Consider the following 56,880-nt stretch of genomic DNA (forward strand, 5'->3'; position numbering starts at 1 on the left):
CTGCCCGTCCGTCGTCCGCATGTCCGTGCTCCTCCTCGTACTGACTGTGCGGGCCGCTCCTTGGAACGAGCCTGTGACGTCGTGGTGACGTCAGGAAAGGGAGCGGGCGGAGAAACTCAACAGTACGTGTACGTGTGCGTGCACGGATCATGAGCACCAGGTACGTGCACGGGATACGTGTCCGAGTGAGGGAAACCGATGTCGCGACTCAGCCGCGAGAAGAAGCGGGAACAGCAGCACGCCGGGCGGCAGGCCGCCGTGGTGGCGCCACTCGACGTACACGTGTCCGGGGGCGGGCCGGCGACGATCGGCGGTGTCCCGGTCGTCCCGGCCGACGGCCAGGAGATCCAGCACGCCGTCCTGGGCCACCTGCACCGCATCGCCCTGGCCACCGGCCATCCGGTCGCCGCCACGGTGCACGACGAGCGCATCGGCTACGTCGTTCCCCTGCGCGTCGAACCGGACGGATCCAGCCATTTCGCGGGCGAGCCGCTGCGGGTGGCGCCGCCGCCGCAGGAGCCGCCCGCGCCGTCCCGCCACGACAAGCCCACGCACGCCCTGCGATCCGTGCCCGAACCGGTGAACGAGACGGCCCCCACCTTTCCGCTGCGCACCGTCCCGGAGCCCCGAACCCGACCCCAGATCCCCCCGCAGTCACAGCCACACCCGCAGTCACTGCCGCACCCGCACCCGCACCCGCACCCGCAGCCGGAGCCGCAATCGCAGTCACAGCCGCGGTCGCTCCCCCAGGCGCAGCCGCACGACGACGTCCCGGCGGCCCCCGGCACGGTCGTCGCCCCGACGGGCGTCTTCGGTCCGCCGCCCGCGATGAACACCCCTCCGCCCGCGGATACGGGTGGCAGCGCTCCCGGCGCCGGACCGGAGCCCGACGCCGGCCCGGTCTTCGGCCACACCCTCGGCTCCCGCCCCGACTCGGACCCCGACCCCAAGCCGACTCCCGCGCGCGGCTTCGACGCCGTCGCGGAGGCCGTGCTCGGCGACGACCCCCGCTCGCTCCCGGGTGACGGTGGCGCGCCCGCACTCCTCGCGGAGCCGATGGCGCAGATCAACGCGGCTGTGCGGGCGGGCCGGACGCAGGTGGCGGCGGCGCTCGCGGAGCGGACCGTCGCACAGGCCTCGGAAACGCTGGGGCCGGAGCACCCCGAAGTGCTCCGGCTGCGGGAACTCGGTGCGTACATCGCCTACCTGTCGGCGGACCCGCTCCGGTCCTTCCACGTCTCCCTCGACCTGGCCCGGATCCACCACCGCACCCGCCACACGGAGGCCGCGTACGGCAACGTCCTGAGTGCGGCGACGGCCTGGCGCGCCGTGCGCGACCCCCTGCAGGGGCTCAACCTGGGGACCGAGCTCCTGGCGCTGTGGACGGAGTTGACCACCGGGGAAGGGCCGGCCGCCGAGGACATGGAGGAGCTGGAGTCGGCACGCGCCCGCATGACGCGGCTGGCCGAGCGGGCCCGAAACTCCGGCTCCCTCCCGCGCGGTTGATCAGGTGGCCGGTGGCCGGTGGCCGGTGGCCGGTAGCCGGTAGCCGGTAGCCGGTGGACGGTGGCCGGTGGCCGGTGGCCGGTGGCGGGGCCCTCAGGTTCACGACCGGGCTCAGTGCACGCAGAACTCGTTCCCCTCAGGGTCCGCCATCACCACCCACTCCCCGGACGGATCCCTCACTTCCCGCAGCACACTCGCCCCCAGCGCCGTCAGCCGTTCGACCTCGGCCGCGCGCCGCCCGTCGCCGGGATGCAGATCGAGATGGAGCCGGTTCTTGCCCGTCTTGGCCTCCGGTACCCGCTGGAACAGCAGCCGCCGCCCGAGCCCCGTCCCACGGTCCGGGTCGAACGGGTCTTCGGGATGCCGTACGGCGATCAGGTCCCGGAAGGCGGGCCGGCCGTGGTGCTCCACCGTCGCCTCGCCCGTCAGCGCGCCGAGTTCCAGCAGCCGCTCGATGAACGCGCTGTTGTCCTCGACCTCGTAGCGCAGTGCGGCGGCCCAGAAATCGGCCTGGGTGTGCGGGTCGGAGCTGTCGACGACGAGCTTCCAGTGCACGGGCGTGGGGACGGGTGCGGGTCCGGAGGTGGGTGCGGGCGTCGGTGTCTCCGTCATGGGACCAGTTATAGGGCTCCGGCCGCGTGGACCGGACGCCTCCGCGCGCCCTCGCGCGTCGCGGCCCGATCGGGTGTCGTCCCGTCGGCCTACGGCTTGGCGACCGGAGCGGTAGCCCGAGCCGGGGCCGGAGCGCTAGCCGAGGCCGGAACCGAAGCCGAAGCCGGAACCGAAGCCGGAACCGAAGCCGGAACCGAAGCCGGAACCGAACCCGCAGCCTTCCCCGGCTCCGACGTATCCGGCCCGGCCACGGGGCCGGGCGTGCCGACGGCGAGTGCGCGGGCCGCCCGCCGGGCCGTGCGCAGCGCGTCCGCGGTGAGCAGGGTCAGCGCCAACCAGACCAGGGCGAACCCGGCCCAACGCTCGGGCGGCATGGCCTCGTGGAAGTAGAGGACGCCGAGCAGGAACTGGAAGACCGGCGCCAGGTACTGCAACAGACCCAGCGTGGACAGCGGCACGCGGATCGCCGCCGCGCCGAAGCAGACGAGCGGGATCGCGGTCACGATGCCGGTGGAGGCGAGCAGGCCGGCGTGCCCGGCACCCTCGCCGGTGAAGGTGGAGCTCCCGTCCGCGGAGAGCCACAACAGGTAGCCGAGAGCGGGCAGGAACTGGATCGCCGTCTCGGCGGCCAGCGACTCCACCCCACCGAGGTTGACCTTCTTCTTCACCAGCCCGTACGTGGCGAAGGAGAACGCGAGACACAGAGAGATCCACGGCGGGCGGCCGTAACCGATGGTGAGGACCAGCACCGCGGCGAAGCCGACGCCGACCGCCGCCCACTGCACGGGCCGCAGCCGCTCCTTGAGGAGCAGCACGCCCATCGCGATGGTGACCAGCGGGTTGATGAAGTAGCCGAGGGAGGCCTCGACCACGTGCCCGCTGTTGACCGCCCATATGTAGACGCCCCAGTTGACCGTGATGACGGCCGCGGCGATCGCGATCAGACCCAGCCGGCGCGGCTGCCGCAGCAGCTCACCGGCCCACGCCCAGCGCCGCACGACCACCAGCGCCGCCGCGACGAAGACGAGGGACCACACCATGCGGTGGGCGAGGATCTCCAACGCGCCGGCGGGTTTGAGCAGCGGCCAGAAGAGCGGCACGAGCCCCCACATCCCGTAGGCCGCGAAGCCGTTCAACAGGCCGGTACGGCCCTCACCCTTCGACGTCCCGGCCACGGGTCCTCCTTCTCACGACAGGCATGCGTGAACGAAGGTAACGCCGGGCGCCCCCGCCTGTCATGCCCGTATCGCCATACGGTCATGACAGGCGGGGAGTGGAGGTGGCACCGGAGTGCGCGCGCACCCCGCCCCGGGCTGATGGATCAATGGGCCGGTGGGCCGGTGGGCCGGTGGGCCGGTGGGGCCATGGGCAGGTGGGGAGGTGGGGAGGTGGGGAGGTGGGGAGGTGGGCAGGTGGGTCGATCAGTCCTCGTTCTCGAGCGCGGCCGCGACCGCCGCGGAGAGCGGGGTGGTCGGGCGGCCCGCCAGGCGGGACAGGTCTCCGGTCGAGACGACCAGCTCGCCCTTCTCGATCGACGCGTCCACCCCGGCGAGGATCGCCGCGAGCGGCTCGGGCAGCCCGGCGCCGGCCAGGATGCCGGTGAGGGCCTCGGTCGACACGGCGTTGTAGGTGATCTCCCGGCCGGTCCGCCGGCTCAGCTCCGCCGCGTACTCCGCGAAGCTCCACGCCTCGTCGCCGCCCAGCTCGTACGTCTGGTTCTCGTGGCCCTCACCGGTCAGCACGGCGACCGCGGCCGCCGCGTAGTCCGCGCGGGACGCGGACGAGACCCGGCCCTCGCCCGCGGCCGCGACGACCGCGCCGTGCTCCAGCACCGGGGCGAGCTGCTCGGTGTAGTTCTCGTGGTACCAGCCGTTGCGCAGCAGCGTGTACGGCAGCCCGGAGGCGAGCAGCGCGTCCTCGGTGGCCCGGTGGTCGTCGGCCAGTGCGGCGGTGAGGCTGCCCGGGGCGCTGGTGTAGGCGAGCAGAGCGGCACCGGCCGCCTTGGCGGCGTCGATGACGACCTGGTGCTGCTGCGGACGGCCCTTGTCGAACTCGTTGCCCGAGATCAGCAGCACCCTGTCCCCGGCGGCGAACAGGCCGTCGAAGGTCTCGGGGACGTTGTAGTCGGCGACCGCGAGCCGCACTCCACGGGCCGCGAGATCGGCGGCCTTCGCCTCGTCGCGGACGACGGCGGTGATCTGCTCCGCCGGAACCTTCTCCAGCAGCTGCTCCACGACGTGACGGCCCAGGTGTCCGGTGGCTCCGGTGACGACGATGCTCATGACGAGAACTCCTTGCGGGATGCGCGACGGGGGAACGCGACGGGGGAAGCGGTCTGGCGTCAACCCTAGGAGGAGCGCTAACTATCCGAAAGTACCCACTTTGAAGTAAGGTACTGGCATGACGGTAATCAAGCAGGTGGGGACGGACGATGCGGGCATGTGTCCGTCCCGGCTCGTCCTGGAACACGTCACCAGCCGCTGGGGCGTCCTCGTCCTGATGGAACTGCTCGACGGCCCGCACCGCTTCAGCGAGCTGCGCCGGGTGATCAGCCGGTTCGGCCGGACCGTCAGCGAGAAGATGCTGACCCAGACCCTCCAGACCCTGGAGCGCGACGGCCTGGTCCACCGGGACGCCAAGCCCGTGATCCCGCCGCGCGTCGACTACTCGCTCACCGAGCTGGGCCGCGAGGCCGCCGTGCAGGTGACGGCCCTGGCGCACTGGACGGCGGAGCGGCTGGCCGACGTCCAGGAAGCCCGCCGGGCATACGACGAGGCCCGCGACATCACGTCCCGGGCCTCGTGAACCGCCGCCGGTGCGGGCCGTCTCAGCCGACGACCGTCCAGGTGTCCCCACCGGCGAGCAGCGCCGCCAGATCGCCCTTGCCCTGCCGCTCGACCGCGGTGTCCAGCTGTTCGGCCATCTGCGTGTCGTAGACCGGCCGTTCGACGGCGCGGAAGACCCCGATGGGCGTGTTGCGCAGGGTGTCGGGATCGGCGAGGCGGGAGAGGGCGAACGCGGTCGTCGGGGACGCGGAGCGCGCGTCGTGGACCAGCACCTCCGCCTCGTTCTCCGCGGTCACGGTGACGATCCGCAGATCACCGGTGGCCCGGTCCCGTACGACCCCCTTGGCGCCGTCGGCGCCGAACCGCACCGGCTGCCCGTGCTCCAGCCGGATCACCGCCTCCTCGGCCGACTGCCTGTCCTTCAGCACCTCGAACGCGCCGTCGTTGAAGATGTTGCAGTTCTGGTAGATCTCGACGAGAGCCGTGCCGGGATGGGCGGAGGCCTGGCGCAGCACCTCCGTCAGGTGCTTGCGGTCGGAGTCGACGGTCCGCGCCACGAACGACGCCTCCGCGCCGAGGGCCAGGGAGACCGGGTTGAAGGGCGCGTCGAGTGAACCCATCGGCGTCGACTTGGTGATCTTGCCGACTTCGGAGGTGGGGGAGTACTGGCCCTTGGTCAGCCCGTAGATCCGGTTGTTGAACAGCAGGATCTTCAGGTTGACGTTGCGGCGCAGGGCGTGGATCAGGTGGTTGCCGCCGATGGAGAGGGCGTCGCCGTCCCCGGTGACGACCCACACGCTCAGGTCCTGCCGGGAGGCGGCCAGACCGGTGGCGATGGCCGGCGCCCGGCCGTGGATGGAGTGCATGCCGTACGTGTTCATGTAGTACGGGAAGCGGGAGGAGCAGCCGATGCCGGAGACGAAGACGATGTTCTCCCTGGCCAGGCCCAGTTCCGGCATAAAGCCCTGGACGGCGGCGAGGATCGCGTAGTCACCGCAGCCGGGGCACCAGCGCACTTCCTGGTCGGACTTGAAGTCCTTCATGGACTGCCGGGCCTCGGCCTTCGGCACGAGCGAGAGCGCCTCGATCGTGCCCGTGCCTGCCCCGGACGAGCCGGTCGTCTCAGCCATCGATGGCCTCCTTGAGCGCGGTGGCGAGCTGCTCCGCCTTGAACGGCATGCCGTTGACCTGGTTGTACGAGTGCGCGTCGACCAGATACCTCGCCCGGATCAGGGTGGCGAGCTGGCCCAGGTTCATCTCGGGGATCACGACCCTGTCGTACGCCTCCAGCACCGCCCCCAGATTCCTCGGGAAGGGGTTGAGATGCCGCAGATGGGCCTGCGCGATGCCCTCCCCGGCCGCCCGCAGCCGCCGTACGGCCGCCGTGATCGGCCCGTACGTGGAGCCCCAGCCCAGCACCAGGGTGCGTGCCCCCTGCGGGTCGTCGACCTCCAGGTCGGGCACCTCGATGCCGTCGATCTTCGCCTGGCGGGTGCGGACCATCAGGTCGTGGTTGGCGGGATCGTAGGAGATGTTGCCGGTGCCGTCCTGCTTCTCGATGCCTCCGATGCGGTGCTCCAGGCCGGGGGTGCCCGGCACCGCCCACGGCCGGGCGAGGGTCTGCGGATCCCGCTTGTACGGCCAGAAGACCTCGCTGCCGTCCTCCAGGGTGTGGTTGGGGCCCTGGGCGAACTGCACGGTCAGGTCCGGAAGCTCGTCCGGCTCCGGAATGCGCCAGGGCTCGGAACCGTTGGCGAGGTAGCCGTCGGAGAGCAGGAACACCGGGGTGCGGTAGGCGAGCGCGATCCGGGCGGCCTCCAGGGCGGCGTCGAAGCAGTCGGCCGGGGTCTGCGGGGCGATCACCGGGACGGGTGCCTCGCCGTTGCGGCCGTACATCGCCTGGAGCAGGTCCGCCTGCTCCGTCTTGGTCGGCAGGCCGGTGGACGGGCCGCCCCGCTGGATGTCCACCACCAGCAGCGGCAGCTCCAGCGACACCGCGAGCCCGATCGTCTCGGACTTCAGCGCCACACCGGGCCCGCTCGTCGTGGTCACGGCCAGCGATCCGCCGAACGCCGCCCCCAGGGCCGCCCCGATGCCCGCGATCTCGTCCTCGGCCTGGAACGTGCGGACGCCGAAGTTCTTGTGCCGGCTCAGCTCGTGCAGGATGTCGGAGGCCGGGGTGATCGGGTACGAGCCGAGGAAGAGCGGCAGGTCCGCCTGGCGGGAGGCGGCGATCAGACCGTAGGCCAGGGCCAGGTTCCCGGAGATGTTGCGGTAGGTGCCGACCGGGAAGGCCTTCGCCGCCGGAGCCACCTCGTAGGAGACGGCGAAGTCCTCGGTGGTCTCGCCGAAGTTCCAGCCGGCGCGGAACGCCGCGATGTTGGCGGCCGCGATGTCCGGCTTCTTCGCGAACTTCGACGTCAGGAACCTCTCCGTGCCCTCCGTGGGCCGGTGGTACATCCATGACAAGAGGCCGAGCGCGAACATGTTCTTGCTGCGCTCGGCCTCTTTGCGGGTGAGGTCGAAATCCTTCAGGGCCTCGACGGTCAGTGTCGTCAGCGGCACCGGATGGAGCTGGTAGCCGTCGAGTGAGCCGTCCTCCAGCGGTGAGCTGTCGTAGCCCACTTTCTGCATCGCCCGTTTGGTGAACTCGTCCGTGTTGACGATGATCTCCGCGCCGCGCGGTACGTCGGCGATGTTGGCCCGCAGGGCGGCCGGGTTCATCGCGACCAGCACGTTCGGCGCGTCCCCCGGGGTGAGGATGTCGTGGTCGGCGAAGTGCAGCTGGAACGAGGAGACGCCGGGAAGGGTGCCCGCGGGTGCGCGGATCTCGGCGGGGAAGTTCGGCAGGGTGGAGAGGTCGTTGCCGAACGACGCCGTCTCCGAGGTGAAGCGGTCGCCGGTGAGCTGCATACCGTCGCCCGAGTCTCCCGCGAACCTGATGATCACCCGGTCGAGACGACGAACGCTCTTCGTCCCGCCCGGACCGCGCTGCTCTCCCACGACGGATCCGTCGGCCTGTTCCGCTGTGCTGCTGACCTGACTGGTCACTGAACTGGACCTCCCTCGAGGTGGCTGTCCGGGAGCGGCCTTCCCCAGGCCTCCCCGGATCAACCCTACGTCGGTAAGGGTCGCCTTCCCTCGGCCATTCGTATGACGGTCACTGCCCTGAGACGGCCCGGCGCCCTGATATGTCATGATTTCGTGCCCCAGCGGTGCTGTGCCGGAAGACGCTCCGGCCCACGCGCCGGTTCTGCCGCGACGACCGTCCGGTTCACGGCTCGGTCATGAAGCCCGCCGGCGCCCGATCGGAGCCCCGGCGCCGGCCCTGACGGGGGCACAGTGCCATCCCGTCACGAATTCAGGTAGGTGAGAACCGCGAGAACGCGTCGGTGATCCCCGTCACTGGGCGACAGCCCCAGTTTGAGGAAGATGTTGCTGACGTGCTTCTCCACCGCTCCGTCGCTCACCACCAGCTGTCTGGCGATCGCCGAGTTCGTCCGCCCCTCGGCCATCAGTCCCAGCACCTCACGCTCCCGCGGGGTCAGTCCCGCCAGCACGTCCTGCTTGCGGCTGCGCCCGAGCAACTGGGCGACCACCTCCGGGTCCAGTGCCGTACCGCCCTCGGCGACGCGCACCACCGCGTCCACGAACTCCCGCACCTCGGCCACCCGGTCCTTGAGCAGATAGCCCACGCCGCGGCTGGAACCGGCCAGCAGTTCGGTGGCGTACCTCTCCTCCACGTACTGCGACAGCACCAGCACCCCGAGCCCCGGGTGCGACCTGCGCAGCTGCACGGCGGCCCGCACCCCCTCGTCGGTGTGGGTCGGCGGCATCCGCACGTCGGCGACCACGACGTCGGGCAGCTCGCCCGCCGCGTCCATCTCGGTGATGGTCTTCACCAGCGCCCCGGCGTCCCCGACCCCCGCCACGACGTCATGCCCCCGGTCGGTCAGCAGCCGGGTCAGCCCCTCCCGCAACAGCACCGAGTCCTCGGCGATGACCACCCGCACCCTGTTCTCCACGATCTCCGGCCCCCCAGCGCTTCCGCGTCCGTCGTCGGCCCTCAGTATCGCGCGATCCGCTCCTCGCCACCGAGCCTGTGGACAGATCCCCCGGAGCCTGTGGACAGCCGGACACGCCTGTGGACAGACAGACGTCTCAGCGGCGTCCGGTTCTCGGCCCGCCCACCGGCTCGGCCGACCGCCAGGGAAGCTCCGCCGTCACCCGGGTCGGCCCGCCGGCCGGGGAGTCCACCAGCAGGATTCCGTCCACCGCGTCCAGCCGCCCGGCCAGGCCCGCCAGACCCGAGCCGGCGGCGGCGTCCGCGCCGCCCTCACCGTCGTCGACGACCTGCACCAGCAGCCGGTCCTCCACCCGCCACACGTCGACGGAGGCCGACCGCGCCCGGCTGTGCTTGCTGACGTTCTGCAGCAGCTCGGAGACGGTGAAGTAGGCGATGCCCTCGATGGCCGCCGCCGGGCGTTCCGAGAGGTCGACCTCCACCGTCACCGGCACCGTGCAGCGGGAGGCCACCGCCGACAGCGCCGCGTCCAGGCCGCGGTCGGTCAGGACGGCCGGGTGGATGCCCCGCGCCAGGTCCCGCAGCTCCCGCAGCGCCGTCTTCACCTCGCCGTGCGCCTCGTCCACCATCCGCGCCGCCGACCGCGGGTCCTCCCGCAGCTTCTCCTTCGCCAGCCCCAGGTCCATCGCCAGCGCCACCAGCCGCGCCTGCGCCCCGTCGTGCAGGTCCCGCTCGATGCGCCGCAGGTCGGCCGCCGCCGTGTCGACCACCACCCCCCGGTCGGACTCCAGCTCCACCACCCGCGACGCCAGCCGCGACGGCCCGAGCAGCCCGTGCACCAGCACCCGGTCCACCGTCGTCAACGCCCGCACGATCCACGGCGTCGCCAGCGTGAACAACAGCCCGACCAGCGCGGTCACCGTGATCTCGAACGGGTTGTCGAGGTAGATCCGGTGCTGCTCGTCCCCGTACAACTGGAGCCCGCCCTGCCCGCCGTACATCGGGAACACCCAGAACCACAGCGGATACGTCAGCATCGCCCAGCCGTACGTCCAGAAGGCGACCGCGACGGAGAAGGAGAACACCGCCCACGGCAGGTGCAGCACCGCGTACAGCACGTGCCGCCAGGACGCGCCGCTCCGGAGCACCGCGCCCATCCAGGCCAGGGCACCGCTCCCGCGCTGCCGCAGCGGCTCGGGCGGCGCCACCTCCATACCCAGCAGGGCCCGCGCCCGCGCCCGCTCCACCGAACCGAGGCCCCGGCAGCCGGCCAGCCCCGCCGCCAGCACCGGAATCCCGAGGAACGTCACCAGCAGGCCCGCCCCCAGCGACAGCATCGTCACCACGAACGTGAACAGCACGACGCTGATCGGCAGGCTCAGCAGCAGATAGGCGAACTCGCGCCAGGCCCGCGCCTCGACCGGCGCCCGCAGCGCGAGCGGCAGCCGGTGCCGCCGCGCGCCGCCGGGTCCGTGCCCGTCCGGGTACCGCGTGAAGTCCCCGTACTCGCTGTACTGCGTGGCCATCGGCGTGGTCCGTTCTACTCGTCTCGTCCGCGGGTGTCGTCGTCCACCTCCACCCTCGTCGGACACCGGCCCACGGACCATGGAGGCCATCGGCGTCCTGGACGGGGGGTTATCCCTACCTCGCGGATCCGCCCGGTTCGGTCCGGTCCCGCCACGGCAGCTCGGCGGTCACCGTCGTCGGGCCGCCGGGAGGCGAGTCCACGACGAACATGCCGTCCACGGCGCCCAGCCGCTCCGCCAGCCCCCGTATCCCGGTGCCGCCGTCGAGCCGTGCGCCGCCCCGGCCGTCGTCCACGACCTGGATCAGCAGCCGGTTCTCCACCCGCCACACGTCGACGGAGGCGGACCGCGCCCGGCTGTGCTTGCTGACGTTCTGGAGCAGCTCGGAGACCGTGAAGTAGGCGATGCCCTCGATGGCCTGCGCCGGTCTCGTCGGCAGGTCGGCCGTCACCGTGACCGGCACCGTGCAGCGGGAGGCGACCGCCGACAGCGCCGCGTCCAGGCCGCGGTCGGTCAGGACGGCCGGGTGGATGCCCCGGGCCAGATCACGCAGCTCCTGCAACGCCAGCTTCACCTCGCCGTGCGCCTCCTCGACCATCGCCGCGGCCGCGTCCGGGTCCTCCAGCAGCTTCTCCTTCGCCAGACCCAGCCCCATCGCCAGGTTGACGAGCCTGGCCTGTGCCCCGTCGTGCAGGTCCCGCTCGATGCGCCGCAGGTCGGCGGCGGCCGTGTCCACCACGACCCCCCGATCGGACTCCAGTTCGGCGATCCGCCGCTCCAGTTCGTCGGACGGGGACAGCAGCGCCCGCACCATCGCCCGGTCCGCGTTGGCCAGTCCGCGCGCCAGGAACGGCAGCACCGGCCACAGCACGAACAGCGAGACGAGAACGGTCGTGAAGGTGAGGATCCCCCACGGCAGCCGGACGAAGTCGTACAGCACCGTCCGCCAGGCCACCGGGTCCTTCAGCGCCAGCCACATGCCCTGGAGGAAGTTGCCCGCCCGGCGCAACGGCAGCGGACTCGGCTCGTCGATCCGCACCCCGAGCAGCCGACGCGCCCGCCCCCGCTCGAACCGGCCGATCAGCCGCGCCCCCAGCAGCCCCAGCGCCAGCAGCGGCAGCCCGGTCACCGTCAGCGTCAACGCGGCACCCGTGAACAGCACCGTCATCACATACGTGAAGCCGAACAGCGACATCGGCAGGTTCGCCAGGAGGTGCACGATCTCCTTCCACGTGTGCACGTCGTAGGGGAGACGCGCCGGCGGCGGACGGTCGTCGCCTCCCGCCACGGCCCGCCCGGCGACGATCACGGCGGTCGGACGCCCCGCTCCGCCGGCTCCGCCGGTTCCGGCGGCTCCGGGTACACCAGCGGCACTGGCGGTTCCGGTTGCTCCGGTTGCTCCGGTTGCTCCGGTGGTTCCAGTGGTTCCAGTGGTTCCGGGAGAGGCCGGGTGTCCGGTGGCTGTGGCCAGGTGTCCGGTGGCTGTGGCCGCGGGCGGGTGCCCGGTGTCGGGCGCGGGCTGGGATACGGTCATATGGGCTAGCGTGCCGTGTGCCGCGCCGTGGTGCCATGGAGTCCGCCGCCCCCTTCGCCTGGGGAAAACCCCACCCCCGTTGCCCCAGACGTGACGGGCTGCTTACCGTGCCTTTATCAGGCCCTAGACTCCCGTGCGTACAGATCGTCGGACAGGCCGAGGCCGGGGAGTGAGGGACGGACGGTGCCGCAGACGTCGCACGAAACGGTGAAGGGCCCGACGGCCGTCGTCGCGTCGGACTACTTCCACTCCTACGCGGTCGTCGGACTTCTCGTCGCCGTGGGCGTGTTGTTCGTCGCGGTCGCGTTCGGCGCGGGCCGCCTGCTGCGCCCGGTGGTCCCCACCCCCGAGAAGCTCCTGACGTACGAGTGCGGCGTCGACCCCGTCGGCGAGGGCTGGGCCCACACCCAGGTCCGCTACTACGTCTACGCCTTCCTCTACGTGATCTTCGCGGTCGACTCGATCTTCCTCTTCCCCTGGGCGACGGTGTTCGCGGCCCCCGGCTACGGCGCCACCACCCTCGTGGAGATGTTCCTCTTCCTCGGCTTCCTGGCCGTGGGCCTGCTCTACGCATACAAGAAGGGCGTCCTGGCATGGACGTGACCCCCTCGGAACCCGTACCGCTCCCGGAGCCGAAGCGGCTGGGCGCTCTCGCCCGCCTCGCCCCCGAGCCGATGAAGGTCGTCCTGAACTGGGGCCGCCGCTACTCCCTCTGGGTCTTCAACTTCGGCCTCGCCTGCTGCGCGATCGAGTTCATCGCCGCGTCGATGGCCCGCCACGACTTCATCCGCCTGGGCGTCATCCCCTTCGCGCCCGGCCCCCGCCAGGCCGACCTCATGGTCGTCTCGGGCACGGTCACCGACAAGATGGCCCCCGCCGTCAAGCGCCTCTACGAGCAGATGCCCGAGCCGAAGTACGTCATCTCCTTCGGCGCGTGCAGCAACTGCGGAGGCCCCTACTGGGACTCGTACTCCGTGACCAAGGGCGTCGACCAGATCATCCCGGTGGACGTCTACGTCCCCGGCTGCCCGCCCCGCCCCGAGGCGCTGCTCCAGGGCATCCTCAAGCTCCAGGAGAAGATCGCGCGCGAGTCCCTCGACGAGCGGTACGCCGCCGGCCCGGCCCGCCCGTCGGCCGCGGCGCTGCAGAGCGGGCTGGTGCGGCCACCGGCCGACGCGTCGGGCCGGACGGCTCCGGGGGAGGCGGACCGATGACCACGGCCGGCTGGCTGCCCACCCCCACCGAGGACCTCTTCGGCCCGGACGCCACGGCCGAGGAGACCTACGACGTCCTGACCGTGGACGTTCCCCCGACCGCCTGGACCACGGCCCTGGAGACCGCCCGCGACCGCCTCGACTGCACCTACTTCGACTGGCTGAGCGCGGTCGACGAACCGGGCACCGGCTTCCGCGTGGCCGCGCACGTCGTCGCGCTCTCGCCGGTCCGCCGGCTGCTGGTGCGCACGACGGTCCCGCACGACGCCCCCGTCCTTGCCTCCGCCGTCGGCGTCTACGCGGGCGCCGCCTGGCACGAGCGCGAGACGCACGAGATGTTCGGGGTCGTCTTCCAGGACCACCCCGCCCTGGACCACCTCCTCCTGCCGGACGGGTTCGAGGGCCACCCCCTGCGCAAGGACTTCGTCCTCGCCGCCCGCGTCGCCAAGGCCTGGCCCGGCGCCAAGGAACCCGGCGAGTCCGAACACGGCGGCCCCAAGCGGCGCCAGATGCTGCCCCCGGGCGTCCCCGACCCGAACGAGTGGGGCCCCCTCAAGGGCCAGCTCCCGCCCGCACCGGCCCGCCCGGCGCGGGGTGCGGCGGGCCGCGCGGCCGGCGAACGACCGACGCGCGCGGCGGCCGGCGACCGGCCGGTACGGGCCGCGGGCGACCGGCCCGCACGGGCCGCCGGGGAGCGCCCGGCACGCCGTACCCGGTCCGCGGCCGAAGGGTCGGTCAGCCAGTCGGCGGACACCCCCTCGACCACACCGTCGGCCACGAACGCCCGGGCTTCGGCGGATGCCCCGGCCCCCGCGGACACTCCGGCTTCCGCGGACACTCCGATTTCCGCGAACGCCCCGGCATCCGCGGACACCTCAGCTTCCGCGACGGGCGTGACGGGCGTGACTGGCGTGACTGGCGCGACGGGTGGGACGGGCGGGACTGGCGGGACCGGCCGAACGGCGTCGACAGCTCCGACGGACCGCTCCGCCCAGCCCGCCCAGCCCGCGCCCCGGAGCACGAGCGGACCCCGCCGGTCCCGCAGCGCGAGCGAGGGCTCGGCCAGCCAGCGGACGCCCGCTCCCGCCGAGACCACCCCGGACCAGGCGCCGTCGCCGTCCCCGCGCAGCTCCGACGCCCCGTGGCACCACGCCCGCCCGGCTTTCGACGACGAACCGGACCCGCGGGGGACCGCGGTACAGCGACCGGCCCCCGCCGAGCAACCGTCCGGCGACGACGGCACCCCCGCCGACGAGCCCCGCCACACCGGGTCCCGCGACACCGCGTCCCGCGAGGACGAGCGTCGCACCGGCGAGCCCCCCGCCGACGAGTCCCGACCCCCTACCGACGAGACCCCCGAGAACCGCCCAGGAGGCCCGCAGTGAACGACGCTCTCGACGTCGCCCTGCGACTCCTGGTCGTCTTCGTCGTCTTCCTCACCTTCCCCCTGATCGTCGGCCAGACCGAGCACAAGGTGATGGCCCACATGCAGGGCCGTCTCGGCCCCATGTACGCCGGCGGCTTCCACGGCTGGGCCCAGCTCGTCGCGGACGGCGTGAAGTTCGCGCAGAAGGAGGACGTCGTCCCGGCCGGCGCGGACCGCCGCATCTTCCAGCTCGCCCCCGCCGTCGCTCTCCTCCCGTACCTCCTCGTTCTCCTCGCCATCCCCATCGGCCCGGGCGAGGGCGCGGTCGGCGAGGTGGTCGACGCGGGTGTCTTCTTCGTTCTCGCCGTGATGGGCGTGGGCGTCCTCGGCTCGCTCATGGCCGGCTGGGCCAGCGCCAACAAGTTCTCCCTCCTCGGCGGTCTGCGCACCGCCGCCCAGCTCCTCGCCTACGAGCTCCCGATGCTCCTCACCGCCGCCTCGGTGGCGATGGCGGCCGGGACGGTGTCGATCCCCGGGATCGTCGACGCCTTCGAGTGGTGGTGGCTGCCCTGGCAGATCGTCGGCGCGATCGTCTTCTTCGTCGCGGGCCTCGCCGAGCTCCAGCGCCCGCCGTTCGACATGCCCGTCGCCGACTCGGAGATCATCTTCGGGGCGTACACCGAGTACACCGGTCTCCGCTTCGCCCTCTTCCTCCTCGCCGAGTACGCCGGGATCGTCGTCCTGTGCGGTCTGACCACCGTCCTCTTCCTGGGCGGCTGGCACGGCCCCTGGGGCGCCGACGGCCTCGGCTGGGTCTGGACCCTGCTGAAGACGGCGCTGCTGGCCTTCGTCGTCATCTGGCTGCGCGTCACGTACCCGCGGCTGCGCGAGGACCAGCTCCAGAAGCTGTCCTGGACCCTCCTCGTCCCCCTCTCTCTCGCCCAGATCGCCCTCACCGGCATCGTCAAGGTGGTGATCCAGTGACCATGGCCGAGCCGTCCCCGCCCACCCGGTCCCGCATCCCCGGCAGCGGCCTCGCCAAGGGCCTGGCCGTCACCCTCCGCACGATGACGAGGAAGACCGTCACCGAGCAGTACCCGGACACCCAGCCCGACCTCCCGCCCCGCACCCGCGGGGTGATCGGCCTGTTCGAGGAGAACTGCACGGTCTGCATGCTCTGCGCCCGTGAGTGCCCCGACTGGTGCATCTACATCGACTCCCACAAGGAGACGGTGCCGGCGGCGACCCCCGGCGGCCGTGAACGCAGCCGGAACGTCCTCGACCGCTTCGCCATCGACTTCTCCCTGTGCATGTACTGCGGTATCTGCATCGAGGTCTGTCCTTTCGACGCCCTGTTCTGGTCCCCGGAGTTCGAGTACGCCGAGACCGACATCCGCGAGCTCACCCACGAACGCGACAAGCTCCGCGAGTGGATGTGGACCGTCCCGGCACCGCCCGCCCTCGACCCCGGCGCGGAGGAACCGAAGGAGATCGCCGCCGCGCGCAAGACGGCCGAGAAGCTGGCCGCCACCCAGGCCCAGGAAACGGCCGAGCCGCAGCAGAGGGAGGGGGACGCGTGAACCTCGCAGCCGAAGCCCACGGCTTCCTCTCCCCGACCGGTGTCGAGATCGCCTTCCTCCTCGTCGGCCTGGCCACCTTCGGCGCCGCCCTCGTCACCGTCACCACCCGGCAACTCGTGCACGCCGCCCTGTGGCTGGTGGTCAGCCTCGGCGGCCTCGCCGTCGAGTACCTCCTGCTCACCGCCGAGTTCATCGCCTGGGTGCAGGTCCTCATCTACGTCGGTTCCGTCGTCGTCCTCCTTCTGTTCGGTCTGATGCTCACCAGGGCCCCCATCGGCCGCTCACCGGACGCCGACTCCGGCAACCGCTGGGCCGCCCTCACCGTGGCCGTCGCCGCCGCTGCCGCCCTGGTGTGGGTCGTCGTCGACGCCTTCCGCACCACCTGGATCGACCTCGACGGCCCGGCCGCCGGCTCGACGGAGGTCACCGGCGCGAGCCTCTTCCAGCACTGGGTCCTCCCCTTCGAGGCACTCTCCGTCCTCCTCCTCGCCGCACTGGTCGGCGCGATCGTCCTGTCCCGCAAGGCGAAGGCGGAGTCGACCCCGCCCCCCGTGAACGCACGGGGTGTCACCAGAGGTTCCCGGATCGTCACAGAGAGTTCCGAGCAGGAAGGCGCCCACTGATGCACCTCGCCTATCCCGCCGTCCTCTCCGCCCTCCTCTTCTGCACCGGCCTGTACGGCGTCCTGGCCCGGCGCAACGCGATCCTGGTCCTGATGTCGGTCGAGCTGATGCTCAACGCCGTCAACCTCAACCTGGTCGCCTTCGACGTGTGGCTCAGCCGCACCGCCGAGGAGACCCTGCACTCCGGCCAGGCCCTGACCCTGTTCACCATCGCCATCGCCGCCGCCGAGATCGGCATCGGTCTGGCGATCGTCCTCGCCGTCCACCGCAACCGCGGCACGGCGGACATCGACAAGCTCCGCGACACCGCCGAGGGCCCCCACAGCGACGACCCCGACGGCCACGGCACCGACAGCGGCGCCCGGACGGCCGAGCCGGCCGAGCGGACCGAGAAGGCTGAGGCCACCGCGTGACCACGACCACCCTCGCCGTCCTCGTCCCCCTCCTGCCGTTCCTCGGCGCGGCCGCCGGTCTGCTCCTGGGCCGCACGGCCCCCGGCTTCGTCCGCCCGCTCGCCGTCCTGCCGACCCTCACCTCCCTCGTCCTGGCCGCCCTGGTCGCCGTACGACAGGGCGGTGACGCGGCCGTCGACGCGGCCACCGAACTCACGCCCACCGGCTCGGTGCCGATCGAGCTCTCCCTGCACATCGACGGCTTCGCCGCCCTCGTCGCCGTCCTGGTCGGCCTCGTCGCCTCCTGCGTGCAGATCTACTCGACCGGCTACCTCCGAGATGACCCCCGCTACCCCTCGTACGCCGCGCTCGTCTCCCTGTTCACCTCCGCGATGTTCCTGGTCGTCTACTCCGGCGACCTGATCGTGCTGCTGGTCGGCTGGGAGGTCATGGGCATCTGCTCCTACTTCCTGGTCGGCCACTACTGGGAGACCCCCGAGGCCCGCGCCGCCTCCATCAAGGCCTTCCTGGTCACCAAGCTCGGCGACGTGCCCTTCCTCATCGGCCTGTTCGCCCTCGCCACCCAAGCCGGCTCCTTCGAGATCACCGAGGTGCTCGGCACCGTCGCGCACGGCGGGCTCGACCACCCCACCGTGATCGCCCTGCTGCTCCTGGCGGGCGTGGCGGGCAAGTCCGCGCAGTTCCCGCTGCACACCTGGCTCCCGGACGCGATGGCGGGCCCGACACCCGTCTCCGCGCTGATCCACGCCGCGACGATGGTCGCCGCCGGCGTCTACTTCATCGCCCGTCTCCTCCCGGTGTTCGAGGCCTCCCAGGCCGCGATGGCCGTCCTCGCCGTCATGGCCGCCGTCACCATGGCCGGCTCGGGTCTCGCCGCGCTCGCCCAGGACGACATCAAGCGCGTCCTCGCCTACTCGACGATCGGCCAGCTCGGCTACATGACCGGCGCCCTCGCCGTCGGCGACCGCGGTGCCGCCGTCTTCCACCTCCTGTCGCACGGCGCCTTCAAGGCACTGCTGTTCCTCGCGGCCGGCGTGATCATCCACGTCGCCGGCACCAACTCGCTGGCCGCCATGTCCCGTATGAGCCACCTGCGCGACCGCGTCCCCGACGCCTTCTGGACCATGACCGTGGCGCTCCTCGCGCTCGCCGCGATCCCGCCGTTCAGCGGCTTCTTCTCCAAGGAGTCCGTCCTCGGCGCCGCCGAGCACGTCACCGCCGGACACACCGAGCACGCCCCCGTCGTCGCCGGCTGGGTCGTCCTCGTCTCCGGCCTGTTCACCGCCCTCCTCACCGCCGCCTACGCGACCCGCCTGTGGCTGCTGGCCTTCCGCGGCCGCGGCCCCGAGGCGCCCGACCACGGCCGGCAGCCCCTGCCGATGACCGTCGTGCTGTGGGTGCTCGCCGTCCCCTCCCTGGCGCTCGGCGGGCTCGCCTACCGCACGCTCCCCGACTGGTTCGACGGCGGGGCCCTCGCCCCGACCCTCACCACCTCCGTCCTCGGCACGGGCCTCGCCCTGGCCGGCGCCCTCGTCCTCTACGGCGCCTGGCGGCACACCACCGCCACCGCCCGCGTCCCCCTGGGCGCGGTCGCCGCCCACCCCGAGGCCGACGCCGGACAGGTCGAGGCCGAGGCCATCGCGACCCACGCGCCCGCCTACGGGGACATCGCCTCCGCCCCCGACCCGGCCGACCCCGGACGGCTCCTGCTCGGCCCGCTCCACCGCCACGCGGCCGCCGGCTTCCACCTGGACGCCGTCTACCGGGCCCTGTTCGTCCGCCCGGTGCAGGCCGGAGCGAGCCTCGTCCGGTTCCTCGACCGCGAGGTCGTCGACACCTACGTACGCGGCGCGGGCACCCTGCCCCGCTGGCTCGGCACCGCCGTACGGCGCGCCCAGACCGGCAACGTCCAGACCTATGTGAGCGCGCTGCTCGCCGGCACCGTCGTCCTGGCGGTCGCCGCCCTCCTCGTCGCCACGGGAGCGTGAGCAGGCGTGACCGATATCAGCGAGTCCGTGATGCAGTTCCTTCTGGCGTTCATCGTCGTCGGCCCGCTCCTCGGCGCCGCCGCCGCTCTCCTCCCGGCCCCGCCGGGACTGAAGGGGACGTCACCCGAGCAGGCCGTGCTGCGGCACGGCGTGACCGTGACCGGCGCGATCCTCGCCGCCGCGATCGTCCTCGCGCTCGGCTTCGACCACGACCAGCCGTCGAAGATGCAGGCCACGACCGACATCAGCTGGATCCCCGCACTCGACGTGCGCATCCACCTCGGCACCGACGGCATCTCCCTCCCCCTTCTGGTCCTGACCGCGCTGCTGACCTTCCTCTGCGCGCTCTACTCCTACTTCAACCCGCCTTCGGGACCGAACCCGAAGGCCTTCGTCGCGCTCCTGCTCGTCCTCGAGTGCGGCACCCTCGCCACCTTCGCCGTCCTCGACCTGCTGCTGTTCTTCCTCGCCTTCGAGACGGTCCTGATCCCGATGTACTTCCTCATCGCCCGCTGGGGCGGCGGGGGCCGGACCCAGGCGGCCTGGAAGTTCATCCTGTACACCCTGCTCGGATCCGTGGTCATGCTCCTCGGCCTGCTCCTGATCGGACTCGGGGCGGGCACCTTCGACATGGTGGCACTCGCCACTGACAACGGCCGGTCGCTGACCGCATCCGTGCAGGCCATCGCCGTGCTGGCGATCGGGATCGGGCTCGCCGTCAAGACCCCGATGTGGCCGCTGCACAGCTGGCTGCCCGACGCCCACACCGCCGCCCCGACGGTCGGCTCGGTCCTGCTGGCCGGTGTCCTGCTGAAGATGGGCACGTACGGGTTCGTGCGCATCCTCCTCCCGGTGGCGCCCGACGGCTTCCACACCTTCGCGCCGTACCTCGCAGCCTTCGGCGTCGTCGGCATCATCTACGGATCCCTGGCCTGCCTGGCGCTCGCCAAGCAGGGTGCGAAGGGCGACCTCAAGCGCCTCATCGCCTACTCCTCCGTCGGCCACATGGGCTTCGTCCTGCTCGGCATCGCCTCCACGACCCCGACCGGCGTGAACGGCGCCCTGTTCGCCAACATCGCCCACGGCCTCATCACCGGCCTCCTCTTCTTCCTGGTCGGCGGCCTGAAGGACCGCACCGGCACGACCGACCTCGACACCCTCGCCGAGGCCACCGGCGCCGCCCTCTACGGCAGGGCACCCCGCCTCGGCGGCCTTCTCGCCTTCGCCGCGGTCGCCTCGCTCGGCCTGCCCGGCCTGGCCGGATTCTGGGGCGAGATGCTGGCCCTGTTCGGTGCCTTCGACCCCGCCGACGACCTCAGCCGACCCGCCTTCCTCACCTTCACCGCCATCGCCGCGTTCGGCACGCTGCTGACGGCCGCCTACCTGCTCGTCGTGGTCCGCCGCGTCTGCATGGGCGCCCTCCCGCAGGACGCCCCGCGGCTCACCGACGTCCGCACTTACGAGTTCGCGGCCTGGACACCGCTCGTCGTCCTGACCGTGGTCGCCGGCCTCTGGCCCAAGGCCCTGCTCGGCCTGACCGACCCGGCCGTGCAGCAGCTCCTCTCAGGAGGCACCCGATGAGCTCCCTGGCCCAGCCCCTGGCCGCGTCGGTGGTCCAGTCCGTCGACTGGCTCGCGATCGCCCCGCCCACCCTCGCGGCGCTCGTCGGCCTCGTCGTCCTCGTCGCCGACCTGTTCGTGTCCGACCGCAGGAAGCCGCTCCTCGGTTGGCTGTCCGTCGCGGGGCTCGCCGCGTCCACGGCCCTCCTGCTGCCCCTCCTGGACGGCGACCGCTCCACCTTCTGCCTCACCGGCGACCCGCGCGCGTGCAGCTACACGGCCGACCGCTTCACCCTGGTCATCCAGTTCCTGGTCCTCGCGGGAGCGCTCCTGGCCGCCCTCCTGTCCGTCACGGCCCTGAAGGACGCCCGCAAGCGGCTCCCCGAAGGGGAGTTCTGGTTCCTGCTGCTGTCGTCCGCCGCCGGCGCCGCCCTCCTGCCCGCCTCCCGCGACCTCGCCACCCTCGTCGTCGCCCTGGAGGTCGCCTCCCTGCCCGCCTTCGCCCTCGTCGGCATCCGGCACGGCGACCGCAGGTCCTCCGAGGCGGCCCTGAAGTTCTTCCTGTCCTCCGTCACCGCCACCGCCGTCAGCCTCCTGGGCATCAGCTTCGTCTACGCCACGACCGGCACCCTCCACCTCACCCTGGTCGCCGACCGCATCCAGGCCGTGGACGGCCAGTTGCACACCCTCGCCCAGACCGGCGTCGTCCTCACCCTCGTCGGCTTCGCCTTCAAGACGGCCGCCGTCCCCTTCCACTTCTGGGTCCCCGACACCTACATCGGCGCCCCCCTCCCCGTCGCCGCCTACCTGTCGGTCGTCGGCAAGGCCGTCGGCTTCTCCGGCCTCATCCTGGTCACGGTCGTCGCCTTCCCCTCGTACGCCGACGTGTGGGGCCCCGCCCTCGCCGCGCTGGCCGCTCTCACCATGACCGTCGGCAACGCCGGCGCCCTCCGCCAGCGGGCCACGCGCGCGTACAGCGCCGTCCGCCTGCTCGCCTGGTCGTCCGTCGGCCAGGCCGGCTACCTCCTCGTCCCGATCGCCGCCGCCGCGTACTCCGACGACCGCGACCACGCGATCGGCTCCACCGTCGCCTACGCCCTCATGTACGCCGCCGTGAACCTCGGCGCCTTCGCGGTGGCGGCCCTCGTCGGCCGTACGAACCCCGCGAACCGACTCACCGACTACCGGGGCCTCTACGCGAAGAACCCCCTGGCCGCCCTCCTCCTGGCCTTCTTCCTGCTCTGCCTGGCCGGACTGCCGCCGGGCATCATCGGCCTCTTCGCCAAGGTCACCGTCTTCTCCGCCGCCGTCGACGCCGGACTGGGCTGGCTCGCCGTCGTCATGGCCGTCAACGTGGTGATCGCCCTGTACTACTACCTCCAGTGGACGGCACTGCTGTTCCGCGCCCCCGAGGGCGAACCCGTCAGGCACCGCGTCCCCGCCCCCCTCACCGCCGCCCTCACCCTCACCGCGGTCCTCGCCGTCGCCCTCTCCGGAGCTCCCCAGCTGATCCTGCGCTTCGCCGACACCACCCTGTTCTGAGCCGCCGCCCCCACCGTCCCCCCACCGTGGGCCCTCACCCGGACGGCCCACGCATGCCCACGGGCGGACAAGGGAACCAGTGGACCTCGCCTGGCGTTGACCAAAACGGGAGGTTCCACTGGACGTGACACCACGACACCCGTGGCACCGCAGACCAAAGGGCAAGATCAGCAAGCAAAGGGTTCCCCTGCCGCACGACTTGGAGGGCGTACCGTGCACCGCCGGCACAACGGGCTCAGGACCGCAGTACTCCTCGGGGGACTGTCCGCACTCATCATCGTCATCGGCAGCTTCTTCGGCCGCACCGGGCTCGTCGTCGCGGTCCTGGTCGCGCTCGGCACCAACGCCTACGCGTACTGGAACAGCGACAAGCTGGCCCTGCGCGCGATGCGCGCCCGCCCGGTGAGCGAGTTCGAGGCCCCGGCCCTTTACCGCATGGTCCGCGAGCTCTCCACCCAGGCCCGCCAGCCCATGCCCCGCCTGTACATCTCCCCGACCGAGGCCCCCAACGCCTTCGCCACCGGCCGCAACCCGCGCAACGCCGCGGTGTGCTGCACCGAAGGCATCCTCCGCCTCCTCGACGAGCGTGAGCTGCGCGGCGTCATCGGCCACGAGCTGAGCCACGTCTACAACCGGGACATCCTCATCTCCTCGGTCGCCGGCGCGCTCGCCTCCGTGATCATGTTCCTGGTCAACTTCGCCTGGCTGATCCCGATCGGCCGTTCCAACGACGACGACGGCCCCGGCGTCCTCGGCATGCTCCTGATCATGATCCTGGGCCCGCTCGCCGCCTCCCTCATCCAACTCGCCATCAGCCGCTCCCGCGAGTACGAGGCCGACTCCGCCGGCGCCCAGCTCACCGGTGACCCCCTGGCCCTCGCCAGCGCCCTGCGCAAGCTCGAGACCGGCACCCAACAGCTCCCGCTGCCCCCTGAGCCCCGCATCGAGACCGCGAGCCACATGATGATCGCGAACCCGTTCCGCCCGGGCCAGGGACTGTCCAAGATGTTCTCGACGCACCCGCCGATGGCCGAGCGCATCGCCCGTCTCGAGAAGATGGCAGGTCGCCACCAGTGAAGACCATCCTGAACGTCATTTGGCTCGTCCTCAGCGGCTTCTGGCTCTTCCTCGGATACATGCTGGCGGGCCTGCTGCTCTGCGTCACGATCATCGGCATCCCGTTCGGCCTCGCGGCCTTCCGGATCGGCGTCTACGCCCTGTGGCCCTTCGGCTACACGACGGTCGAACGCCGCGACGCGGGCGCCCCGTCCTGCGTCGGCAACGTCCTCTGGCTGGTTCTCGCCGGCTGGTGGCTGGCCCTGGCGCACATCACCACCGGCATCGCCCTCTGCCTCACGATCATCGGCATCCCGTTCGGTGTCGCCAACTTCAAGCTGATCCCGGTCTCACTGCTCCCGCTGGGCCGCGAAATCGTGCCCTCGGACCGGCCGTTCACCTCACGCTGACGAACCCGCCCCACCCGCACGGGTGGCTCGCTCGTCCACAACCGGCCGGTCGTCCACAGCCCGGGCCCGGCCGTCAGTGGTGGCCCGCATCATGAACGCATGACCGAGGACGAGCAGTTGCCGGCCAGGGGCCGTCAGGGGCTCGCCAGGGGGCCGGCCAGAGCGGCCACGCCCCGTCCCCCGGGGCCGGCCGATCCGCACTGTGTCATGGGCCGCACCCCCATGACGAGGGGAACCGGAGCTCGCCGTCCCGGCGTCGTCCCCCACAACACCGTACGAACACGCACATGACGCACGAACGCACAGCCGGTCCGGAGTGACATCACAGTGCCGGGGCAGTGCGGGCACAGCACGAGAGGGCAGGTTCAGGGCATGAGCATCATCAGCTGGATCATTCTGGGGCTGCTGGCCGGAGTCATCGCCAAGGTTCTGCTGCCGGGCCGCGACCCGGGCGGCTTCATCGGCACGACCTTCATCGGCATCGCGGGCGCGTTCATCGGCGGCTGGATATCGGCCCGCTGGCTCGACCACCCCGTCACCAAGGACTTCTACGACGGCGCCACCTGGGCGGCGGCGATCGGCGGTTCCCTCGTGCTCCTGATCGTCTACCGCATCCTGTTCGGCAACTCGCGCGACTGAACCGGCCCCGGGCGTCACCGGCCGACGAGAAGGGCGGGCGCCGACCGGGAGCCCGCCCCTCCTCGTTCCCGGGGGCGCGGGGCCACCGGTACCGGATGCCTACCGGTAGTTCACGAACTGCAGTGCGAAGTCGAAGTCCCTGCCCTTGAGCAGGGCGATGACGGCCTGCAGGTCGTCGCGGCTCTTGGAGCTGACGCGCAGCTCATCGCCCTGGACCTGGGCCTTGACGCCCTTGGGGCCCTCATCGCGGATGATCTTGGCGACCTTCTTGGCGTTCTCCTGGGAGATGCCTTCCTCGATCGACGCGAAGATCTTGTACTCCTTGCCGGAGAGCTGCGGCTCGCCCGCGTCCAGCGCCTTCAGTGAGATCCCGCGCTTGATCAGCTTCGACTGGAAGACGTCGAGGACAGCCTTCACCCGGTCCTCGGAGTTCGCCTCCAGCAGGATCTTGTCGCCGGACCACGAGATCGAGGCACCGACGCCCTTGAAGTCGTAGCGCTGCGAGATCTCCTTGGCGGCCTGGTTGAGGGCGTTGTCGACCTCCTGCCGCTCGACCTTCGAGACGATGTCGAAACTGGAGTCGGCCATGTCCTGTGGCTCCTTGTATCGGGGTGGCTATCGGGTGCGTGTCGGCGTCCGTGAGCTGCCGCCGAGTCCGGCGTCAGACGCCGGCCGCATCCGGACAAGCCTAGCCACCCGGCCCTCTCCCGGCGCCGCGGAATCCAGGTGGCGGAGCACCCCCCTCCATCAGGTATCGTTTACGTCGTTGCCAGGGAGCACCGCCGAAAAGCGGTTCGAACGGCAGCAAACCCGGCGGTGTGCCCGAGCGGCCAAAGGGAGCAGACTGTAAATCTGCCGGCTCAGCCTTCCCAGGTTCGAATCCTGGCGCCGCCACGCTGAGGGAAACCCCCTCCGACCTGCACTTGCAGCAGGTCGGAGGGGGTTTCGCGTTTTCCGGTCGCTGATAGATGTGTGCGGTGTCGACGCCGTGGGGTGTCGGGCACTCGCGTGGTGCCGCGTTCGCTCGCGCGGTGCCGTGCCGGTGCGGCTGCCGGCCCGTTCACATGTGTCCGCCCCTGCGCCGGGAGGTCGTCCAGGGCGGCGGCTCCATCGTCCTGACGCACCCTCAACTGCTCGACCGTGCCGTCCTTCGGCGACGACGGCGGAGCAGATGCCGGTGGGCCCGGGAGTTGCGGGACGGCTTCCCGCTCGGCGCGCTCGGGGCGTCCGCCGCGGCCCGCCGCCAGACCGTGTCCGCAGAGTTCCGCCTGGCTCGTGAGCCTGGCCCGCGTTCCCCCGAAGGGGTGTCCCCGGCCGCGTTGTCGGGCCGCCCGCGTTCGCCCGTGCGCGGGCGGCCCTCCTTCTCCCGGTCCCGCACGCCTGACGCCGCGAGCCCTGCCCTCCGGGCAGACGGCGCTCCTGTGCGGACACGCCCCGGGAACCCGCCGTCCCTCCACCGGTTCACCCTTCCCGGGCGGTCTCATCCCTCCCCGGAGGGCGCCTCGGGGGACTTCGCGGCGCGTTTCACGTCCTCCTCGACGTCCGTGCGCTGTTTGCCCTCGTTCCTGGCGTACTCGGTCACCGCGGCTTGGGCGTCACGGGCGAGGTCGCGCCAGGCGCGCCAGGCGGTTTCGTAGGTGTCGGTCTGGATCTCCGACCAGGGGGCGGCGGTGGGGGCGCCGTACGCGTCCCGCAGGTGCAGGACCCGCGTGTGGGCCTCGTCGGCCGCGCGCTGCTTCTCCACGAGTTCCTCGAAAGTGTGTGCCACATGTACGGATGCTAGGGAGAAGGGCGCACTTCCGCGCGGCGAGAGCGGCCGACGTGACAGGTGGGGCAAGTGGGGTAAGTGGGGCACGTAGGGTGTCCAGGCCGACGGGCCCGTAGGGCTGTGCGGAAACGAGAAGCGGGACAACAAGCGTGGCGGCCCTGGGGCCGGATCGCGGCGGCCGCGGGGCGGAAGGGACGCGGGGGGCCCGCTCGGGCACACTGGCCCCATGTCCAGCCGCCGCAGAACCTGCCCCGAGTGCCGTCGCGAGATCGCCGTCGTCGCCGGGCGGTTCGCCCGGCACGACCCGCCCGGGGCGCGGGAGACCGGGCGGCTCACCTCCTGCCCCGGCTCCCGCCGGACGGCGCAACTGGGCGCGGCGCAGCCGTCGTTGGACGGGTACGTCGTGGCCGAGATACCCGGCCAGCTGCCGCTGTTCTGAGCGTCGGAGCGTCGGGGCGTCGGGGCGTGGGGGCGTCCTACCTCGGCTGCGCCGGGCCGGGCTGCCGCCGCCGGCCAGTGGGCCTCAGTTGCCCGCCACCGACTTCACCGCCACCGACACCGGCGTCGACCCGCCGATCAGCTCCAGGGTCAGGCCGGCCGTCGCCGGGGTGTCCAGCAGCTCCGCCAGGACGGCGGCCACGTCGTCGCGCGGGATCGCGCCGCGGCCCGTGTGCGCCTCCAGCCGGACGAGACCCGAACCCCGGTCGTCCGTCAGCGAACCCGGACGCACGATCGTCCAGTCGAGGCCGTCCAGGCCCCGGACGTACGCGTCCGCCTCGCCCTTGGCGCGCAGGTAGACGTCGAAGACCTCGGAGCCCTGGTGGCCGGCGTCCGCGCCGTACGACGACACGACCAGGAAGCGCCGTACGCCCGCCCGGACCGCCGCGTCCGCGAACAGGACCGCCGCGCCCTTGTCCACGGTTTCCTTGCGGGCCGTCCCGCTGCCCGGACCGGCTCCGGCCGCGAACACCGCCGCGTCCGCACCCCGCAGCCGCTCCGCGGCCTCCTCGACCGACGCCGACTCCAGGTCCAGCACGACCGGTTCGGCGCCGACGGCCCGCAGGTCGTCGGCCTGCTCGGCCTTGCGGATGATGCCCGCGACGGCGTTCCCGCGCGCGGCGAGCAGGCGCTCGAGCCGCAGCGCGATCTGACCATGACCTCCAGCGATGACAATGCGCATGCCTCCGACCGTACGCCCGAACGGCCCCGTCCGCCGCCCAGGTCGAACGCGTGAACGGGCGCGGTGATCCGCCGGGTTCACGACACCTCGCCCCGCCCCTGCCGCGGCAGCTCCAGCTCCGCGGCCGCCGCCGAGTCGCAGTACTCGCGGACCGCGCTCGTGCGCGACACCACCCGGCCCTGGTGGATCACGATCCGGCTGTACGCCAGCGACAGCGCGGCGGGCAGCCGGTCGCCCCGGACCGCGAGGAGGTCGGCGGGGAATCCCGCCTCGAGCCGGACCTCGGGGAGGCCCAGGGCCGCCCGGGCGGCCGCGCTGACGGTGTCGTAGGCGTCCTCGGGGCGCAGGCCGTGGCGGGAGGCGAGGAGGTAGGCGGCCTCCAGCGGGTCGCCGCGGCCGACCGGGTTGGACACGTCCCGCAGGGCGCCGCTGCCGGCCGCGACGCGGACGCCGGCGGCGCGCAGCAGCCGTACGGGCGCCGTGCCGCGGCGTTCCACGGAGCCGCAGCCGCCCTGGGGGAGACAGACCACCGTCACCCCGGCGGCGGCCAGTTGGTCGGCGGTGCGGGTGGCGGCCTCGGCGGGGAGGTGGGCCAGGGCGCTGCAGGGGCCGAGGGAGACGCCGGGGCGCAGCCCGCCGGCCATCGCGGCGAGGCGGGCCAGGCGGGCCGGGTCGGCCGCGTCGGTGTGCAGGTCGACGGGGCAGCCGTGCTCGGAGGCGACGGCCAGGACGGCCTCCACGTACCCGGTCGGATCGGGGTCGAGGTCCGGGCAGCCGCCGACCACGGAGGCGCCCATCTTCACCGCGTCCCGCAGCATCGCGAGCCCGTCCGCGCCGGCCAGTCCGGTCAGCACCCGGGGCATCGCCACCGTCGTCAGCTCTACGAGTCCGCGCAGGCCGCGCCGGGCCCGGAGCACGGCGGCCAGTGCGCCGAGCCCCTGGACGTCGCCCACCCGTACGTGGGCGCGGAGCGCGGTCGCGCCGTGGCCGAGTTGCAGCAGCGCGGCCTCCGTGGCGCGGCGCTGGACGTCCAGGGGGGCGTGCGGGACGGGGCCGTCGGAGTCCGCGGACAGGGCGGTGTCGGCGTGGGCGTGGGGCTCGGCGGGGGCGGGCAGCAGGAGGTAGCCGCCGAGGTCCAACCGGGTTCCGGCGCCGCGGGACGGGCCGGGGGCCAGACTGCCGGCCGTACCGACCGCCTCGATGCGTCCGTGGCTCAGCCGTACGTCCACGGTCCGGCCGTCCGTGAGGCGCGCGCCGCACAGCAGGAGGACGGCCGGGTCGGGCCGCCCGTCCGCGGGACCGTCCGACGCGCCGGGGGAGGACGTCGAGGGGGGTGAGGGCGGGGCGGGCGGCGCGGGCGGAGGCGGGCACGGCGAGTGGGGCGGCTGCGGCTGGCTGTCGGGCATCGCGCTCCAGTGACTCGGCGGTGAGGAGGAGGGGGAGAGCACAGGGATCGGGGGGCGGGGGAGAGGGCCGGTGGGTTTGTGGGCGCGGCCGGGCGGGACGCGTCGGCGGGGAAGATCACGCAGAGTGAGTCGAGCCTAGGGCGGCCGTCCGGCGCTGTCGGGGAGGAGCGCAATAGTCGTACCGGCGTGGTTCTGCGGGGCCGGACGGGCGCAGGGGACCCGCGGGACCTGCGGGAAAGGGGCCGGGGGAGGTCCGGTCGGAGGTGCGCGGGCGGGTCCCGCCGGGGTCCCGGGACGGGCCCGGGAAACGGATTTGGGCGAACGGCGGCGGACCGTGTAATGTCTTCATCGCTCGCCCCAATAGCTCAGTCGGCAGAGCGTCTCCATGGTAAGGAGAAGGTCTACGGTTCGATTCCGTATTGGGGCTCTGGTGTGAGAGGTTCCCGCCGCGAGGCGGGACCCGATCGCATCGCAGCGGTGTAGCTCAGTCGGTAGAGCAAGCGGCTCATAATCGCTGTGTCACCGGTTCAAGTCCGGTCACCGCTACTGTCAGTAGCCGATTGCGGGGTCGGTCCTTCGATCGGCTACTCTTTCTTGCGTTAAATGTCCCATCCGTTCGTCAAGGAGCACTCACGTGGCTGCCACCGACGTCCGCCCGAAGATCACGCTGGCCTGCGTGGAGTGCAAGGAGCGGAACTACATCACCAAGAAGAACCGGCGTAACAACCCGGACCGACTGGAGATGAAGAAGCACTGCCCGCGTTGCAACGCGCACACCGCGCACCGCGAAACGCGATAAATCAGGCTCGTACGCGAGGCCGTCCCCGAGTGATCGGGGGCGGCCTCGCGTCGTTGAGCGACCCGTACCGGCCAGTAGAGCAACACCGGTCAGCAGAGCAACCAGGAGGTGCCGAGCCCATGGCGCTCGACCAGTCCTTCGTGGGGCGGACCTACCCGCCCACCGACCCCTACGAGGTCGGCCGGGAGAAGATCCGTGAGTTCGCGGAGGCCGTGGGGGACACCAACCCGGTGTACACCGACCCGGAGGCCGCGAAGGCGCTCGGGCACTCCGATGTGATCGCCCCGCCGACCTTCGTGTTCTCCATCACGTTCAAGGCCGCGGGACAGGTCGTCCAGGACCCGCAGCTCGGCCTCGACTACAGCCGGGTGGTGCACGGCGACCAGAAGTTCGCCTACCGGCGTCCGGTGCGTGCCGGTGACCGGCTCACGGTGACCTCGACCATCGAAGGCATCAAGTCGATGGCCGGCAACGACATCCTCGACATCCGCGGTGAGGTCCACGACGAGGCCGGCGAGCACGTCGTCACCGCCTGGACCAAGCTGGTGGCGCGCGCCGCCGAGGAGAGCTGACATGACGGCGAAGATCGCTTACGACGACGTCGAGGTCGGCACCGAGCTGCCGGCCCGGTCCTTTCCCGTGACCCGCGCCGCCCTCGTGCAGTACGCGGGGGCCTCCGGGGACTTCAACCCGATCCACTGGAACGAGCGGTTCGCCAAGGAGGTCGGCCTGCCGGACGTCATCGCCCACGGCATGTTCACCATGGCCGAGGCGATCCGTGTCGTCACCGACTGGACCGGCGACCCGGGCGCGGTCGTCGACTACGGCGTGCGCTTCACCAAGCCCGTCGTCGTGCCGGACGACGACCGGGGCGCCGTCATCGAGGTCGCCGGCAAGGTCGCGGCCAAGCTCGACGACCACACCGTACGGGTCGACCTGACGGTGACCAGTGGCGGGCAGAAGGTGCTCGGGATGTCGCGGGCGGTCGTGCGGCTGGCCTGAGGCTGGCCGCGGGGCCGGGGGCCCAGCAGTGTAAGGGGCGTTCTCCTTTGTGAGGCGCCCCTTACGCGTGTCCGGAGCGCCTTCCCCCGCGCGGTGAGCGCGCGGAGAAGGCGCGGGCGGGGCTGTCGGTGCCGTCTCGTAGGCTTGGGCGCGTGCTGGAACTCCACGACGCCCCGCTCGCCCCGCTGACCACCTTCCGGCTGGGCGGCCCCGCCACCCGGCTGGTGACCGCGACGACCGACGCCGAGGTGGTCGCCGCCGTGCGCCGGGCGGACGCCGACGGCACTCCGCTGCTCGTCATCGGCGGCGGCTCCAACCTCGTCATCGGCGACAAGGGCTTCGCGGGCACCGCCCTCCACATCGCCACCACCGGATACGAACTCACCGGTACGACGCTGGAGCTGGCGGCCGGCGAGGTGTGGACCGACGCCGTCGCCCGCACCGTGGAGGCCGGCCTCGCCGGCATCGAGTGCCTGGCCGGCATCCCCGGCTCGGCCGGCGCCACCCCCCTGCAGAACGTGGGCGCGTACGGCCAGGAGGTCTCCTCCACGATCACCGAGGTCATCGCCTACGACCGCCACGCCGGCGAGACGGTCGCGCTGAGCAACGAGGAGTGCGCCTTCTCCTACCGGCACAGCCGCTTCAAGGCCGAACCCGACCGGTACGTCGTGCTGCGCGTCCGCTTCGCGCTGGAGGACGCCGACGGGCTGTCGGCGCCCCTCAAGTACGCCGAGACCGCCCGCGCGCTGGGCGTCGAGGCCGGCGACCGGGTGCCGCTGGCCGAGGCCCGGGAGACCGTGCTCAAGCTGCGCGCCGGCAAGGGCATGGTGCTCGACCCCGAGGACCACGACACCTGGTCGGCCGGATCCTTCTTCACCAACCCGATCCTCACCGACGCCGACTTCGCCGTCTTCCACGCGCGCGTGCGGGAGCGGCTCGGGGACGGCGCGCAGCCGCCCGCCTACCCGGCGGGAGAAGGACACACCAAGACCTCCGCGGCCTGGCTCATCGACAAGGCCGGCTTCACCAAGGGCTACGGCGACGGACCCGCCCGTATCTCCGCCAAGCACACGCTCGCCCTCACCAACCGGGGCGAGGCCACCACCGAGGACCTGCTGACGCTGGCGCGCGAGGTCGTGGCCGGAGTGCGGGAGGCGTTCGGGATCACGCTGGTCAACGAGCCGGTGATGGTGGGGGTCGGGCTGTAGGGACGGCCCGGCCGCCCGGCGGCGACCGGCCGCTGAGCCGCGCCCGGCCGCCCGGCGGGGCCCCGCCGTTGGGTGGGGGCGGCCGCGGGCCCAGGGCCTCCCCCGAATCCGCAGTCCCGGCAGCCGCGGGCGCCCCCCTCACGATGGTGGCCGCTCCCGTGTCCCTTGGCTCTACCACAGCCTGGTTGTTTCCCGGTCGGGGCGGCTGAAATACGGCCGAAAGCGCCGCGCGTGCCGCTCTCCGGCGCCAGTATGTGGGGCGAACGGGATCCGGGGAGGCGCGCGTGACGGTGAGCGGGACGCAGGGCAGGGCCGAGAACGGCCGGCAGGCGGGTCCGTCGGATCTGCTCCGCAGAGCGGCCGCGCTCGGCCGGGCCTGGGACGGCACCGGCGGTCAGCTTCCGCCGGACGGCACCGGCGGTCAGCTTCCGCCGGACGGCACCGATGGTCAGCTTCCGCCGGACGGCACCGATGGTCAGCTTCCGCCGGACGGCACCGGCGGTCAGCCCCCGCGGGACGGCACCGGCGGTCAGCTCCTGCCGGACGGCACCGACGGGCATCCCCCGCGGGACGGCACCGGCGGTCAGCCCCCGCCGCACGCCGCCGCGACCGACGGACTGCTGCGGGAGCTGGCGGACGCGGAGGAGACCGCGGGGGAGGCGGACCGCCGCGCGTTACGGACGGCTCGCGGCACGCTGCTGGCGGCACGGTATCTGGCCGGTGGGGCGGAGGGGACCCACGCCGGTACGGACGAGCGGGCGGTGGCCGGCGAGCGGGACGGGCAATCCCCGCAGGCTGGGCAGTCCGAGCAGGCCGGGAGGGCTGGTGCCGGTCATGCCGTCGGCTCGGACGGCGGTGCCGAGGACGACCGGGCCGAGGCTCTCGCCCTGTTGCGGGAGGCGCGTGCCGTCGTTCCCGTCACCGAGGAGGAGACGCGGGCCCGGGCCGCCGTCACCAAGCTGCTCATCCGGCTGCTGATGCCGCGGCTGCCGAAACTCGCGTTCCAGGGCCGGCAGGACATGATCGACGTGCTCACCGTCGGCGCCACCTTCGCCGCGGCCGAGAGCGCGGCACTGCGCGAGGAACTCGCCGAGGTCGGCACACTGCTCGACGAGCTGAAGGAGACGGCCGACCCCGCCGACCACCCGATGCTGGACCGCTGGACGACCGTGCTCCGGCTGATGCGGACCGCCCGCGACCGGGACTCCCTGCTGGAGCTGGGCGCCGTCGCCACCTCGTCCGGGACGATGCCGCCGCAGATCCAGATGTTCATGACCGCGGCCATGGAGATGATCAAGTCCCTGCCCGACTCCGCGCCGGTGACCCCGAGTGTGCCGGTCGAGGAGATCCCGGGGCAGGTGGAACAGGTCGCGGCCGAACTGCTGCCGGTGATGGAGCTGTTCGCACCCGGCATCCTGCACCCGACGGAGCTGGCGCAGGCGGTCGAGGGACTGCCGCAGGGCTCCTGGCAGGAACAGGCGACCGCGGGAGTGACCCGCCTGGGCATGGCCATGCGCACGGGCGACCCGGAGGCCCTGGTCGCGGCGGCGCAGCCGCTGCTCCTCGCCGGGAAGGACCAGGACGTACCGGCCGGCCTGACGTCCATCCTCCAGGCCGCGCTGCTGAGCGGCGCCTCCATGAGCGGTGGCAACCTCGCGGACGCCGCGGCCGCGCGCACGCTGCTCACCGAGACCCTCGGCCTCGCGGGCGTCACCGACGGCATGGCGTCCAGTCCGGCCGGCCGGGAGCTGGTGGAGGCGGGTCGCGCCCTCCTGGAGTACCAGCGCATCTGCGACACCCCCGAGGACGACCTCGACGCGCTCGACGACATCGGCGAGCGCCTGCTGGACATGCGCCAGGAGCTGACCGAGGGGTCCTCGACGAGCATCGTCCTGTTCGTGCTGGGCCTCCTCCAGCTGCGGCGGGCCCTGGCGATCGGCCGGCAGGGCGGGACGGTGGGCCCGCCGCTGCGGCGGGCGCTGATGTACCTGCGCGAGTCGCGGGAGCATCCCGACCTGCCGGTCGCGCTGCGGGGCATGGTGGCACCCGTCCGGGTCATGTCGATGGCGCTGGAGCAGCTCGTCCACCCCTCCGACCGGAGCCTCCTGGACGAGGTCGCGGAGGTCCGCGCCTCGCTCGGCGGCCCGTCCGTCGTGGCCGACCAGGACATCCGCACCCGCATGGGCATGGCCCTGGTCCTCGACATCGAGCACGACCGGCGGGGCGACCCCGCCGCCCGCGACGCGGCGCTGCGGGAACTGGAGACGGCCCGCGCCGAGATCGGCCCGCACACCGGGTGCGGCACCGCCCAGGACGTGTACCGCCATCTCGCCGACCACTACCGGCGCCGGGCCGCCGACGGCGACACCGGACGCGCCCTGGAGGCGACCGAACGGCTACTGGAGAAGGTCGCCGAGGACGTGCTGCTCCAGATCGGCGCCGAACACGGCCTGGAGGCGGCCCGAGCGGCCGCCGACCGCGGGGTCGCGGCCGCCGGATGGGCCGCCGCGGCCGGCGACGCCGCCACCGCGCTGCGCGTGTTGGAGGCGGGCCGTGCCCTCGTGCTGCGCGCGGCCGCCGCCGCCACGAGCGTGCCGGAACAACTGGAGGCGCGCGGCGAGCCGGAACTCGCCGCGCAGTGGCGGGACGCGGCCCGCGCGGGCGCCGACGGCGGCACCGCCACGCCCCGCACGGACGCCGACTCGCTCATCCCGAGCACCCTGCGGCGCCGGGCCCTCACGGCCCTGCGGGCGGTGGGCGTCTCCGGCGGCCCGGCCTGGCAGGAGGTGGCCGACGCGGCGCAGGGCGCCGGGGTCGACGCCGTGGTGCACCTGCTCGTCGGCCAGGACGACGGACCGGGCTGGGCCCTGGTCGTACGGCCCGGCGCGGCACCCCTGCCGCTGGAGCTGACCGGGCTCGCCCGCGCGCGGCGCGCGCCCCTGGAGCGGTACCTGGACGCCGCCCGCGACCGTTCCGTGGTCACCGCGCCGGGCGTGCCGCGGGACGCGCCGGGCCGGGCGGAGGCGGTGGCGGCCTGGGAGGCGGCCCTGCGGGACCTGTGCGACTGGGCCGGGCCGGCCGTGATGGGACCGGTCCTCGACGTGGTCCGGCCCGGCCGGCCGGCCCGGCCCGAGGACCCGGTACGGCTGGTGCTGCTGCCCGCGGGCAACCTGGGCTCCGTGCCCTGGCACGCGGCCCGGCTCGGCGCGCGGGTGGGGGAGCGGCCCGCGTACGTCGTCGACCACGCCGTCGTCAGTTACGCGGCGTCCGCGGCGGAGTTCGTCCGCTCCGCCGCCCGCGCCCGGCTGCCCGTGGCCGCCGCGCCGGTCCTCGTCGCTGACCCCCGCTTCTCGCTGGAGTACGCCGAGCACGAGGTCGAGGCGCTGCGCACCGCCTTCTACCCGGACGCCCGGTGCTACGGCTACCTGACCCGCAACGGCTTCCACCGCGACGGCACCCCCGACGAGCTGCTGCCCCTGCTGCCGGGTGGCACGGCCGAACGGCCCGCGACGCTCGTGGAGTTCAGCGTGCACGGCCTCGCCGGAGGCCGGCCCACCGTCTCGGGGCTGCTGCTGCTCCGGCCCCCGGGCGGCGACGAGGACGCGGGCGTGCTCACCGTACGGCGGCTGCTCGGGGCGCCGTCCGTGGACGGCGGCGGCGCAGCCGGGCCGCTGGTGGTGCTCAGCGCCTGCGAGACCGACCTCAGCACCCGCGACCACGACGAGGCGCTCACCCTCACCACCGCCTTCGTCGCCCGCGGGGCGGCGGACGTGATCGGCTCCAAGTGGTCCGTCGACGACACGAGTTCGGCCGTGCTCATGTACGCCCTGCACCACTTCCTCACCGAGGGGGACGACCCCGCACTCGCGCTGCGCCGGGCCCAGTTGTGGGCGCTGGACGCCGACCGGCCGTCGATTCCCGGCCTTCCCGGGTCCCTGGCGAAGCGGATCGAGGGCAGGCCCGCCCTCTCCGTGGACGCCTGGGCCCCCTTCATCCACCAGGGCAATCCCGCACCCGTCCGACCCGAGGGGGGACACGTTGGACACCGATGAGCTGCTGGCCCTGCTCGTCCGCCACCGCGAGGAGCTGAGGCAGTGGCTGGACGACAAGCAGTACCAGCACTTCCTCGCCATGCTGGCGATGCTGCGCGAGGCCGGCACCGACCCCGAACGGGTCGCCATGGCCACCATCGCGGTCGTCCGCTCGCTGTGGCCCGTGCCCGACGACGCCGGGGAGCTGGCCCGGGCGCTCCGCTCCGGCGTGCGATCGGTCGCGGCGGTGGCCACCGTGCCGTCCGAGGAGGCGGTGCTGGCGGCGCTGGAGGCGCTCTACGCGGCGCCCTCGGCGTCCTCGGCGCCCAAGGTGTCCGCGGCGCCCAAGGTGTCCGCGGTGGACGCCGGGCAGCGGGGCGGGCCACCACCACCGGAACCGGACCGCGCCCCCGACGATCCCGTCGCCGCCGTCATCGCCGCCGCCCGGCGGCGGCTGCTGGCCGCGCCTTCCCGGGCCGCCGCTCCCGCCGGGAGCCCGGCCGCCGGGGAGCGGCCCGCCGACGTCATCGTGCTCGCCGATCCCGAGGACGGGCCGCGCAGCCCCGAGTTCCAGTTCGACCCCGAGACCGGACGGCCGCACGAGATCGTCGTACGGATCAACCGCATCCTGCTCGCCGACCGAGACCCCTGGGGCGCCGCCGACTGGTGGCTGGGCGGGAACTCCTGGCTGGGCGGGGCACCGGCCGCGCTGCTCGGCAGGGTCCCGGACGACCGGCTGGCGGACGCCGCCCTGGCCCTCGTCGAGGAGGACCGATGACGCGGCAGATCCCCCCGGAGGTCACCATGGTCCCCCGGGTCACGATGCTCCCGGCCGGCACCGCGCTGTGGCGCTGCCACCGCACCCGCTACCCGGCGACCGGCTTCAAGGCGGTCAAGGCGCACACCCTGTTCGACGGCAGCCGCTTCGACTGCACGGCCGAGGACCCGTACCCGTACCTCTACGCCACCTTCGAGCCCACGACCGCGCTGGCCGAGGTGCTGCTGCGCTCGATGGACTTCGACCCGGAGCTCGGCACCCGGCTCGTGCCGCGGGCGCAGGCGCGCCAGTACACGCTGGCCCGGATCGTCACCACCGTCGACCTGACCCTCATCTCGCTGCGCACCGAGGAGGACCTGGCGGCCGTCTGCCAGACGAGCTGGCTGCTGGACTCCGAGCCGGACGACTACCCGCGCACCCGGTACTGGGCGCAGGAGCTGCGCCGGCAGACGAAGGAGGCGCAGGGACTGCTGTGGCAGTCCCGGCGGCACCGGCCACGGGAGGCGCTGGTGCTGTTCGGCGACCGGTGCGGTGACGCCCCCTTCGCCGACGAGCCGCGGACCGCCCACGACCTCGCCACCCCCGCCGGGATCGAGGTGGCGAACGGGCTGCTGGCCCCGCTGCGCGCGGTGATCATGCCGGAGTCCGAGGGCTGACGGCGGGTCAACCGGCCGATCGGCCGACCGGTGGACCGAACGGCCGACCGATGGACCGAACGGCCGGTGGGCGGGCCCCGTCCATCCGCCGGTGGGCGGACCCACCCCTCCACCGGCCGGTGGGTGGGCCGGCTGAGGCCGGCGATCGGCTGGTGGAACGGCCCGGGCTGACGACGGTCGGTGGGCCGGCACCGGCAGAGGGCCGGCCGGTGGACCGGCTCAGGCCGACGACCGGCAGGCCGTCGGGCACTGGCCCCAGCACAGCGGCCGTTGGACGCCGGCCGTTGGACACCGGCCGTCGGGCACTGGCCGTCGGACACCGGCCGTCGGGCACTGGCCGTTGGGCCGGTCCGAGGCGCGGGCCCCGGCTACCCGGTCGGTGGTTCGACCAGTACCAGCCGGAACGCGCAGTGACGGCCGAGGCCGACCATGTCCCCGTCGGAGAGCGGGACGCGGGTGCCGGCCGGGACGCGTTCGTCGTTGACGTACGTGCCGTTGGTCGTGCCGTGCGGGTGCTCCGTCAGCCATACCCCGCCGTCCGGGGCGAGCTCGACGCTCGCGTGCCGGCGGGACACCCCCGGCGCGCCGTCCAGGGCGGTGGCCACGGCGGGTGCCGCCCAGCCCGGATGGCGGCCCAGGTTCAGGGGACTGCCGGCGCCGTGCCGCAGGTCGACCGGTGGGCGGGTGCTGATCAGCCACAGGTGCCGGGGCGACTCCTGGCACTCCGGGCAGGCCGGCGCGCCGGACGGCACGGGCGCGGCGCAGGACCAGCAGGGGTGGACGGAGGACGGCGGGGCCGGAGCCGGGGCGGGCTCGTCGGGAGCGGGCCAGGGCGGCGGGGCGGGAGTGGGCTCGTCGGGAGCGGGCCAGGGCGGCGGGGCCGGAGTGGGGCCGTCCTCGTCGTCCTCGTCGTCCTCGCGTTCGTCGTCGAAGTCGAAGCCCTCCGCGAGGGACTTGTCGACGTAACGGCGGGGGCGGCCGTCCTCGGTCTCCCCGTCCGCCCTGTCCCCCCAGTCCACGCCGTCTGCCCTGTCCCCCCAGTCCGCGCCGTCTGCCCTGTTCGCCCAGTCTCCGTCGGGCCCGTCTGTTCCGTCGGGCCCGTCGGGACAGACACCCCCGTCTGTCCCGTCCGGCCCGTCCGCGCCCGGTTCGGTCACCACGCCGGCTGCCGGCCCGTCGGCCGCTCGCCCGGCCTGGCGTCGACCGCCAGGTCCACGCCGCCGTCCGGGCGGACCGTGACCCGCGAGACGGTGACCACGGTGCCCGGGGTCAGGTCGACGCCGAGGGCGAAGACGGTGCGGGCCAGCGGGTTGATCAGGTGCGTCTCCAGTTTCATGCCGATGCCCCGGCCGCCGTTGTGCCGGTCCCGGGTGCACTCGTCGGCGAGGACCTTCCTGGCCTCGGGCTGCACCTCCAGCCGCAGGCCGCTCTGCCGCTCCATGTGCGCGGCGATGTTCCTCAACTGCCCTTCGAAGATCTCGTACGCGGTCGGCTCGTCGATGTACTGGAAGACGACGATGTTGCCTCCGAACCGGTTCAGCAGTTCGGGGCGTTTCATGCCGTGCGTGAAGTGGTGACGGACGTTCTCCAGGATCTGCTCCTCGAACCGGGCACGCTCCTCGGGCGTCTCCGGCAGCCGTTCCGCCCCGGCCGGAGCGGACAGGGGCCGCCCGCCGGGGCCCGACGGCCCGTGCACCCCCAGGTTGGAGGTGAAGATGAGGACGCACTCGCTGAAGTACGTCGTCACGCCCTGACCGTCGGTCAGCCGGCCGTCCTCCAGGACCTGGAGGAACTTGTCCATGACGCCGGTGTCCGCCTTGTCGATCTCGTCGAAGAGGACCACCCGGAACGGGTCCTCGCGCACCGCGCGGGTCAGCTCGCCGCCCGCCTCGTAGCCGACGTAGCCGGGCGGGGCGCCGACCAGGCGGTCCGCCGAGTGCGGGGCGGAGAACTCGCTCATGTCGAACCGCAGGCAGGCGTCCTCCGAGCCGAACAGGGTGGTCGCCACGGCCTTCGCCAGCTCGGTCTTGCCGGTACCGGTCGGCCCGGCGAAGAACAGCACGCCCCGGGGCCGGTGCACGGACGCCGAGGACGCCTGGGCGCCGGAGAGGCCGAGCGCGGCCCTCTTCAGCACGTCCAGGGTCTGCGTCACCGCCTTCTCCTGGCCCCGCACGCGCCGGCCGATGTACGTCTCGCCGTCCCGGATGCTGTCGGCGACCGCGCCGCCCGTCCACGGGTTGCGGCTGACGCCCAGCTCGTAGACGCGCACGGCCTGGTCCATCTCGGCGAACGACAGCCGGCGGGCGCGGGCCAGCCGCATGCTCTCCCGCATGCCGCGCAGGGTCAGCCCGCTGGCCGCCCGGGCGAACCGCTCGATGTCCTCGGACGTCGGCTCCTCCCGCTCGGCGCCCTTCAGCAGCGGTCCGACGTCCAGCTTGGTCGCGGTGCCGGGCACCCCCGCCTGGGCGGCGAGCAGGCCCGCCATACGGCGGCGCTGGCCGAGGTCCGGCAGCGGCACGCCGATGCTGCGCACGCGCACGCTGCTCGTCACCAGCCACGCGGGCAGGTCCCGTTCGCCGTCCGCGAGCCAGATGACCGGGTTGAACAGGGCGCGGCCCGTCTTGGGGCGGGGGAACGGGCGGGCCTCCTCGGCGATCTTCAAGCAGCGCAGGAAGAACGTCCGCTCGTCGTCGCTGAGCTGGTTGACCTGCGTGGGGATGCGGGAGGCGTAGTCGACGAGCAGGGCGGCACGCACGGGCTGCTGGTAGTCCTCGTAGCGGGGGTTGTCCTGCGGGGGGCCGGGACGTTCGCCGACCCAGCCGCGGGCGAACGACTCGAAGACCCGTGCGACCTGGCCACCGTCGTTCTCCTCGGAACGGCCGGGCAGCCGGCGTGTGTTGCGTTGCAGCAGCGTGTTCATGTCCAGGCCGTCGTCGCAGTGCACGACGGTGAAGCCGGACACCTGGTCGTAGCGGAGCAGGCACTTGTAGCCGGCCCGTCGCAGCCCCTCCCACAGCAGCTCCTCCAGACACAGGGCCCGGCTGCGGCGGCTGCCGTCGTCCAGGACGTCGGCGACGAGGTGGTCGTCGCGGACGTTGCCGTGCAGGACGTACTGGGAGTGCACGCTGAGGGTGGCGAACAGTTCGGCGGCGAACGGGGGGTGGACGGTCTGGGTGACGGCGGCCTTGGTCAGGCGCGGCGCCGTGTCGAAGGGGTGGTGGCTGGTCACGGGTCCTCCGGGAGGGGGCGGTGGGCTGCGGCGGACGGACGGGCGGGCGGGCGGGCGGGCGGGCGGGCGGGCGCGGCCCGGTCAGGCGCGGTGGTCGGCCGACCGGGCGCGGTGGTCGGCCGACCGGGCGGCGGTCAGGCGGTCGGGGCGCCCGCCCGATCGCCTGACCGGCCCACCGGCCCACCGGCCCACCGGCCCACCGGCCCACCGGCCCACCGGCCCACCGGCCCACCGCCCCACCGCCCCACCGGCCCGCCCGGGTGGCCCAAGTAGGCCGGGTGACCCGGGTGACCCGGGTGACCCGGGTGACCCGGGTGGCCCGGGTGGGCCGAACCGGTGTGGGCGGGTTCGGTGAGCCCGGTCGGTGGGTCCGGGTGGCGGGCCGGCCGGCGGGTGGGTGGTCAGCGGCCGTCGGGGCCCTGGCGGCGGTGGCGGGGCTGGGCCGGGCGCGGGCGGCGCGACGGCGATGTCCGGCGGCGCTGGTCGAGGTGGTCGAGGTGGTCGCGGTGGTCGAGGTGGTCGGCGGGGGCGTCCCGGCCGGCGGGGGTGGTCCGGGCGGTCTCCGTGAGGCCGGGGGCCGGTTCGCCCGGCAGGACCTGGCCGCGCGACCAGGTGAACTCCGCCCGGACGCCCTCCGCCTCGGTCAGCACGCCCAGCTCGTCCACGTAGCCGGCGCTCTCCGCGCACCGCTCCGCGTCGAGCGCCTCCCAGCGCGCCACGGCGGCGGGATCGGCGGCCTCCTCCGGGCCGAGCGGCCGGCGCATGGTGAAGACCTTGGCCTGGCCGCCCGCGGTGAGGCGCACCCGCAGCCAGTACCGGCCGCCCCAGGCCGCCGGGGCGAAGTCCCAGTGCTCGGCGTCGGCGCGGGCGTGCACCGAACCCTCCCCCCACCGCTCGGTCGCCCGGCGCAGCGCGGCCACCACGTACGCCCGCTGCAACGCGGCCGAGCGGGTGACGAGGGCCTGCCGTACGGTCCGTTCGTCCGCTGCCGAGGGCGCGACGCCGTCCCGCAGGACGCGGTGCAGGACGTCGACGGCGGGGGACGCGTCCGGCAGCGGGTCGATCCCCTCGGGCGCCGGGGCCTGGAGCACCCCCAGCCGCAGGGCCGCGTCCCGGCGGACCGTCTCGGCCCGCCGCGCCCGCTCGGACTCCTTGCGGGCGATGAGCGCGGCCTCGTCGAGGTAGCGCCGTACGGCGGAGGGCCGCCGCCGCACCGCCCGCCGGGCCTCCAGCAGGCAGTCGTCGATCAGCTCGCGGCTCTCGGAGGTGAACGCCAACGGCAGCCCGGCCAGCAGTTCGGCGCCCTCGCGCAGGACGTCCTCCTCGGTGAGCCCGCCGGTCGTCCCCGGCGCCGCCGGTTCCGGCGCGGTCGTCGCCGCGGCCGTGTCCGGGACGGCGGCCCCCCTGCGCGTCGCGGCCGCCTCCGCGGGCTCCGACCCGCCCTCGGCGTACCGCAGCAGGGCCTGCCGGCGCCGCTCGCGCAGCCGGTCGTACCACTCGGCGTGGGCCGGGTCCTCGGTGTGCTGGAAGGGGAGGCGCGCGGTGGCCCGGGCCGCGCGCTGGGCCTCCACCCGGCGCACCACCCGCTCGGTCGCGGCGAGCCGCTTCCACAGCACGTCGAGGGGCACGCCGACCGCCTGCACCGGGGCGGGCAACGGCGGTTCGCCCGGACCGCAGGGCTCCAGGCCCAGGACGGTGATCCGGGCGTTCAGGCCGGCCGCGGTCTCCGCCGCGCGCCGCCAGCACTCGCTGCCCATCTCCAGCGACATCTGCCGCCGGGCCATGGCCTCCTGCTCGGCGGCGACCCGGTTGTTGAACGCCGCCAGCGCCTCCGTGCCGCGCAGCGCGAGCCGGGTGACGAGCAGCGCCCCGCTGAGGTCGGCCAGCCCGATGAGCGCGGGCACGATCATGTCCTGGAGCTGGTCCACGACGGGGTCGATCACGTTGTCCACGAGGTCGCCGAGCTGGTCGGTCACGTTCGTCGTCTGTCCGGCCACGGCGTCGGTCAGGTCGCCGGTGGCCGTGTCCGCCAGGTCCGGGACGCTGCCGGTGTCCGGCAGGGTCAGTCCGGCGTCGGGCGGATACCCGTAGGCGGACACGTCCGGCATCACGGTCGTCAGATCGGTGCCGGCGTACGCGCTGCTCAAGTGGTTCCTCCAGTGCGAGATCCGTTGCGGGACGGACGGCGGGTCCCGGGACGGGGACCGGCGGGCGCGCCGGGCAGCGGAACGCCGCGCGGCCCCGGCACCCCGCCCCTCGGCCCGGCCCCGTCGCCTCCCGCGCCCCCAGGACGTCCGGGTCCGGCAGGACTCCCAGGGCCTCCGGGCCCGGCGGGACCGCCGGCGCCACCGATACCGCCGGCACCTCCGGGGCCACCGGTACCTCCGGGGCCGCCGGGACCACCGGTACGTCCGGGGCCGCCGGCACCTCCGGCACCTCCGGCACCTCCGGGGCCGCCGGGGCCGCCGGGACCGCCGGCGGCCCTGCGGCCGGTGGTCCCGGAGCCCGCCGCGGTGGTGAGCGGGCGGGTGCCGGTGCGGGTCTCGGCGACATGGCGGTGCCAGGCCCGTACCCGCAGCACCGACGAGACCAGCAGCGCCAGCACGGTGGCCGCCGGCCAGATCCACACCGCGAGCAGGAAGCTGCCCACCACGGTCCCCACGAAGACCGCCAGGGCGAGCGCGGCCCACAGCCGGCGCCGCCATCCGGGCCGGGTCATCCGCCGGGTCCACGGCAGCGCCCGGCGGCTCATCTGGCCCATCACCGAGTACTCGGGGTGGTAGCGCGGGCCGATGTACCAGCCGGTCCAGCACTCGATGGCGAGCAGGGCCGCCAGCGAGGGCACGCTCACCAGCCAGGCGATGAGCACGCTGGTCCGCGGCGCGAATCCCGCGACGTCGGCCAGGCCGACCAGGAAGGCGTGCGGGAAGAACAGCAGCAGCGCACCGCCGGCGGCCCGGCCCAGCACCGCCGGCAGCTCCATCCGGCGCTGCACCAACCGGAACCGTCGCGACCGCGCGTCGTCGGCGGCGAGCTCCCGGTCCCGCTCCCGGGCCCGCCGGAGCTCCCGGGCCCGCTCCAGCGCCAGCGGGTGCAGCCGCAGCGCGAGCAGCAGCCGTACCGGTTCGCCGGTGTCCTCGGCCAGACGGGTGAACCAGGGAACCCGGGCGGGCAGGGCGCGTACGGCCTCTTCCAGTTCGGCGCGGAGCGTGCGGGTGGCCTGTGCGGGGGTGGTCGCCAGACGCAGCAGATCGGCGGTGAGGGCGGGGCCGGTCGCGGTCGCGGCGCGCAGACCGTCCCGGTCGGCGGCCAGCTCGGGTATCCCGGTCAGGCGGGCGACGGCGGCCTCCCACTGCTCGACGTGGTGGTGCCAGCGGAGCTCGACGTGCTCCAGCTCCTCGCCGCCGCGCCGCGGGGCCAGCCGGCCGAGCAGGCGGTGCCGGTACACCTCGGCCATGACGTCGACGCACAACCCGTCGCCGTCGGCCGCGCGCGCGGCGAAGCCCGGCAGGTCGCGCATGCCGAGCGGGATGCCGCGGTAGCCCGGTTCCTGGTGCGGGGCCATCCAGCCGATCAGGTCGACCAGGGTGCCCGGGCCCGGTGCTCTGCGCCGCCGCAGTGCCTCCAGCAGCCGGTCGAGCGCCTCGGCCCGGGCGGGGTCGTGCTCCGGGCGGAACCCGGCGAGCCAGCGGGCCAGCCGCTCCCGTTCCCTGGCCCGGGCCAGCCGCCGGGTCATGGCCTGCCAGTCCGCGTCGAACTCCTCGCCCAGGAGCGCCGGATCGGTGAAGCTCCGGCCCACGTGCTCGAAGCGGGGCGCGTCGGCGCCGGGACCCGGCGGTCGGCCGGGGTCCGCGTCGGGGTCGGGGCCGTTCCCCGTGCGCGGGGGGCCCAGGTGCGCCGCCACCCGGGGGGTGCGCCGGTGCAGCCACTCCTCGACCTCCCGCGAACCCCAGCGTTCCTCCGGGGCGTTCGCCAGCAGCCCGCGGCACAGCAGCAGGACGCGCGCGTCGTCGATCCCGTCGAGTTCGAGGGCGCCCGCCTGGACCGCCTCGCTGACCGACGCCAGGGCGTGGTGCCTCTCGACCGGGTGCCGGCCGCGAGCGGCCTCGGCGACCAGGATCCCCAGCGACCACCAGTCGTCCGCCGGCCGCACGATCTGCTGCCGCAGCAGCGCCTGCGGCGAGGCGTAGCGCGGGGTGGCGGCCCAGTGGCGGGGTGCCTCGCGGGGGGTGCGGGCGACGAGCGAGATGCCGTAGTCGATCAGTACCAGGCCCTCGGCGGGCCGGACGAGGTCGGCGAGGACGAGGTTGGACGGCTTGACGTCCCGGTGCACCACCCCCGCGGCGTGCAGAGCGGTCAGGGCGCCGTGCAGCCGGCGCACCAGCGCCTCGATCTCCCCGGCCGGCAACCGCCCGCCCCGGTCCCGCAGGTAGGTCGCGAGATCCGTGCTCCCGTGCGAGGGCAGGACGTGGAACGGAGCCCCACGGGCCGTCCCCCGCTCCAGCACGTACGACAGCCCCGCGTGCAGCGGCCCGGACAGCAGCAGCCCGGTCACCTCGTCGTCCGGAGCGGCGTCGGGGTGGAACCACTTCACGACCCGCTCGGTGTCCGGTCCGGCGGCCTCCTGGTCGATCACCCGGAACACGGCCGCCCGCAGCTCCGCGGAGCGCCCCTCCTCCCGGGCCCGGTGCACGGTCTGCTCACCGCGCCGCGGCAGCCGCTCGCGCGCCAGGAAGCGTCCGGCGAGGGAGGGCGGCAGGCTGCTCGGATCACCCCGCGGATCGGGCGCGGGCCTGCCGTCGGCGGCGGGCTCCGGCTCGAACAGGGTGGGCGGGACCCCGGCCTCGTCGTCCGCGTCGGGACCACAGGGCTCGTCGGGACCACAGGGCTCGTCGGGACCGGTGGGCTCGTCGGGACCGGTGGGAAACGTCATGGCATTCACCTGCGGGCGGAAAGGACCGTGCGGTCGGAGCGGACGTACGGAGAAGCGCGACGGGGAAGGCGACCGGAGCGGTGAGGGAAGGGGGCGCGGGCGTGAAAGGGGCGCGAAAAGGGGGCGCAGAACAGAAGGAGGCCCGGAGGGGAAGGGAAGCGCATCGAAAAGGAATTCGGATACGTATGCGATTCGCATAGCCATGGCCAAGGGGCGGAATTCCTCGACGCGCAGGACGCGCAGGACGCGCAGGACGTGTACCCCGCACACACCGCGCACGACGCACAGGGCGGGGGAGCGGCAGCGCCCCCGACGCAGCCGCAGAACCGGAAAGGAACGGGCGCCCGTTTCCCGTGATCCCGGCCTCGCTTCCCGAACGCCCGGCGGTCACGGCACCCGCGCCGATAGGTTGACCGCCATGAACCCTGATGGTCTGCCGGCCCGTGCCGACCTCGTCCGGGAACTGCGGAACCTGCGCCGCGGGGGCCTGCCCGCACTGCAGTCGCTGGTGCCCCCGGGGCTGCGCGCGGTGACCCTGCACGCCGGGTACGCCCAGAGCGAGGGCGACCTCGCCGACGGGGCGGAACGGCTGATTCGCGCCGCCGCCGAGCGCCTCGGCACCGACGACCTCATAGGCCGCGCCGCCCAGCACACCTTCGGCCTGCTGCCCGGCCACCGGGGCGATCCGCCGGCGGACCGGCGCCGGGCGGCCGCACTGGTGTACGGGGTGAGCGACGAGCGGTTCCGGCACAGTCAGGAGAAACAGGTCGTCGAGCAGCTGGCGGGAGCCCTGCTGGCCGAAGCCCGCGAGCCGGGCGCACGGCCCCGTCGTCCGGGGACCGCCGGCCCGCCCGGGGCGGTGCTCCGCCCGCCCGGACCACCGCGGGCGGCGGCCGAGCCGCCCGTCCGGGTCCCGCGGACCGGGCTGCCCGGCCGGGCCGGAACCCGGCCGGTGACCGTCCATCTGGCCCCCATCGAACTGCTGCGGGACATCGACATCCTCGTCTCCCCCGAGAACGTCCACCTGGAGATGTCCAAGTCGTTCCGGCCCACCGTCTCCGGCGCGCTGCGCCGCTCGGCCGTCGTGGGCAGCGCCCCGGAGGGCCCGGTCTCGGACGTCCTCGCGGAGGAACTCGCCGCCTGGGTACGGGTCCGGCCCGGCATCCTGCCCCTGCCGCCCGGCACGGTCGTGCCCACCGGTCCGGGCGCCCTCGCCGACCGCGGGGTGCACCGCGTCTACCACGCTGCCCTGGCTGTTCCCGACGGCTACGGCTACCGCGTCGATCCCCAGAGCATCGCCACCGCCGTCGCCGCCTGCTTCGCCCGCGCCCGGCAGGACCGCGCCGACGGCCTGTCCGCCCTGCGCTCCCTCTGCTTCCCCCTGCTCGGCGCCGGCCGCGGCGGACTGGACCGCCGCACCAGCGCCGAGTGGCTGCGCTGGTCCATCGAGGACGCCCTCACCGCCGACCCCGACTGGACCGTCCACGTCGTGACCCGCTACGCGGAGGCGGCGCGGGTGTTCGAGGCGGAGGTACCGGAACCGTAGGGCGCTCGGGCCCGCCGACCCGCCCACGCCCGTCCGCCCGCTCGGGCCCGTCGGTCTGCCCGCACCTGTCTGCTCGCTCGGGTCCTCGCTCACGCCTGTCCGCCCGCTCGGGCCCGTCGGTCTGCCCACGCCCGTCTGCCCGCTCGGGCCCGTCGGTGCGCCCACGCCCGTCCGCCCGCTCGGGTCCGTCGGCTTGCCCGCATCTGTCCGCCCGCTCGGGTCCGTCGGCTTGCCCACGCCCGTCCGCCCGCTCGGGCCCGTCGGCTTGCCCACGCCCGTCTGCCCGCTCGGGCCTGTCGGTCTGCCCGCGCCCGTCTGCTCGCTCGGGTCCGTCGGCTTGCCCGCGCCCGTCCGCCCGCTCACGCCCGTCGGCTCGCCCGCACCTGTCCGCCCACTCACGCCCGCCAACTCGGCCCCCTCAGCCGGATGCCGTCCGCCGCCAGGCCGAGCTCCAGCAGCCGCAGCTCGCCACGGGCCGGCACGCCGTACACCCAGGCCCCAGCCCCAGCCCCGGCCCCGCCCCCGGCCGCCGACGCGGCCCCCGCGCCCGCCGGGCCTCCGTCCCCCGCCCGGCTCCCGGACACGGCCCCCGCCGCCTCCACGCGGAGGCTCACGCGCGGTCCCGGTGGATACGTGCGGGACAGGTGGGGCCCGTAGCGGCGGGCGCCCAGCGCGGTGCGCGGGACCAGCCGCTGGTTGGCCGAGCCGCGCCAGACCAGGTCCGTCGGCTCCGCCACCCGGAAACGTCCGGTGATCACCGCGTCCGCGTCCGTCAGCGCCGACCACACGTCGGCCGGCACCTCCTGGGGCTCATGGCCGGTGTAGACGAGCAGGTCGGCGGGCCGGCCGTGGCGGCGGCGCACCCGGTCGGCGCCCCGCAGCAGCGCGGCCAGCGCGGCGGGCTGGGCCAGCGGCTCACCGCCGCTGACCGTCAGCCCCTCGGCGCCACGGGCCAGCGCCGCGTCCCACAGCCGCAGCAACTCGCCCACGGTGACCGGCCGGCCGCCGGCCGGGTCCCACGTGTGCCGGGACATGCAGCCGGGGCAGGCCAGCGCGCACCCCTGGAACCACAGCACCAGCCGCCGGCCGGGGCCGAGCGTCTCGACGGGGAAGTAGCCGTCGGCCATCCTGACCGGCCGGTCGCCCGAGTCCCCGCCGACGGTGTCGTCCACGGTGCTGTCGTCGATGTCGTCCACGATGTTTCCGGCCATGCGCCCCCCTCGCAGTCCCCGGCCGTGCGCCCCCTCGCGCCCGTACCCCCCGTATTCGAAGATCGATTTTCGAGAAAGATCATTTTTGTTGTCGGTGGGCATACTCCGGCCGCAGTGGAAGGTGAAGACTATTCCGAGGCCCACCCGCCCCACCGGGTTTTTCGGAAGTTTTCCAGCAGGGCGGCCACAGCTTCGGTCGCGCCCCGGTCGATCTCCGGCTGTTTTCCGGACGGCCCGAAAGCGGGTGTCGGAAATCCCTCCCTGCCGCGTTCGTTTTTCGCCTAGGCTGCGCGCCAATCCCGTATCACCGGCGGAGCCGTCCGCTCCGCGAGGATGCCTTCGCCGTGCTCGCAAGATGCCCCGGGGAGGGCGCATCGGGGTATTCGAACGAGGGGGATGGAATGAGCGACGTGAAGTCCGTCCCGACGGACTACGGCCGCAGTCGCCTCACCACGCGCACCCGCTGGCGGGCCACCCGCCACGGCCGGCGCGACGGCAGGGCCGGCATCGGCACCGAGCACTACAGCCGCGGGCTCGAACGCGGACTGCGGATGACCCTGGAGGGCCTGCGGTCCCGTTTCGTCACGGAGCACGCGGAGCTCGTCGACCGCATCCACGCCGAGTCCGCGCGGATCGTGACGGAGTACGACCAGCGGCGCGAGGACGTGCCCGCGGCGCTCGCCCGCTTCGGCGGCTGGGTGTCCGAGTGGCGCACCGAGGTCACGGCCTGCCAGCAGCGCGGCCTGGCCCTCGCCGCCTGCGCCGACCAGGAGCTCACCCACTACGAGGCCGCCTACGCGCGCGCCGGCCGACGGGCCGCCGCGCCGCCTCCGGCGGGTGGCGCGGCGGCCGCCGTGCTGGACGAGACGTGGACCGGGGCACCGGACTGGATGCTCGACGACGCCCTGGTGCGGCGGGCGCTGCTGATTCTGGAGCAGAGGATCGGACCGGCGGCGGCCGCCGCCGGCCGGGGAGGACGGGGGACCGCATGACACACCCAGCCCGAAGGAAACACAGGACACACCAGCAACACGAAGCGCACCGACAAAGGGCACACCAGGAACAGGAAGCACATCACGAACACGAAGCGCACCGGGAACAGAAAGCGCACCGGGAACACATAGAGCACCGGGAACAGGGGGAACAGGGGGAACGCAGGCCGCGCGGTCCGCGCAGAGCGTGCGCCGGACCGCTGGCGGTCGCCCTGGGCGCCACGGCCGCCCTGGTGCTGACGGCGTGCGAACCGCCGGGCGGCTCCGAGCGGCTCTCCGCCGACTGCGCGGTCGTCGTCGACGGCTCCGGCTCGGGCCAGGACAGCGACGACGGCTTCCGCGCCAAGGAGAAGCTCAAGGCGACCCTGCCCCGCTTCCTCGCCGACAAGAAGTGCAAGTACGTGTCCTACGCGCCCATCACCTCGGCCTCCCTCGCCTCCTCCTGCCAGGTGCCGCGGATCGACATCGACCCGGACTCCGACACCCGTGCCGAGCGGGAGGGCCTGTGGAGCGAGACCCGCTTCCTGGCCGAGGCGGCCGCCGAGAAGATGCTGGACTGCGCCCGCAAGCGCCAGCCCGGCTCGGACGTTCTGGGCGGCCTCGACCGCGTGGCCAACGTGCCCCGCGACGGCGACGGCACCTTCCACGTGCTGGTGATCAGCGACTTCGAACAGGCCGACGCCGACTTCAAGCTGGGCCGGTACGAGCTGGACACGCAGGCGCGGCGGGACGAGGCCGTCGACGCGCTGGTGACCGGACGCGGGCTGCCGAAGCTGCCGGACACCACCGTCTACCGCGTCGGCTTCGGGATGCGCGGCGGCAAGACCACCCCCGAACGCGTCGAGCAGATGGGCCAGTTCTGGCAGCAGGTCCTGGAGAAGGAGGTGAAGGTCGATGTCGACGACGGATACGGGGCCTGAGGAGCCCCGCCGGCTCCGGGAACGGCTCCGGTTCCGCCGTGGCGAGGGCCGCGCCCCCGGCCTCGGCGGCACCGGTGGCACCCCGCCGCGCGGGCACGTGCCGCCGACCGAGACCAAGGAGGCCAGACGCCTGCTCGCGCAGGCCGAGTCGGCCGGCCGCCGCGCCGTCGCCGAGGGCACCCTCAACCCGTACGTCCTCGCCTCCGTCCACCGCCTGCCCTACCTGGGCCGGCTGACCGGCCTGCGCGGCCACGCCCGGGACCGGGTCGTGGCCGGGCACCACGAGCGGGAGGAGCGGGAACTGCGGGCCTCGGCACGGCTGTACGCCGAGACGGCGGCCCGGGAGCAGGCGGCCCGCCAGGCCCGGGACGCGCAGCAGGAGGAGACGCGCCGCCACCGGGCCGCGGCCGCGGGCCTGGACCGGGTGGCGAACCGGATGGCGGCCCGGGAGGACCGCCGGGACCGGATGGTGCCCTGGCTGGTGGGCCGTATCGGCGCGGGCCGGGGCACCGGCCCGGACGACGGCGACGGCGCCGGTGCGGCGGGATGGGACACCGGGCCCGGTGGGCGGTCCGACCCCGCCGGGCAGCCGTACGACGCCGACCTGGACGACGACTCCGAGGTGTACGCCGACCCCGTTCCGGTGCCCGCGGGCGGCATCGCCTGGGAGGGCCTCACGGAGAGCTCGGCCCTGGCCCGCTGGCCCCGGCTGTTCCTCGCCGGACTGCTGGTGCTCGTCGAACTCCCCGTCTACATCACGCTGTTCCTGGCGATCCACGACGGGACGGCGGAGGGCCGGATCAGCGCCTACCTGCTGTCGGCGGCCGTCGGCGTCGTCATGACGGCCGGGCCGTTCCAGGCCGGACGCCAGTGGCGGCGACGGGGCGCCACCGCCTCGCTGCGGGTGGTGCTGCCGGTCGCGGCCGCGCTCGCCTCGCTGTGGGGCGTGGCCGCCTGGTACCTGGGCGACCTGCGGGCCCGGATCGTGTTCCGGGACGACAGCTCCTCGTCCGCCGCCCTGGACGCCCTGGCACGGTCGCTGGGCGTCGAGGAGCGGCCGCCCGCGCCGCCGACGCTGCTGGAGCAGCTCAGCCTCGACGAGCACACCGTCAGCGTGATGTTCATCGCGCTGCTGCTGCTCTCCGGCGGGATCGCCTTCCTGCTGGCGCTCTCCGAGGAGCACCCCTTCGTCGCCGCCTACCGGCACCACCTCAAGCGGCTGCGCAAGGCCGGGACCAGGCTGGCCGAGGCGGAGGCCGCGGCCGCGGGGGCCCAGCGGGACAAGGACACCGCGCAGGAGCGGCGCCACGCGCGCGCCGAGGCGCTGGCCGCCGAACTGACGGCGGTGGACGCCGTCTTCGAGGCGGCCGCCCACGCCTACCTGGACGGCGTCCAGGCGGCCTCGCACGACCCGGCGGTCACGGAGGGGGCCATGCGGCTGTCCGCGCGGTACCCGCTGCTGCCGGAGCCGCCGCTTCCGTCCACGCGCTGACCGAAACCGGCCGGGCCGAGCCGGCGGGGCGGAGCCGGCCGGGCTGAGCCGGCGGGGCGGAACCGGCCGGGCTGAGCCGGCGGGGCTGAGCCGGCGGGGCGGAGCCGGCGGGGCCGAGCCGGCCGGGGGCCGGGCTGAGCCGGCGGGGCTGAGCCGGCGGGGCGGAGCCGGCGGGGCCGAGCCGGCCGGGGGCCGGGGCTCTCAGGAGGCCAGCCAGGCGTCCACTCCTTCCAGGAGCTTGCGCCGGACCTCCTCCGGCGCCGCCGAACCCCGCACCGACTGGCGGGCCAGCTCCGCCAGCTCCGCGTCCGTGAAGGCGTGGTGCCGACGGGCCAGCTCGTACTGGGCCGCCAGTCGGGAGCCGAACAGGAGCGGGTCGTCGGCGCCCAGGGCCATCGGGACGCCCGCCTCGAACAGCGTGCGCAGCGGCACGTCCCCGGGCTTGTCGTAGACGCCCAGGGCGACGTTCGAGGCGGGGCACACCTCGCAGGTCACGCCCCGGTCGGCCAGGCGCTTCAGCAGCCGCGGGTCCTCCGCCGCGCGCACCCCGTGCCCGATCCGCGAGGCGTGCAGATCGTCCAGGCAGTCGCGGACCGAGGCGGGGCCGGTGAGCTCGCCCCCGTGCGGGGCGGAGAGCAGGCCGCCCTCGCGGGCGATGGCGAAGGCCCGGTCGAAGTCCCTCGCCATGCCCCGGCGTTCGTCGTTGGAGAGCCCGAAGCCGACCACGCCCCGGTCCGCGTACCGCACCGCCAGGCGGGCCAGCGTCCGCGCGTCCAGCGGGTGCTTCATCCGGTTGGCGGCGACCAGCACCCGCATGCCCAGCCCGGTCTCCCGCGACGCCGTCTCCACCGCGTCCAGGATGATCTCCAGCGCCGCGATCAGCCCGCCCAGCCGGGGGGCGTACGAAGTGGGGTCGACCTGGATCTCCAGCCAGCCCGAACCGTCCCGCACGTCCTCCTCGGCGGCCTCCCGCACCAGGCGCTGTATGTCCTCGGGCTGCCGCAGGCACGAGCGGGCCGCGTCGTACAGGCGCTGGAAGCGGAACCAGCCCCGCTCGTCCGTCGCCCGCAGTCTCGGCGGCTCCCCGCCGTGCAACGCGTCGGTCAGCGCCTCGGGCAGGCGCACCCCGTACTTGTCGGCCAGCTCCAGCAGGGTGGCGGGCCGCATCGAACCGGTGAAGTGCAGGTGCAGATGGGCCTTCGGCAGCTCAGAGACATCACGTACACGCTCCATCCCAGGATCCTGCCGTACGGCCCCCATGTCCCGGAAGCGGATTCCCCCTACGGGGGCTTGCCGCACGAAGAAACGGGCCGCCCCCCGCAGGAGACGGCCCGTACCCGGCGCGGAAGACGTCAGTCCCTGGCCTCGGCCAGCAGCTTCTGGATCCGGCTCACGCCCTCGACGAGGTCCTCGTCGCCCAGCGCGTACGACAGACGCAGGTAGCCCGGCGTGCCGAACGCCTCGCCCGGGACGACCGCGACCTCGGCCTCCTCCAGGATCAGCGCCGCCAGCTCGACGGTGTCCTGCGGGCGCTTGCCGCGGATCTCCTTGCCGAGCAGGCCCTTCACCGACGGGTACGCGTAGAACGCGCCCTCGGGCTCGGGGCACAGGACGCCGTCGATCTCGTTGAGCATCCGCACGATCGTCCTGCGGCGCCGGTCGAAGGCCTCGCGCATCTGCGCCACCGCCTCCAGGCCGCCGGAGACGGCCGCGAGGGCGGCCACCTGCGCGACGTTGGAGACGTTCGACGTGGCGTGCGACTGGAGGTTCGTCGCCGCCTTCACCACGTCCTTCGGGCCGATGATCCAGCCGACCCGCCAGCCCGTCATCGCGTACGTCTTCGCCACGCCGTTGACCACGATGCACTTGTCGCGCAGCTCGGGCAGGAGCGTCGGCAGCGAGGTGAACTCGGCGTCACCGTAGACGAGGTGCTCGTAGATCTCGTCCGTCAGCACCCACAGGCCGTGCTCCACGGCCCAGCGGCCGATCGCGGCGGCCTCCTCGGCGCCGTAGACCGCGCCGGTCGGGTTGGAGGGGGAGACGAAGAGCACGACCTTCGTCTTCTCGGTGCGGGCGGCCTCCAGCTGCTCCACGGAGACCCGGTAACCGGTCGTCTCGTCGGCCACCACCTCGACCGGCACGCCGCCCGCGAGGCGGATCGACTCGGGGTACGTCGTCCAGTAGGGCGCGGGCACGATGACCTCGTCGCCAGGGTCGAGGATCGCGGCGAAGGCCTCGTAGATGGCCTGCTTGCCGCCGTTGGTGACGAGGATCTGCGACGGGTCGACCTCGTAGCCCGAGTCGCGCAGCGTCTTCGCGGCGATCGCGGCCTTCAGCTCGGGCAGGCCGCCGGCCGGCGTGTAGCGGTGGTACTTCGGGTTCTTGCAGGCCTCGATCGCGGCCTCGACGATGTAGTCCGGGGTCGGGAAGTCGGGCTCACCGGCGCCGAAGCCGATCACCGGACGCCCGGCGGCCTTCAGGGCCTTGGCCTTGGCGTCCACGGCGAGGGTGGCGGACTCGGAGATCGCGCCGACTCGGGCGGAGACCCGGCGCTCGGTGGGAGGGGTTGCAGCGCTCATGGACCCCATGTTTTCAGACACGAAACCGGCCCGGCACACGGGTTTCACGGACTGAACATCCGCGGGCAGACCGCTGAACACCCGTGCGGATCCGGGCGGCGTCCGGGCGGTGGCCTGCGTGATCTTCCGGCGGATTCCCGGCGATCTTCCGCCCGGGGCGCCCCACAGGGCACTTTCCGTTCGACGGAGCGCGCAGGACCACGTACACTCCTACGTCGTTGGCCCTCTACAGCCGTGCCACGACCGGTGCACACCGAGCACCCGGGCGGATGCGGTACGTTGGGGGACACCACAAAGGGTCGTAGCTCAATTGGTAGAGCACTGGTCTCCAAAACCAGCGGTTGGGGGTTCAAGTCCCTCCGGCCCTGCTACACACACCTTCGCCAGGGATGTGTGCGCATGTACGTACAGCAATGCACCGCCGTGCGGCTCAAACCGGGCGCGGCACGGCCACGACCCGGAATCAGGTGAGGACGAATGGCGGATGCCGTGGGCTCCATCGATACGCCTGATGCCCAGGACGAGGTGCCTGAGGCCCAGAAGAAGGCCCGCAAGGGCGGCAAGCGCGCCAAGAAGGGCCCGCTGAAGCGACTCGCCCTCTTCTACCGCCAGATCGTCGCGGAACTCCGCAAGGTGGTCTGGCCCTCGCGGAGCCAGCTGACGACGTACACGACCGTGGTGATCGTCTTCGTGGTCATCATGATCGGCCTGGTGACCGTGATTGACTATGGACTCAGCCACGCCGCCAAGTACGTCTTCGGCTGAGCCGAGAGCGAAGGGCGCCGGGTGATCGGCGCCCCTTTCGCGTGTTCCACCCCTATGTATCCAGGAAGAAGCAGCCACCGTGTCTGACCAGAACCTGAACGACGCCATCGAGCCCGACGAGGTCGACGACGAGCTCGACATCGTCGAGGGCGCGGACGAGGACCTGGACGAGTTCGAGGCTGCCGACGCCGAGGCGGGCGAGCCCGCCGAGGAAGCCGCGCTCCACGTCGAGGAACAGGACGAGGACGAGGAGGAGGCCGACGAGGCCGCCGCCGAGGACGAGGAGGAGGCCGAGGAAGAGCCGGCCGAGCCCGTCGACCCCGTCGCCGCCCTGCGCGAGGAGCTGCGCACGCTGCCCGGCGAGTGGTACGTCATCCACACCTACGCCGGCTACGAGAACCGGGTGAAGACCAACCTGGAGCAGCGCGCCGTCTCGCTGAACGTCGAGGACTACATCTTCCAGGCCGAGGTGCCGCAGGAGGAGGTCGTCCAGATCAAGAACGGCGACCGCAAGACGATCAAGCAGAACAAGCTCCCGGGTTACGTCCTCGTCCGCATGGACCTGACGAACGAGTCCTGGGGCGTCGTCCGCAACACCCCCGGCGTCACCGGCTTCGTGGGCAACGCCTACGACCCGTACCCGCTGACCCTGGACGAGATCGTCAAGATGCTCGCCCCGGAGGCCGAGGAGAAGGCCGCCCGCGAGGCCGCCGAGGCCGAGGGCAAGCCGGTTCCGCAGCGCAAGGTCGAGGTCCAGGTCCTGGACTTCGAGGTCGGCGACTCGGTCACCGTCACCGACGGCCCGTTCGCCACGCTGCAGGCCACGATCAACGAGATCAACGCCGACTCGAAGAAGGTCAAGGGCCTCGTCGAGATCTTCGGCCGCGAGACCCCGGTCGAGCTGAGCTTCGACCAGATCCAGAAGAACTAGTTCGTTCTGGAACACATGCCTCCGAACAGGTCAGACGGGCTGTTGAAGCCGGTCTGACCTGCTCGGTTTTTGGCCGCGCATCCATACCCGTTATCGTTGTGCGGTATGCCTGCGTCCGGAGTGGCTTGGCGGCTGTCCCGAACGCAGGCAGGGACCCGAACCGAAAGGACCCGGAGAGCAATGCCTCCCAAGAAGAAGAAGGTCACGGGGCTTATCAAGCTCCAGATCAACGCCGGTGCGGCGAACCCGGCCCCGCCGGTCGGCCCCGCGCTCGGTCAGCACGGCGTCAACATCATGGAGTTCTGCAAGGCCTACAACGCCGCGACCGAGTCGCAGCGTGGCTGGGTGATCCCGGTGGAGATCACGGTCTACGAGGACCGCTCCTTCACCTTCGTCACCAAGACTCCGCCGGCCGCGAAGATGATCCTCAAGGCCGCTGGTGTCGAGAAGGGCTCCGGCGAGCCGCACAAGACCAAGGTCGCCAAGATCACCGAGGCGCAGGTCCGCGAGATCGCCCAGACCAAGCTCCCCGACCTCAACGCCAACGACCTGGACGCCGCCGCGAAGATCATCGCCGGTACCGCGCGTTCCATGGGCGTCACGGTCGAGGGCTGACCCTCAGCCCCGTAGCACCTTCGTAGAAACGCGGCTCCGGCCGCACGTGGAAGGGCCCGCTCGGCCCGGACCACGACTCCTCTTCAGCACACAGGAGCAGTAGTGAGCAAGCGCAGCAAGTCTCTCCGCGCTGCGGACGCCAAGATCGACCGGGACAAGCTCTACGCCCCGCTCGAGGCCGTCCGTCTCGCCAAGGAGACCTCCACGACCAAGTTCGACGGCACCGTCGAGGTCGCCTTCCGTCTGGGTGTCGACCCGCGCAAGGCCGACCAGATGGTCCGTGGCACCGTGAACCTGCCGCACGGCACCGGCAAGACCGCCCGGGTCCTGGTCTTCGCGACCGGTGACCGTGCTGCGGCCGCGGAGGCCGCGGGCGCCGACATCGTCGGCTCCGACGAACTGATCGACGAGGTCGCCAAGGGCCGCCTGGACTTCGACGCCGTCGTCGCCACCCCGGACCT

51 protein-coding genes and 4 tRNA genes (2 of these 55 only partly in view) are annotated in these 56,880 nt (G+C 73.4%); 35 read left to right on the top strand and 20 right to left on the bottom strand.

Annotation, left to right across the window (positions count from 1 at the left end; all coding sequences use genetic code 11):
- Positions 1-21: the 5' portion of a DUF6668 family protein gene (locus ACIP67_RS12965; protein ID WP_401691253.1), read on the bottom strand. Its footprint begins 510 nt before the window's first position; 21 of the gene's 531 nt are visible here — the first part of the coding sequence; its start codon is at positions 19-21; its stop codon lies beyond the left edge, outside the window.
- A 177-nt stretch (positions 22-198) separates the two neighbouring features.
- Between ACIP67_RS12965 and ACIP67_RS12970 the strand changes: the two genes are divergently transcribed.
- Positions 199-1,506, top strand: coding sequence for a tetratricopeptide repeat protein (locus tag ACIP67_RS12970; RefSeq protein WP_401691255.1), 1,308 nt, complete (start codon positions 199-201; stop codon positions 1,504-1,506).
- Positions 1,507-1,617: 111 nt separating this feature from the next.
- Here ACIP67_RS12970 and ACIP67_RS12975 read toward each other — a convergent pair whose 3' ends face one another.
- The 3 genes from ACIP67_RS12975 to ACIP67_RS12985 form a co-directional block, all read right to left on the bottom strand.
- The gene (locus ACIP67_RS12975; protein ID WP_401691257.1) at positions 1,618-2,118 is read right to left on the bottom strand and encodes a VOC family protein; all 501 of its coding nucleotides are present in this window, start codon (positions 2,116-2,118) and stop codon (positions 1,618-1,620) included.
- 89 nt (positions 2,119-2,207) lie between these two features.
- Positions 2,208-3,293, bottom strand: a complete 1,086-nt coding sequence (gene rarD, locus ACIP67_RS12980) for an EamA family transporter RarD (protein WP_401691259.1) — start codon at positions 3,291-3,293, stop codon at positions 2,208-2,210.
- A gap of 246 nt (positions 3,294-3,539) precedes the next feature.
- A complete protein-coding gene (locus tag ACIP67_RS12985) occupies positions 3,540-4,400 on the bottom strand; it encodes an NAD(P)H-binding protein (RefSeq protein ID WP_401691261.1) in 861 nt (286 codons plus the stop codon).
- A gap of 118 nt (positions 4,401-4,518) precedes the next feature.
- Between ACIP67_RS12985 and ACIP67_RS12990 the strand changes: the two genes are divergently transcribed.
- The gene (locus tag ACIP67_RS12990; RefSeq protein ID WP_401691263.1) at positions 4,519-4,923 is read left to right on the top strand and encodes a winged helix-turn-helix transcriptional regulator; all 405 of its coding nucleotides are present in this window, start codon (positions 4,519-4,521) and stop codon (positions 4,921-4,923) included.
- Positions 4,924-4,945: 22 nt separating this feature from the next.
- Here the strand turns inward: ACIP67_RS12990 and ACIP67_RS12995 are convergent, their stop codons facing one another.
- From ACIP67_RS12995 to ACIP67_RS13015, 5 genes are all read right to left on the bottom strand, one after another.
- Positions 4,946-6,034 carry a 2-oxoacid:ferredoxin oxidoreductase subunit beta gene (locus ACIP67_RS12995; protein WP_401691265.1) on the bottom strand — a complete coding sequence of 363 codons (1,089 nt, stop codon included), beginning with the start codon at positions 6,032-6,034 and terminating at the stop codon, positions 4,946-4,948.
- The gene (locus tag ACIP67_RS13000) at positions 6,027-7,955 is read right to left on the bottom strand and encodes a 2-oxoacid:acceptor oxidoreductase subunit alpha (protein WP_401691267.1); all 1,929 of its coding nucleotides are present in this window, start codon (positions 7,953-7,955) and stop codon (positions 6,027-6,029) included. Before ACIP67_RS13000 ends, ACIP67_RS12995 begins: the two co-directional genes overlap by 8 nt.
- A 302-nt stretch (positions 7,956-8,257) precedes the next feature.
- The gene (locus ACIP67_RS13005) at positions 8,258-8,929 is read right to left on the bottom strand and encodes a LuxR C-terminal-related transcriptional regulator (RefSeq protein WP_385071711.1); all 672 of its coding nucleotides are present in this window, start codon (positions 8,927-8,929) and stop codon (positions 8,258-8,260) included.
- Between the two features lie 136 nt (positions 8,930-9,065).
- Positions 9,066-10,454, bottom strand: a complete 1,389-nt coding sequence (locus ACIP67_RS13010; protein WP_401691269.1) for a sensor histidine kinase — start codon at positions 10,452-10,454, stop codon at positions 9,066-9,068.
- Between the two features lie 115 nt (positions 10,455-10,569).
- Positions 10,570-11,760: a sensor histidine kinase gene (locus ACIP67_RS13015; protein ID WP_401691581.1), complete on the bottom strand. Its 1,191-nt coding sequence runs from the start codon at positions 11,758-11,760 to the stop codon at positions 10,570-10,572.
- Positions 11,761-12,171: 411 nt separating this feature from the next.
- On the opposite strand from ACIP67_RS13015, the gene ACIP67_RS13020 reads away from it, so the two are divergent.
- From ACIP67_RS13020 to ACIP67_RS13080, 13 genes are all read left to right on the top strand, one after another.
- Entirely contained in the window at positions 12,172-12,591 is a 420-nt protein-coding gene (locus ACIP67_RS13020) for an NADH-quinone oxidoreductase subunit A (protein WP_401691271.1), read from the top strand.
- On the top strand, positions 12,582-13,202 hold the full coding sequence (locus ACIP67_RS13025) for an NADH-quinone oxidoreductase subunit B (RefSeq protein WP_401691273.1): 621 nt from the start codon (positions 12,582-12,584) through the stop codon (positions 13,200-13,202). Before ACIP67_RS13020 ends, ACIP67_RS13025 begins: the two co-directional genes overlap by 10 nt.
- A complete protein-coding gene (locus tag ACIP67_RS13030) occupies positions 13,199-14,587 on the top strand; it encodes an NADH-quinone oxidoreductase subunit C (protein WP_401691275.1) in 1,389 nt (462 codons plus the stop codon). The genes ACIP67_RS13025 and ACIP67_RS13030 overlap by 4 nt, the downstream gene beginning before the upstream one ends.
- Positions 14,584-15,552 (top strand): NADH-quinone oxidoreductase subunit H, encoded by a 969-nt coding sequence (locus ACIP67_RS13035; protein ID WP_389513161.1) that lies wholly within the window; start codon positions 14,584-14,586, stop codon positions 15,550-15,552. The genes ACIP67_RS13030 and ACIP67_RS13035 overlap by 4 nt, the downstream gene beginning before the upstream one ends.
- Positions 15,553-15,554: 2 nt before the next feature.
- Positions 15,555-16,148, top strand: a complete 594-nt coding sequence (locus ACIP67_RS13040) for a NuoI/complex I 23 kDa subunit family protein (RefSeq protein ID WP_401691277.1) — start codon at positions 15,555-15,557, stop codon at positions 16,146-16,148.
- Positions 16,145-16,771, top strand: a complete 627-nt coding sequence (locus ACIP67_RS13045) for an NADH-quinone oxidoreductase subunit J (protein ID WP_401691278.1) — start codon at positions 16,145-16,147, stop codon at positions 16,769-16,771. Before ACIP67_RS13040 ends, ACIP67_RS13045 begins: the two co-directional genes overlap by 4 nt.
- On the top strand, positions 16,771-17,184 hold the full coding sequence (nuoK, locus tag ACIP67_RS13050) for an NADH-quinone oxidoreductase subunit NuoK (RefSeq protein ID WP_401691280.1): 414 nt from the start codon (positions 16,771-16,773) through the stop codon (positions 17,182-17,184). The genes ACIP67_RS13045 and nuoK overlap by 1 nt, the downstream gene beginning before the upstream one ends.
- A complete protein-coding gene (locus tag ACIP67_RS13055; RefSeq protein ID WP_401691282.1) occupies positions 17,181-19,172 on the top strand; it encodes an NADH-quinone oxidoreductase subunit L in 1,992 nt (663 codons plus the stop codon). The genes nuoK and ACIP67_RS13055 overlap by 4 nt, the downstream gene beginning before the upstream one ends.
- 6 nt (positions 19,173-19,178) lie before the next feature.
- On the top strand, positions 19,179-20,753 hold the full coding sequence (locus ACIP67_RS13060; protein WP_401691284.1) for an NADH-quinone oxidoreductase subunit M: 1,575 nt from the start codon (positions 19,179-19,181) through the stop codon (positions 20,751-20,753).
- Positions 20,750-22,273: an NADH-quinone oxidoreductase subunit N gene (locus ACIP67_RS13065; protein WP_401691286.1), complete on the top strand. Its 1,524-nt coding sequence runs from the start codon at positions 20,750-20,752 to the stop codon at positions 22,271-22,273. The genes ACIP67_RS13060 and ACIP67_RS13065 overlap by 4 nt, the downstream gene beginning before the upstream one ends.
- Before the next feature lie 213 nt (positions 22,274-22,486).
- Positions 22,487-23,350, top strand: coding sequence for a zinc metalloprotease HtpX (htpX, locus tag ACIP67_RS13070; protein ID WP_401691288.1), 864 nt, complete (start codon positions 22,487-22,489; stop codon positions 23,348-23,350).
- Positions 23,347-23,739, top strand: a complete 393-nt coding sequence (locus tag ACIP67_RS13075) for a YccF domain-containing protein (protein WP_401691290.1) — start codon at positions 23,347-23,349, stop codon at positions 23,737-23,739. Before htpX ends, ACIP67_RS13075 begins: the two co-directional genes overlap by 4 nt.
- Positions 23,740-24,111: 372 nt before the next feature.
- Positions 24,112-24,378: a GlsB/YeaQ/YmgE family stress response membrane protein gene (locus ACIP67_RS13080; RefSeq protein ID WP_401691292.1), complete on the top strand. Its 267-nt coding sequence runs from the start codon at positions 24,112-24,114 to the stop codon at positions 24,376-24,378.
- A 99-nt stretch (positions 24,379-24,477) separates the two neighbouring features.
- Here the strand turns inward: ACIP67_RS13080 and ACIP67_RS13085 are convergent, their stop codons facing one another.
- Positions 24,478-24,966, bottom strand: a complete 489-nt coding sequence (locus tag ACIP67_RS13085; protein ID WP_401691293.1) for a YajQ family cyclic di-GMP-binding protein — start codon at positions 24,964-24,966, stop codon at positions 24,478-24,480.
- A gap of 224 nt (positions 24,967-25,190) precedes the next feature.
- Here ACIP67_RS13085 and ACIP67_RS13090 point away from each other — a divergent pair.
- Positions 25,191-25,272: transfer RNA gene (locus tag ACIP67_RS13090), tRNA-Tyr, on the top strand.
- Positions 25,273-25,858: 586 nt separating this feature from the next.
- Here the strand turns inward: ACIP67_RS13090 and ACIP67_RS13095 are convergent.
- Complete coding sequence (locus ACIP67_RS13095; protein WP_401691295.1) at positions 25,859-26,146, bottom strand: hypothetical protein; 288 nt, start codon at positions 26,144-26,146, stop codon at positions 25,859-25,861.
- Between the two features lie 226 nt (positions 26,147-26,372).
- Here ACIP67_RS13095 and ACIP67_RS13100 point away from each other — a divergent pair, with 226 nt between their 5' ends.
- Positions 26,373-26,585 (top strand): hypothetical protein, encoded by a 213-nt coding sequence (locus ACIP67_RS13100; protein WP_401691297.1) that lies wholly within the window; start codon positions 26,373-26,375, stop codon positions 26,583-26,585.
- 84 nt (positions 26,586-26,669) lie between these two features.
- Here ACIP67_RS13100 and ACIP67_RS13105 read toward each other — a convergent pair whose 3' ends face one another.
- Positions 26,670-27,326: an SDR family oxidoreductase gene (locus ACIP67_RS13105; RefSeq protein ID WP_401691299.1), complete on the bottom strand. Its 657-nt coding sequence runs from the start codon at positions 27,324-27,326 to the stop codon at positions 26,670-26,672.
- Positions 27,327-27,403: 77 nt separating this feature from the next.
- The gene (locus ACIP67_RS13110; RefSeq protein ID WP_401691301.1) at positions 27,404-28,732 is read right to left on the bottom strand and encodes a hydrolase; all 1,329 of its coding nucleotides are present in this window, start codon (positions 28,730-28,732) and stop codon (positions 27,404-27,406) included.
- A 354-nt stretch (positions 28,733-29,086) separates the two neighbouring features.
- Between ACIP67_RS13110 and ACIP67_RS13115 the strand changes: the two genes are divergently transcribed.
- The 9 genes from ACIP67_RS13115 (at position 29,087) to ACIP67_RS13155 (ending at position 37,206) form a co-directional block, all read left to right on the top strand.
- A tRNA-Thr gene (locus ACIP67_RS13115) sits at positions 29,087-29,159 on the top strand.
- A gap of 46 nt (positions 29,160-29,205) precedes the next feature.
- Positions 29,206-29,278 (top strand) — tRNA-Met (locus ACIP67_RS13120).
- A gap of 88 nt (positions 29,279-29,366) precedes the next feature.
- Positions 29,367-29,531 carry a 50S ribosomal protein L33 gene (gene rpmG, locus ACIP67_RS13125; RefSeq protein ID WP_003948671.1) on the top strand — a complete coding sequence of 55 codons (165 nt, stop codon included), beginning with the start codon at positions 29,367-29,369 and terminating at the stop codon, positions 29,529-29,531.
- A gap of 119 nt (positions 29,532-29,650) precedes the next feature.
- Positions 29,651-30,103, top strand: a complete 453-nt coding sequence (locus ACIP67_RS13130; RefSeq protein ID WP_389513194.1) for a MaoC family dehydratase N-terminal domain-containing protein — start codon at positions 29,651-29,653, stop codon at positions 30,101-30,103.
- Position 30,104: 1 nt separating this feature from the next.
- Positions 30,105-30,533, top strand: a complete 429-nt coding sequence (locus ACIP67_RS13135; protein ID WP_401691303.1) for a MaoC family dehydratase — start codon at positions 30,105-30,107, stop codon at positions 30,531-30,533.
- Between the two features lie 152 nt (positions 30,534-30,685).
- Complete coding sequence (locus tag ACIP67_RS13140) at positions 30,686-31,741, top strand: UDP-N-acetylmuramate dehydrogenase (RefSeq protein ID WP_401691305.1); 1,056 nt, start codon at positions 30,686-30,688, stop codon at positions 31,739-31,741.
- 284 nt (positions 31,742-32,025) lie between these two features.
- The gene (locus ACIP67_RS13145; RefSeq protein ID WP_401691307.1) at positions 32,026-35,793 is read left to right on the top strand and encodes a CHAT domain-containing protein; all 3,768 of its coding nucleotides are present in this window, start codon (positions 32,026-32,028) and stop codon (positions 35,791-35,793) included.
- Positions 35,780-36,550, top strand: coding sequence for a hypothetical protein (locus ACIP67_RS13150; protein WP_401691309.1), 771 nt, complete (start codon positions 35,780-35,782; stop codon positions 36,548-36,550). The genes ACIP67_RS13145 and ACIP67_RS13150 overlap by 14 nt, the downstream gene beginning before the upstream one ends.
- Entirely contained in the window at positions 36,547-37,206 is a 660-nt protein-coding gene (locus tag ACIP67_RS13155) for an RES family NAD+ phosphorylase (protein WP_401691311.1), read from the top strand. Before ACIP67_RS13150 ends, ACIP67_RS13155 begins: the two co-directional genes overlap by 4 nt.
- A 368-nt stretch (positions 37,207-37,574) precedes the next feature.
- Here ACIP67_RS13155 and ACIP67_RS13160 read toward each other — a convergent pair whose 3' ends face one another.
- The 4 genes from ACIP67_RS13160 to ACIP67_RS13175 all read right to left on the bottom strand — a co-directional run bounded on the left by ACIP67_RS13160 (position 37,575) and on the right by ACIP67_RS13175 (position 45,368).
- A complete protein-coding gene (locus ACIP67_RS13160) occupies positions 37,575-38,225 on the bottom strand; it encodes an FHA domain-containing protein (RefSeq protein ID WP_401691313.1) in 651 nt (216 codons plus the stop codon).
- A 134-nt stretch (positions 38,226-38,359) separates the two neighbouring features.
- The gene (locus ACIP67_RS13165) at positions 38,360-40,435 is read right to left on the bottom strand and encodes an AAA family ATPase (protein ID WP_401691315.1); all 2,076 of its coding nucleotides are present in this window, start codon (positions 40,433-40,435) and stop codon (positions 38,360-38,362) included.
- 401 nt (positions 40,436-40,836) lie between these two features.
- Positions 40,837-42,582 carry a hypothetical protein gene (locus ACIP67_RS13170; protein WP_401691317.1) on the bottom strand — a complete coding sequence of 582 codons (1,746 nt, stop codon included), beginning with the start codon at positions 42,580-42,582 and terminating at the stop codon, positions 40,837-40,839.
- Complete coding sequence (locus ACIP67_RS13175) at positions 42,579-45,368, bottom strand: protein kinase (protein WP_401691319.1); 2,790 nt, start codon at positions 45,366-45,368, stop codon at positions 42,579-42,581. The genes ACIP67_RS13170 and ACIP67_RS13175 overlap by 4 nt, the downstream gene beginning before the upstream one ends.
- Before the next feature lie 418 nt (positions 45,369-45,786).
- Here ACIP67_RS13175 and ACIP67_RS13180 point away from each other — a divergent pair, with 418 nt between their 5' ends.
- Positions 45,787-46,914 carry an Appr-1-p processing protein gene (locus tag ACIP67_RS13180; RefSeq protein WP_401691321.1) on the top strand — a complete coding sequence of 376 codons (1,128 nt, stop codon included), beginning with the start codon at positions 45,787-45,789 and terminating at the stop codon, positions 46,912-46,914.
- A 395-nt stretch (positions 46,915-47,309) separates the two neighbouring features.
- Here ACIP67_RS13180 and ACIP67_RS13185 read toward each other — a convergent pair whose 3' ends face one another.
- The gene (locus ACIP67_RS13185) at positions 47,310-48,125 is read right to left on the bottom strand and encodes a 4Fe-4S single cluster domain-containing protein (protein WP_401691323.1); all 816 of its coding nucleotides are present in this window, start codon (positions 48,123-48,125) and stop codon (positions 47,310-47,312) included.
- Positions 48,126-48,526: 401 nt separating this feature from the next.
- Between ACIP67_RS13185 and ACIP67_RS13190 the strand changes: the two genes are divergently transcribed.
- From ACIP67_RS13190 to ACIP67_RS13200, 3 genes are all read left to right on the top strand, one after another.
- Entirely contained in the window at positions 48,527-49,117 is a 591-nt protein-coding gene (locus ACIP67_RS13190) for a hypothetical protein (protein WP_401691325.1), read from the top strand.
- A 233-nt stretch (positions 49,118-49,350) separates the two neighbouring features.
- Positions 49,351-50,037, top strand: a complete 687-nt coding sequence (locus ACIP67_RS13195) for a hypothetical protein (RefSeq protein WP_401691327.1) — start codon at positions 49,351-49,353, stop codon at positions 50,035-50,037.
- Positions 50,012-51,529: a hypothetical protein gene (locus ACIP67_RS13200; RefSeq protein WP_401691329.1), complete on the top strand. Its 1,518-nt coding sequence runs from the start codon at positions 50,012-50,014 to the stop codon at positions 51,527-51,529. The genes ACIP67_RS13195 and ACIP67_RS13200 overlap by 26 nt, the downstream gene beginning before the upstream one ends.
- A gap of 201 nt (positions 51,530-51,730) precedes the next feature.
- Here the strand turns inward: ACIP67_RS13200 and ACIP67_RS13205 are convergent, their stop codons facing one another.
- Together ACIP67_RS13205 and ACIP67_RS13210 are read right to left on the bottom strand one after the other, a co-directional pair.
- Complete coding sequence (locus ACIP67_RS13205) at positions 51,731-52,762, bottom strand: adenosine deaminase (RefSeq protein ID WP_401691331.1); 1,032 nt, start codon at positions 52,760-52,762, stop codon at positions 51,731-51,733.
- 119 nt (positions 52,763-52,881) lie between these two features.
- Entirely contained in the window at positions 52,882-54,108 is a 1,227-nt protein-coding gene (locus ACIP67_RS13210; protein WP_401691333.1) for a pyridoxal phosphate-dependent aminotransferase, read from the bottom strand.
- Between the two features lie 295 nt (positions 54,109-54,403).
- Here ACIP67_RS13210 and ACIP67_RS13215 point away from each other — a divergent pair.
- From ACIP67_RS13215 to rplA, 5 genes are all read left to right on the top strand, one after another.
- Positions 54,404-54,476: transfer RNA gene (locus ACIP67_RS13215), tRNA-Trp, on the top strand.
- 109 nt (positions 54,477-54,585) lie between these two features.
- Positions 54,586-54,873, top strand: coding sequence for a preprotein translocase subunit SecE (gene secE, locus ACIP67_RS13220; protein WP_389513228.1), 288 nt, complete (start codon positions 54,586-54,588; stop codon positions 54,871-54,873).
- Between the two features lie 79 nt (positions 54,874-54,952).
- Positions 54,953-55,804 (top strand): transcription termination/antitermination protein NusG, encoded by an 852-nt coding sequence (nusG, locus tag ACIP67_RS13225; RefSeq protein WP_401691336.1) that lies wholly within the window; start codon positions 54,953-54,955, stop codon positions 55,802-55,804.
- A gap of 180 nt (positions 55,805-55,984) precedes the next feature.
- Positions 55,985-56,419 carry a 50S ribosomal protein L11 gene (gene rplK, locus ACIP67_RS13230; RefSeq protein WP_311696792.1) on the top strand — a complete coding sequence of 145 codons (435 nt, stop codon included), beginning with the start codon at positions 55,985-55,987 and terminating at the stop codon, positions 56,417-56,419.
- Between the two features lie 102 nt (positions 56,420-56,521).
- Positions 56,522-56,880 carry the beginning of a 50S ribosomal protein L1 gene (gene rplA, locus ACIP67_RS13235; RefSeq protein WP_401691338.1) on the top strand. Its footprint extends 367 nt past the window's final position, so 359 of the gene's 726 nt are visible here — the first part of the coding sequence; it begins with the start codon at positions 56,522-56,524; its stop codon lies beyond the right edge, outside the window.

The organism is Streptomyces sp. NPDC088812, from assembly GCF_044750285.1.
Classification (GTDB): Bacteria; Actinomycetota; Actinomycetes; order Streptomycetales; family Streptomycetaceae; genus Streptomyces.

Excerpts from the sequence above, each read along its gene's own strand:
- ACIP67_RS13205 (WP_401691331.1), bottom strand. The coding sequence starts at position 52,762 with ATGGAGCGTGTACGTGATGTCTCTGAGCTGCCGAAGGCCCATCTGCAC.
- ACIP67_RS13200 (WP_401691329.1), top strand. The coding sequence starts at position 50,012 with ATGTCGACGACGGATACGGGGCCTGAGGAGCCCCGCCGGCTCCGGGAA.
- ACIP67_RS12970 (WP_401691255.1), top strand. The coding sequence starts at position 199 with ATGTCGCGACTCAGCCGCGAGAAGAAGCGGGAACAGCAGCACGCCGGG.
- ACIP67_RS12985 (WP_401691261.1), bottom strand. The coding sequence starts at position 4,400 with ATGAGCATCGTCGTCACCGGAGCCACCGGACACCTGGGCCGTCACGTC.
- ACIP67_RS12975 (WP_401691257.1), bottom strand. The coding sequence starts at position 2,118 with ATGACGGAGACACCGACGCCCGCACCCACCTCCGGACCCGCACCCGTC.
- ACIP67_RS12995 (WP_401691265.1), bottom strand. The coding sequence starts at position 6,034 with ATGGCTGAGACGACCGGCTCGTCCGGGGCAGGCACGGGCACGATCGAG.
- ACIP67_RS13030 (WP_401691275.1), top strand. The coding sequence starts at position 13,199 with ATGACCACGGCCGGCTGGCTGCCCACCCCCACCGAGGACCTCTTCGGC.
- ACIP67_RS13175 (WP_401691319.1), bottom strand. The coding sequence starts at position 45,368 with ATGACGTTTCCCACCGGTCCCGACGAGCCCACCGGTCCCGACGAGCCC.
- ACIP67_RS12990 (WP_401691263.1), top strand. The coding sequence starts at position 4,519 with ATGACGGTAATCAAGCAGGTGGGGACGGACGATGCGGGCATGTGTCCG.
- ACIP67_RS13130 (WP_389513194.1), top strand. The coding sequence starts at position 29,651 with ATGGCGCTCGACCAGTCCTTCGTGGGGCGGACCTACCCGCCCACCGAC.
- ACIP67_RS13080 (WP_401691292.1), top strand. The coding sequence starts at position 24,112 with ATGAGCATCATCAGCTGGATCATTCTGGGGCTGCTGGCCGGAGTCATC.
- ACIP67_RS13065 (WP_401691286.1), top strand. The coding sequence starts at position 20,750 with ATGAGCTCCCTGGCCCAGCCCCTGGCCGCGTCGGTGGTCCAGTCCGTC.
- ACIP67_RS13190 (WP_401691325.1), top strand. The coding sequence starts at position 48,527 with ATGAGCGACGTGAAGTCCGTCCCGACGGACTACGGCCGCAGTCGCCTC.
- ACIP67_RS13210 (WP_401691333.1), bottom strand. The coding sequence starts at position 54,108 with ATGAGCGCTGCAACCCCTCCCACCGAGCGCCGGGTCTCCGCCCGAGTC.
- ACIP67_RS13100 (WP_401691297.1), top strand. The coding sequence starts at position 26,373 with ATGTCCAGCCGCCGCAGAACCTGCCCCGAGTGCCGTCGCGAGATCGCC.
- ACIP67_RS13085 (WP_401691293.1), bottom strand. The coding sequence starts at position 24,966 with ATGGCCGACTCCAGTTTCGACATCGTCTCGAAGGTCGAGCGGCAGGAG.
- ACIP67_RS13155 (WP_401691311.1), top strand. The coding sequence starts at position 36,547 with ATGACGCGGCAGATCCCCCCGGAGGTCACCATGGTCCCCCGGGTCACG.
- ACIP67_RS13025 (WP_401691273.1), top strand. The coding sequence starts at position 12,582 with ATGGACGTGACCCCCTCGGAACCCGTACCGCTCCCGGAGCCGAAGCGG.
- rplK (WP_311696792.1), top strand. The coding sequence starts at position 55,985 with ATGCCTCCCAAGAAGAAGAAGGTCACGGGGCTTATCAAGCTCCAGATC.
- ACIP67_RS13010 (WP_401691269.1), bottom strand. The coding sequence starts at position 10,454 with ATGGCCACGCAGTACAGCGAGTACGGGGACTTCACGCGGTACCCGGAC.
- ACIP67_RS13180 (WP_401691321.1), top strand. The coding sequence starts at position 45,787 with ATGAACCCTGATGGTCTGCCGGCCCGTGCCGACCTCGTCCGGGAACTG.
- ACIP67_RS13185 (WP_401691323.1), bottom strand. The coding sequence starts at position 48,125 with ATGGCCGGAAACATCGTGGACGACATCGACGACAGCACCGTGGACGAC.
- nuoK (WP_401691280.1), top strand. The coding sequence starts at position 16,771 with ATGCACCTCGCCTATCCCGCCGTCCTCTCCGCCCTCCTCTTCTGCACC.
- ACIP67_RS13040 (WP_401691277.1), top strand. The coding sequence starts at position 15,555 with ATGGCCGAGCCGTCCCCGCCCACCCGGTCCCGCATCCCCGGCAGCGGC.
- ACIP67_RS13135 (WP_401691303.1), top strand. The coding sequence starts at position 30,105 with ATGACGGCGAAGATCGCTTACGACGACGTCGAGGTCGGCACCGAGCTG.
- ACIP67_RS13110 (WP_401691301.1), bottom strand. The coding sequence starts at position 28,732 with ATGCCCGACAGCCAGCCGCAGCCGCCCCACTCGCCGTGCCCGCCTCCG.
- ACIP67_RS13105 (WP_401691299.1), bottom strand. The coding sequence starts at position 27,326 with ATGCGCATTGTCATCGCTGGAGGTCATGGTCAGATCGCGCTGCGGCTC.
- secE (WP_389513228.1), top strand. The coding sequence starts at position 54,586 with ATGGCGGATGCCGTGGGCTCCATCGATACGCCTGATGCCCAGGACGAG.